50 protein-coding genes (2 of these 50 only partly in view) are annotated in these 57191 nt (G+C 64.9%); 23 read left to right on the top strand and 27 right to left on the bottom strand.

Annotated features, from left to right (window positions below):
• Positions 1-320: the 3' portion of a hybrid sensor histidine kinase/response regulator gene (locus ACVJ19_RS14805; RefSeq protein WP_456739390.1), read on the top strand. 3052 nt of this gene lie to the left of the window's left edge; 320 of the gene's 3372 nt are visible here — the last part of the coding sequence; the start codon falls outside the window, past its left edge; the stop codon is at positions 318-320.
• Positions 304-1230 carry a response regulator gene (locus tag ACVJ19_RS14800; protein WP_453948504.1) on the top strand — a complete coding sequence of 309 codons (927 nt, stop codon included), beginning with the start codon at positions 304-306 and terminating at the stop codon, positions 1228-1230. Before ACVJ19_RS14805 ends, ACVJ19_RS14800 begins: the two co-directional genes overlap by 17 nt.
• 241 nt (positions 1231-1471) lie before the next feature.
• Here ACVJ19_RS14800 and ACVJ19_RS14795 read toward each other — a convergent pair whose 3' ends face one another.
• Together ACVJ19_RS14795 and ACVJ19_RS14790 are read right to left on the bottom strand one after the other, a co-directional pair.
• Positions 1472-2974: a flavin-containing monooxygenase gene (locus ACVJ19_RS14795; RefSeq protein WP_453948505.1), complete on the bottom strand. Its 1503-nt coding sequence runs from the start codon at positions 2972-2974 to the stop codon at positions 1472-1474.
• Between the two features lie 124 nt (positions 2975-3098).
• Entirely contained in the window at positions 3099-3857 is a 759-nt protein-coding gene (locus ACVJ19_RS14790; RefSeq protein ID WP_453948506.1) for a S1 family peptidase, read from the bottom strand.
• A gap of 104 nt (positions 3858-3961) precedes the next feature.
• Between ACVJ19_RS14790 and ACVJ19_RS14785 the strand changes: the two genes are divergently transcribed.
• A complete protein-coding gene (locus ACVJ19_RS14785; RefSeq protein WP_453955085.1) occupies positions 3962-4597 on the top strand; it encodes an HAD-IA family hydrolase in 636 nt (211 codons plus the stop codon).
• 100 nt (positions 4598-4697) lie between these two features.
• Here ACVJ19_RS14785 and mtnA read toward each other — a convergent pair whose 3' ends face one another.
• Positions 4698-5801, bottom strand: coding sequence for an S-methyl-5-thioribose-1-phosphate isomerase (gene mtnA, locus ACVJ19_RS14780; RefSeq protein WP_453948507.1), 1104 nt, complete (start codon positions 5799-5801; stop codon positions 4698-4700).
• A gap of 18 nt (positions 5802-5819) precedes the next feature.
• The gene (locus ACVJ19_RS14775; RefSeq protein ID WP_453948508.1) at positions 5820-6695 is read right to left on the bottom strand and encodes an S-methyl-5'-thioadenosine phosphorylase; all 876 of its coding nucleotides are present in this window, start codon (positions 6693-6695) and stop codon (positions 5820-5822) included.
• Positions 6696-6890: 195 nt separating this feature from the next.
• Between ACVJ19_RS14775 and ACVJ19_RS14770 the strand changes: the two genes are divergently transcribed.
• Positions 6891-7994: an IS4 family transposase gene (locus tag ACVJ19_RS14770; RefSeq protein ID WP_453947895.1), complete on the top strand. Its 1104-nt coding sequence runs from the start codon at positions 6891-6893 to the stop codon at positions 7992-7994.
• Between the two features lie 321 nt (positions 7995-8315).
• Here ACVJ19_RS14770 and ACVJ19_RS14765 read toward each other — a convergent pair whose 3' ends face one another.
• Positions 8316-8588: a phosphopantetheine-binding protein gene (locus ACVJ19_RS14765; protein ID WP_453948509.1), complete on the bottom strand. Its 273-nt coding sequence runs from the start codon at positions 8586-8588 to the stop codon at positions 8316-8318.
• A 357-nt stretch (positions 8589-8945) separates the two neighbouring features.
• On the opposite strand from ACVJ19_RS14765, the gene ACVJ19_RS14760 reads away from it, so the two are divergent.
• The 7 genes from ACVJ19_RS14760 (at position 8946) to ACVJ19_RS14730 (ending at position 18578) form a co-directional block, all read left to right on the top strand.
• Entirely contained in the window at positions 8946-10163 is a 1218-nt protein-coding gene (locus tag ACVJ19_RS14760; RefSeq protein WP_453948510.1) for an acyl-CoA dehydrogenase family protein, read from the top strand.
• A 56-nt stretch (positions 10164-10219) separates the two neighbouring features.
• Positions 10220-11200 carry an amino acid--[acyl-carrier-protein] ligase gene (locus ACVJ19_RS14755; protein WP_453948511.1) on the top strand — a complete coding sequence of 327 codons (981 nt, stop codon included), beginning with the start codon at positions 10220-10222 and terminating at the stop codon, positions 11198-11200.
• Positions 11201-11237: 37 nt separating this feature from the next.
• Positions 11238-12113 (top strand): acyl-CoA acyltransferase, encoded by an 876-nt coding sequence (locus ACVJ19_RS14750; RefSeq protein ID WP_453955086.1) that lies wholly within the window; start codon positions 11238-11240, stop codon positions 12111-12113.
• A 271-nt stretch (positions 12114-12384) separates the two neighbouring features.
• A complete protein-coding gene (locus ACVJ19_RS14745; RefSeq protein WP_453948512.1) occupies positions 12385-15252 on the top strand; it encodes a PAS-domain containing protein in 2868 nt (955 codons plus the stop codon).
• A gap of 204 nt (positions 15253-15456) precedes the next feature.
• The gene (locus ACVJ19_RS14740; RefSeq protein ID WP_453948513.1) at positions 15457-16431 is read left to right on the top strand and encodes a tripartite tricarboxylate transporter substrate binding protein; all 975 of its coding nucleotides are present in this window, start codon (positions 15457-15459) and stop codon (positions 16429-16431) included.
• Between the two features lie 148 nt (positions 16432-16579).
• Positions 16580-17065, top strand: coding sequence for a tripartite tricarboxylate transporter TctB family protein (locus ACVJ19_RS14735; protein ID WP_453948514.1), 486 nt, complete (start codon positions 16580-16582; stop codon positions 17063-17065).
• 4 nt (positions 17066-17069) lie between these two features.
• A complete protein-coding gene (locus tag ACVJ19_RS14730; protein ID WP_453948515.1) occupies positions 17070-18578 on the top strand; it encodes a tripartite tricarboxylate transporter permease in 1509 nt (502 codons plus the stop codon).
• Positions 18579-18692: 114 nt separating this feature from the next.
• Here the strand turns inward: ACVJ19_RS14730 and ACVJ19_RS14725 are convergent, their stop codons facing one another.
• Complete coding sequence (locus ACVJ19_RS14725; protein ID WP_453948516.1) at positions 18693-19157, bottom strand: MarR family winged helix-turn-helix transcriptional regulator; 465 nt, start codon at positions 19155-19157, stop codon at positions 18693-18695.
• A 96-nt stretch (positions 19158-19253) separates the two neighbouring features.
• Between ACVJ19_RS14725 and ACVJ19_RS14720 the strand changes: the two genes are divergently transcribed.
• The gene (locus ACVJ19_RS14720; protein WP_453948517.1) at positions 19254-19622 is read left to right on the top strand and encodes an antibiotic biosynthesis monooxygenase family protein; all 369 of its coding nucleotides are present in this window, start codon (positions 19254-19256) and stop codon (positions 19620-19622) included.
• Positions 19623-19767: 145 nt separating this feature from the next.
• On the opposite strand, the gene ACVJ19_RS14715 is transcribed toward ACVJ19_RS14720, so the two are convergent.
• Entirely contained in the window at positions 19768-21462 is a 1695-nt protein-coding gene (locus ACVJ19_RS14715) for an EAL domain-containing protein (protein ID WP_453948518.1), read from the bottom strand.
• Positions 21463-21682: 220 nt separating this feature from the next.
• Between ACVJ19_RS14715 and ACVJ19_RS14710 the strand changes: the two genes are divergently transcribed.
• Entirely contained in the window at positions 21683-21943 is a 261-nt protein-coding gene (locus tag ACVJ19_RS14710) for a hypothetical protein (RefSeq protein WP_453955088.1), read from the top strand.
• A 186-nt stretch (positions 21944-22129) separates the two neighbouring features.
• Here ACVJ19_RS14710 and ACVJ19_RS14705 read toward each other — a convergent pair whose 3' ends face one another.
• The 3 genes from ACVJ19_RS14705 to mtgA form a co-directional block, all read right to left on the bottom strand.
• The gene (locus ACVJ19_RS14705) at positions 22130-22777 is read right to left on the bottom strand and encodes a hypothetical protein (protein WP_453955089.1); all 648 of its coding nucleotides are present in this window, start codon (positions 22775-22777) and stop codon (positions 22130-22132) included.
• Positions 22778-22920: 143 nt separating this feature from the next.
• Positions 22921-23103 carry a 50S ribosomal protein L32 gene (rpmF, locus tag ACVJ19_RS14700; protein WP_007598106.1) on the bottom strand — a complete coding sequence of 61 codons (183 nt, stop codon included), beginning with the start codon at positions 23101-23103 and terminating at the stop codon, positions 22921-22923.
• A gap of 169 nt (positions 23104-23272) precedes the next feature.
• Positions 23273-23947 (bottom strand): monofunctional biosynthetic peptidoglycan transglycosylase, encoded by a 675-nt coding sequence (gene mtgA, locus ACVJ19_RS14695; RefSeq protein WP_453948519.1) that lies wholly within the window; start codon positions 23945-23947, stop codon positions 23273-23275.
• Positions 23948-24108: 161 nt separating this feature from the next.
• Here mtgA and ACVJ19_RS14690 point away from each other — a divergent pair, with 161 nt between their 5' ends.
• Together ACVJ19_RS14690 and ACVJ19_RS14685 are read left to right on the top strand one after the other, a co-directional pair.
• Complete coding sequence (locus ACVJ19_RS14690; protein WP_453948520.1) at positions 24109-25032, top strand: polyprenyl synthetase family protein; 924 nt, start codon at positions 24109-24111, stop codon at positions 25030-25032.
• A gap of 190 nt (positions 25033-25222) precedes the next feature.
• Positions 25223-25906, top strand: a complete 684-nt coding sequence (locus tag ACVJ19_RS14685; protein ID WP_453948521.1) for a DUF1345 domain-containing protein — start codon at positions 25223-25225, stop codon at positions 25904-25906.
• A 37-nt stretch (positions 25907-25943) separates the two neighbouring features.
• Here the strand turns inward: ACVJ19_RS14685 and ACVJ19_RS14680 are convergent, their stop codons facing one another.
• Together ACVJ19_RS14680 and ACVJ19_RS14675 are read right to left on the bottom strand one after the other, a co-directional pair.
• Entirely contained in the window at positions 25944-27752 is a 1809-nt protein-coding gene (locus tag ACVJ19_RS14680; RefSeq protein WP_453948522.1) for a caspase family protein, read from the bottom strand.
• A 178-nt stretch (positions 27753-27930) separates the two neighbouring features.
• On the bottom strand, positions 27931-28359 hold the full coding sequence (locus tag ACVJ19_RS14675) for a GFA family protein (protein WP_453948523.1): 429 nt from the start codon (positions 28357-28359) through the stop codon (positions 27931-27933).
• Positions 28360-28453: 94 nt separating this feature from the next.
• Here ACVJ19_RS14675 and ACVJ19_RS14670 point away from each other — a divergent pair, with 94 nt between their 5' ends.
• From ACVJ19_RS14670 to ACVJ19_RS14660, 3 genes are all read left to right on the top strand, one after another.
• Positions 28454-28828: a nuclear transport factor 2 family protein gene (locus tag ACVJ19_RS14670; protein WP_453948524.1), complete on the top strand. Its 375-nt coding sequence runs from the start codon at positions 28454-28456 to the stop codon at positions 28826-28828.
• A 434-nt stretch (positions 28829-29262) separates the two neighbouring features.
• Entirely contained in the window at positions 29263-30120 is an 858-nt protein-coding gene (gene bla, locus ACVJ19_RS14665; RefSeq protein WP_453948525.1) for a class A beta-lactamase, read from the top strand.
• Positions 30121-30165: 45 nt separating this feature from the next.
• Positions 30166-31776 carry a Na+/H+ antiporter gene (locus tag ACVJ19_RS14660; protein WP_453948526.1) on the top strand — a complete coding sequence of 537 codons (1611 nt, stop codon included), beginning with the start codon at positions 30166-30168 and terminating at the stop codon, positions 31774-31776.
• Positions 31777-31966: 190 nt separating this feature from the next.
• Here the strand turns inward: ACVJ19_RS14660 and ACVJ19_RS14655 are convergent, their stop codons facing one another.
• Together ACVJ19_RS14655 and ACVJ19_RS14650 are read right to left on the bottom strand one after the other, a co-directional pair.
• Positions 31967-32791 carry an N-acetylmuramoyl-L-alanine amidase gene (locus ACVJ19_RS14655; RefSeq protein WP_453948527.1) on the bottom strand — a complete coding sequence of 275 codons (825 nt, stop codon included), beginning with the start codon at positions 32789-32791 and terminating at the stop codon, positions 31967-31969.
• A 3-nt stretch (positions 32792-32794) separates the two neighbouring features.
• A complete protein-coding gene (locus ACVJ19_RS14650) occupies positions 32795-34132 on the bottom strand; it encodes a Rieske 2Fe-2S domain-containing protein (RefSeq protein WP_453948528.1) in 1338 nt (445 codons plus the stop codon).
• A gap of 639 nt (positions 34133-34771) precedes the next feature.
• Here ACVJ19_RS14650 and ACVJ19_RS14645 point away from each other — a divergent pair.
• The gene (locus tag ACVJ19_RS14645; RefSeq protein ID WP_453948529.1) at positions 34772-35605 is read left to right on the top strand and encodes an outer membrane protein; all 834 of its coding nucleotides are present in this window, start codon (positions 34772-34774) and stop codon (positions 35603-35605) included.
• Between the two features lie 85 nt (positions 35606-35690).
• Here the strand turns inward: ACVJ19_RS14645 and ACVJ19_RS14640 are convergent, their stop codons facing one another.
• From ACVJ19_RS14640 to ACVJ19_RS14625, 4 genes are all read right to left on the bottom strand, one after another.
• Positions 35691-36587: a TauD/TfdA dioxygenase family protein gene (locus ACVJ19_RS14640; RefSeq protein WP_453948530.1), complete on the bottom strand. Its 897-nt coding sequence runs from the start codon at positions 36585-36587 to the stop codon at positions 35691-35693.
• 264 nt (positions 36588-36851) lie between these two features.
• Positions 36852-38135, bottom strand: a complete 1284-nt coding sequence (ispG, locus tag ACVJ19_RS14635; protein ID WP_210316072.1) for a flavodoxin-dependent (E)-4-hydroxy-3-methylbut-2-enyl-diphosphate synthase — start codon at positions 38133-38135, stop codon at positions 36852-36854.
• Between the two features lie 12 nt (positions 38136-38147).
• Positions 38148-39101 (bottom strand): DMT family transporter, encoded by a 954-nt coding sequence (locus tag ACVJ19_RS14630; RefSeq protein WP_453948531.1) that lies wholly within the window; start codon positions 39099-39101, stop codon positions 38148-38150.
• A 36-nt stretch (positions 39102-39137) separates the two neighbouring features.
• A complete protein-coding gene (locus tag ACVJ19_RS14625) occupies positions 39138-39632 on the bottom strand; it encodes a Fur family transcriptional regulator (protein WP_453948532.1) in 495 nt (164 codons plus the stop codon).
• A 156-nt stretch (positions 39633-39788) separates the two neighbouring features.
• Between ACVJ19_RS14625 and ACVJ19_RS14620 the strand changes: the two genes are divergently transcribed.
• From ACVJ19_RS14620 to ACVJ19_RS14610, 3 genes are read left to right on the top strand one after another with little or no spacing between them, the layout of a single operon-like run.
• Positions 39789-40271 (top strand): MarR family winged helix-turn-helix transcriptional regulator, encoded by a 483-nt coding sequence (locus tag ACVJ19_RS14620; RefSeq protein ID WP_453948533.1) that lies wholly within the window; start codon positions 39789-39791, stop codon positions 40269-40271.
• Positions 40264-41427, top strand: a complete 1164-nt coding sequence (locus tag ACVJ19_RS14615) for an HlyD family secretion protein (protein ID WP_453948534.1) — start codon at positions 40264-40266, stop codon at positions 41425-41427. Before ACVJ19_RS14620 ends, ACVJ19_RS14615 begins: the two co-directional genes overlap by 8 nt.
• A gap of 24 nt (positions 41428-41451) precedes the next feature.
• A complete protein-coding gene (locus ACVJ19_RS14610; protein ID WP_453948535.1) occupies positions 41452-43008 on the top strand; it encodes an MDR family MFS transporter in 1557 nt (518 codons plus the stop codon).
• 320 nt (positions 43009-43328) lie between these two features.
• Here ACVJ19_RS14610 and ACVJ19_RS14605 read toward each other — a convergent pair whose 3' ends face one another.
• From ACVJ19_RS14605 to pcaF, 7 genes are all read right to left on the bottom strand, one after another.
• Positions 43329-44432: an IS4 family transposase gene (locus tag ACVJ19_RS14605; RefSeq protein ID WP_453947895.1), complete on the bottom strand. Its 1104-nt coding sequence runs from the start codon at positions 44430-44432 to the stop codon at positions 43329-43331.
• 92 nt (positions 44433-44524) lie between these two features.
• The gene (locus ACVJ19_RS14600) at positions 44525-45619 is read right to left on the bottom strand and encodes a phosphotransferase (protein WP_453948536.1); all 1095 of its coding nucleotides are present in this window, start codon (positions 45617-45619) and stop codon (positions 44525-44527) included.
• 50 nt (positions 45620-45669) lie between these two features.
• Positions 45670-47358, bottom strand: coding sequence for a methyl-accepting chemotaxis protein (locus tag ACVJ19_RS14595; protein WP_453948537.1), 1689 nt, complete (start codon positions 47356-47358; stop codon positions 45670-45672).
• 260 nt (positions 47359-47618) lie between these two features.
• On the bottom strand, positions 47619-48221 hold the full coding sequence (gene pcaG / locus ACVJ19_RS14590) for a protocatechuate 3,4-dioxygenase subunit alpha (protein ID WP_453948538.1): 603 nt from the start codon (positions 48219-48221) through the stop codon (positions 47619-47621).
• Position 48222: 1 nt separating this feature from the next.
• Entirely contained in the window at positions 48223-48924 is a 702-nt protein-coding gene (pcaH, locus tag ACVJ19_RS14585; RefSeq protein ID WP_453948539.1) for a protocatechuate 3,4-dioxygenase subunit beta, read from the bottom strand.
• A 108-nt stretch (positions 48925-49032) separates the two neighbouring features.
• Positions 49033-49926: a dioxygenase family protein gene (locus ACVJ19_RS14580; RefSeq protein WP_453948540.1), complete on the bottom strand. Its 894-nt coding sequence runs from the start codon at positions 49924-49926 to the stop codon at positions 49033-49035.
• Between the two features lie 208 nt (positions 49927-50134).
• Positions 50135-51343, bottom strand: coding sequence for a 3-oxoadipyl-CoA thiolase (gene pcaF, locus ACVJ19_RS14575; RefSeq protein WP_453948541.1), 1209 nt, complete (start codon positions 51341-51343; stop codon positions 50135-50137).
• A 324-nt stretch (positions 51344-51667) separates the two neighbouring features.
• Between pcaF and mutS the strand changes: the two genes are divergently transcribed.
• Entirely contained in the window at positions 51668-54406 is a 2739-nt protein-coding gene (gene mutS / locus ACVJ19_RS14570; RefSeq protein WP_453948542.1) for a DNA mismatch repair protein MutS, read from the top strand.
• Between the two features lie 128 nt (positions 54407-54534).
• Here mutS and ACVJ19_RS14565 read toward each other — a convergent pair whose 3' ends face one another.
• Both ACVJ19_RS14565 and ACVJ19_RS14560 read right to left on the bottom strand, forming a co-directional pair.
• A complete protein-coding gene (locus ACVJ19_RS14565) occupies positions 54535-56211 on the bottom strand; it encodes a methyl-accepting chemotaxis protein (RefSeq protein ID WP_453948543.1) in 1677 nt (558 codons plus the stop codon).
• Between the two features lie 397 nt (positions 56212-56608).
• Positions 56609-57191, bottom strand: partial view of a hypothetical protein gene (locus ACVJ19_RS14560; protein WP_453948544.1) — the 3' portion only. The gene runs 227 nt beyond the window's last position; 583 of the gene's 810 nt are visible here — the last part of the coding sequence; its start codon lies beyond the right edge, outside the window — the gene reads right to left on this strand; its stop codon occupies positions 56609-56611.

Below are 57191 nucleotides of genomic sequence, written 5' to 3'. Positions count from 1 at the left end.
TGAAGCCGATCGACATCCCGCGGCTGCTGGAGACGATCCGCCAGCTCCTCAAGATCGAATGGCAGTACGGCTCGAACGAGATCGCGGTGCCGTTCTGGCGGCCCGAGAGCGGCTCACGGCCGCCGGTGCGGCACATCGAGGCGTTGATCGGGCTCGGCCAGATCGGTTACGTCAAGGGCATCCAGCTCAAGCTGGACGAGATCGGCAGCGAGCACCCGGAGCATGCCGACTTCGTCGCACAGATGCGGTCGCTGGTCGATCGCTTCGATCTCGACCAGTACATGGCCACATTGAAGACGTTGCATGCTTATGAGCATTGAACCAAAGAAGCGCGACGTCGCGCTCGTCGTCGATGATTCCCCGGAGACGCTCCGGCTGCTCACCGACGCGCTCGACGGCGCCGGGATGACGGTCATGGTTGCGCTCGACGGTGCCGCCGCGATGCGCATTGTCGACCAGATCACGCCCGACATCGTGCTGCTGGACGCCGTGATGCCCGGCATCGACGGGTTCGAGACATGCCGCCGGCTCAAGCGCGATGCAGGCCTTGCCAACGTTCCCGTGATCTTCATGACGGGCCTCGCCGAGACCGAACATATCGTGCGCGGGCTGGACGCCGGCGGCGTCGATTACGTGACCAAGCCGATCGTGATCGAGGAAATGCTGGCACGTATCCGCGTCCATCTCGGCAATGCCAGGCTAACCCAGAGCGCGCGCGCCGCGCTCGACGTCTCCGGCCGCTTCCTGTTCGCGGTGAACCGGCAAGGCAATTTGCTCTGGGCGACCCCTCAGGCCCAGAAGCTGCTGGCCGATCATCACGGCGCACAGGCCGACGACTTCGTCCTGCCGCCGTCGCTGCTGCAATGGCTGGAGCAGGCCAAGGGCAAGGGCAGCGCGAAGTCGCAAGCCGCGTCCTTGCCCGACAATCCGCAGCTGCGGTTCTATTACATGGGCGAGACCGCGCCGAACGAATTCCTGCTGCGGCTGTCCAAGGAAGCCGGCACGGCGCTGCCCCCGGAATTCACCAGCGAGCTCGGCCTCACCACGCGCGAAGGCGAGGTGCTGGCCTGGCTCAGCAAGGGCAAGACCAACCGCGACATCGCGCAGATCCTGGGATTGAGCCCGCGCACGGTCGACAAGCATCTGGAGCAGATCTACGCCAAGCTCGGCGTGGAGAACCGCACGGCGGCCGCCGCGATCGCGGCGAATGCGACGCGAAGGAATTCGTAACCACTCTGCAGGTGAGTTGGTACACCGTTCACCCAACAAACGGTGTCGTCCCGGACAAGCGCAGCGAAGCGAAGCGCAGATCCGGGACCCATAACCACAGGGAGATGTTTGGCGAAGACTCGGAGTTGCCTGCTCGCTCTATAACCACTGCCTGGGGGTATGGGTCCCGGGCTCGCTTCGCGCCCCGGGGACGACGGCGGAGTACGTGGCGAGCGCTAGCGCCCCTTACATCCGCGTCCCCTCACCCGTACACAAACGCCTTGTCATCCAGATCCGTCTTCGGAATCTCGTCCTTCTCGGTCCAGTAGTCCTGGCTGTGCTGCCATTCCGGCTTGTCGCCGCGCTTGGGCAGCAGGTTCATGTTGCGCATGATGTAGCCGGGGTTGAAGTTTTCCGGATCGATCCAGGGCAGGATCGGCATGTTGTGGTCCTCGGGGCGCAAGCTCACCTCGACCTTCTTCGCGCCCTTCCCCTTCATGTGGCCGAGCAGGCGGCAGACGAAATCAGCGACGAGATCGACGCGCAGCGTCCAGCTGGCGCGGAAATAGCCGAACACCCAGACCATGTTCGGCACGCCCGTGAACATCATGCCGCGATAGGTGACGGTGTCGCCGAAGGCGAGCGGCTTGCCGTCGATCTCGAAGGCGATGTCGCCGAGCGCAGAGAGATCGAAACCGGTCGCGGTGACGATGACGTCCGCTTCCAGCAGCTTGCCCGATTTGAGCTGGATGCCGTTCTCGACGAAGCACTCGATCTCGTCGGTGACGACGGAGGCCTTGCCGCTGGCGATGCCCTTGAACAGATCGGCATCCGGCACGAAGGCGATACGCTGGCGCCACGGCCGATAGGACGGCGTGAAATGCGTCTCGACGTCGTAGTCCGGGCCGAGCACTGCGCTGATCTGGCCGATCAGTTCTTTCTTCACCTGCTCGGGCTTGGCCAGACAGAGCTTCGTGAACGCGTCCTGCTCGAACAGGATCTTTCGCCGCACGATCTCGTGGATCCAGGTCTCGTCGACCTGGAGCCGGCGCAGCTCCTCGGCGATCTCGATGGCGTTGCGGCCGAGCCGGAAATAGGTCGGCGAGCGCTGCAGCATGGTGACGTGCGCGCATGCGTCTGCGATGTTCGGCACCAGCGTCGCCGCGGTCGCGCCCGAGCCGATCACGACGACCTTCTTGCCCGCGAGATCGATATCGTCCGGCCATGTCTGCGGATGGACGATGCGCCCCTTGAAGCGGTCCATGCCCTTCCATTCCGGCGTGTAGCCTTCCGAATGGCGGTAATAGCCCTGGCACATCCAGAGGAAGTTCGCGGTGAAGGTTTTTGCCTCGCCCGTATCGGTGGTCGTCGCCTCGATGGTCCAGAGATTTTGTTCGCTCGACCAGCTCGCGGAATTGATCTTGTGCTTGTAGCGGATGTGGCGGGCGATATCGTTGTCGTCGATCACCTCGTTCATGTAGGAGAGAATCTCTTCGGCGGTCGCGATGGGCGGCCCGACCCAGGGCTTGAAGCTGTAGCCGAAGGTGTGGAGGTCGCTGTCCGAGCGGATGCCGGGATAGCGATGCGTGCTCCAGGTGCCGCCGAACGTCGCTTGCGTCTCGAGGATGACGTAGCTCGTGTCCGGCAGTTGCTTTTCGATGTGATAGGCACTGCCGATGCCGGAGATGCCGGCGCCGACGATCAGCACATCGAAATGTTCAGTGGCCTGCTTGGTGGTGGCGTGACTGCGAACAGCGACATTCATTGTTGCTTCTATGCCTTGCTTGTTTTTGTGGCCGCCCTTGACTGGACGGCGCGTTTCCTCCGCGACGGCATGGTCGCCCATCGCGCTTCCGCTTCAAAATGACATAGATCAAGTCGCGGTCAAACTACAACGCTGCACCCCAGCTCCGCGCGGTCTGCAAAATCCAGTCGCGATAGAGCGTGAGCGGCGTGACACCGGTCAGGCCGCCGCAGCCTGCGGCGCCGTTTGGTCCCGTGGACCAGCTGATGAGCCCGACAAGCATCGTACCGTTCGGCTTGTCCTCGAACACAGGACCGCCGGAATCGCCGGTGCAGGCGCCAATTCCATCACGAACTCCGTTGGTTACGGGATCGACCAGCCGGATCTGCAGCGTGCCGGGCTGCCCCGTCGCGATGAGACCGGCAACACGCGTCGCGCCGCCGCTCTTGCCGTCACCGCGCGCGGTGACGCCGATACCGGCGATGACGAAGCGGCTGCCAACCTGGATCGGAATAGTCGGCGCCCCAACTACGACTGTCGATTTTCCCTTCAGTGGAATTTCCAGTTGCAGCAACGCCACGTCGGCGGTGGCGCGATGCGACTGCATCGCCTGAATGTTGAAGTTCGGATGGATCGCGACGGTGCGCACGTTCAGCAATTGCGGCGCGCCGTCGGCGCCGCGATCGACGATCTTGTAGTCGGCGCCAGGTTGCACGCAGTGGGCGACCGTCAACACCAGTTTCGGCGCGATCAGGGTGCCGGTGCAGAAATTGCCGCGCGAGCCGACGATGGTGACGACGGCGCGCGCGACGCCATCGGCCTGTGGCGTGCCGCCGCCGACGATGGCGTGGGCAGGCGTGGCGAGCAGCAGCGCAGCTGCGATGAACGTGGCAAGCTTCTTCATGGGAACACGCTTCGGCATCGGTGACGGCGGCGGATTGCTTCGGACTGGCTCTTGCCGATAGCGCATGCTAGCCCTCTTGGAAAGGAATTGACGAGGGCAGGATGGTGACGATCGAGGCGGTGATCTTTGATTTTGGCGGCGTGCTGACGAGCTCGCCGTTCGAGGCGTTCACGCGGTTCGAGACCGAGCGCGGCCTGCCCGCCGACATCATCCGGCGCACCAACGCCGCCAACCATCTCGAAAATGCCTGGGCCAGGTTCGAGCGGGCCGAGGTCGATATCGAGACCTTCGATCGCTTGTTCGCCGAGGAATCACGCGCGCTCGGCGCGGAGGTGCGCGGCCGCGACGTGCTGCCGCTGCTCCAGGGCGATCTGCGTCCCGAAATGGTCGAGGCCCTGAAGCGGATCAAGTCGCAATTCCGGACGGGCTGCATCACCAACAATCTGCCGGCGAACGCGATCGGCAGCATGACGGGACGCTCGCTTTACATTGCCGAGGTCATGGTGCTGTTCGATCACGTCATCGAATCCGCCAAGATCGGCCTGCGCAAGCCTGATCCGCGCATCTACCGGCTGATGGTCGAGACGCTGAAGGTCGATCCGAAGAATTGCGTCTATCTCGACGATCTCGGCGTCAATTTGAAGCCCGCGCGCGAGATGGGCATGACCACGATCAAGGTGACGAGCGGCGCGCAGGCGATCGCGGATCTCGAGAAGGCGACGGGGCTGAAGCTGGGGTAACCCCGGGTTCGACTGCCGTAGGTGGGCAAAGCGAAGCGTGCCCACCACAAGCAGATGGTGGGCACGGCGGCTTCCGCGCCTTTGCCCACCCTACGAGAGCCTACTCCGCGGCAGCGATCCGTTCCGGAAAGGCCGCCGCCAGGGAGTCTCGATCCGGCTTCAGCACGCCGCGTTCGGTGATGAGGCCGGTGACCAGACGCGCTGGCGTCACGTCGAACGCATAATTCGCGACTGGCGAGTTCTCAGGCACGATCCGCACCGTCTCCAAGCGCCCATCGGCAGTGCGGCCGGTCATGTCGGTGACCTCCACGCCGCTGCGCTGCTCGATCGGGATATCTCTGATGCCGTCATGGACGGCGAAATCGATCGTGGGAGACGGCAGCGCGACGTAGAACGGCACGCCATTGTCATGCGCGGCGAGCGCCTTGAGATAGGTGCCGATCTTGTTGCAGACGTCGCCATTGGCGGCGACGCGGTCGGTGCCGACGATGGCGAGATCGACCATGCCGTGCTGCATCAGGTGCCCGCCGGTATTGTCGGGAATCACCGTGTGCGGCACGCCGTGATGGCCGAGCTCCCAGGCGGTGAGCGAGGCGCCCTGGTTGCGCGGCCGCGTCTCGTCGACCCAGACATGGACCTTGATGCCGCGCTCATGCGCGAGATAGATCGGCGCGGTCGCCGTACCCCAGTCGACGGTGGCGAGCCAGCCGGCGTTGCAATGGGTCAGCACGTTGACCACTTCACCCGGCTTCTTCGCCGCAATCGCTTCGATCAGCGCAAGGCCGTTGCCGGCAATGCCGCGATTGATCTCGACGTCCTGCTCAACGATCTCGTCGGCTCGCGCATAGGCGGCTTCCGCCCGGTCCAGCGGATCGATCGGAACGAGCGCCGTACGCATCTCGTCCAGCGCCCATTTCAGGTTGATGGCGGTCGGCCGCGCCACGACGAGCGTGTCGTACGCGCGCTTCAGGCCGGCGTCGGAGGCATCTTCGCGCATCGCGAGCGCCATGCCGTAGGCCGCGGTCGCGCCGATCAGCGGGGCGCCGCGCACCAGCATGTCGCGGATCGCAACGGCTGCGTCCTCGCATGAGGTCAGACGCGCGATGACGAATTCATGCGGCAGCCGGCGCTGGTCGATCGCGCCGACCGACCAGCCGTCGCGCTCGCGCCAGATGCTGCGGAAGTGCTTGCCGTCGACCTTCATGGCATTCTGCCTTTCGTATCACGCCCGCAGGATGCGCCGTGCCACCGCATCGAGCTTCTTCAGGAGCTCGGGATCGCGCGCCTCGGGCGCCGTGATCAGCGCGGTGTCGAGCGCGCGGTCCGAACCGATCGGGCACGGCTCGTGCTCGCGCGGGAAATCCTTCGCCAGCCGCGCCACCAGCGCCTTCGCCTTGTCGGCGTTCGAGGTCAGCACGCGGATGATGTCTTGCACGGTGACGGCATCGTGGTCGGGATGCCAGCAGTCGAAATCCGTCACCATCGCGACCGTAGCGTAGCAAATCTCCGCCTCACGCGCGAGTTTTGCTTCGGGCATGTTGGTCATGCCGATGACCGAATAGCCCAGCGTCTTGTAAGTCATGCTTTCGGCATAGGTGGAGAATTGCGGCCCCTCCATGCAGACATAGGTGCCGCCCCGCGCGATCGCGATGCCTTCCGCATCTGCGGCCGCGGCAAGATGGATACGCAGCCGCGGCGAGACCGGATGCGCCATCGACACATGCGCGACGCAGCCGCGGCCGAAGAACGAGCTCTCGCGCTTGTGGGTGCGATCGACGAACTGGTCGACGAGAACGAAGGTGCCAGGCGGCAGTTCCTCCTTGAAAGAGCCGCAGGCCGAGAGCGAGATCAGGTCGGTGACCCCAGCCCGTTTGAGCACGTCGATATTGGCTCGATAGTTGATGTCCGATGGCGACAGCCGGTGGCCCTTGTCATGCCGCGGCAGGAACACGATCGGCAGGCCCTCGATGGAGCCGCGCCTTAAGGGAGCCGACGGCTCGCCCCACGGACTCTCGATCACCTCTTCGCGCGCGCCCTCGAGACCCGGCAGGTCGTAGATGCCGGAGCCACCGATGATGCCCAATACCGCCTGCGTCATACCCGCTCCACCCTGTTCGCCACGTGCGACATGGTTAAAGCTATGCCAGTTTTGCGGCGGTTTTGGAACGGGGGTGGTGAGGGGATGGCGGGACTGTGAGGTGGGCGGGTGCGAACCTCGGTGTCGTCCCGGCGCAGGCCCATGGGCGCTAAAATAGGATTTGCGCATTGGATTGGCTTGTGATTCCAAATTGGGATGGCACACGAATCGCTTGTGAACGAGGACTGGGCGCGTGTTGTCGCCCGGCTTGGCGGCGCCGAAGCGCTCAACGTTAGCGCGCGCGAGACGAAGGCGTTTGTCCGCCCGCGGGAAATCAGCAATGCGGTGGATTTGCTGCGCTTGATCCTGGCGTATTGCCTTGGCGAGCGAGGTCTGCGGTTGACGGCGGCATGGGCCACGTCGGTGGGCCTTGTCGATATCTCCAACGTGGCTCTGTTGTATCGGTTGCGTCAGTGCGGAGATTGGCTGGCGAAGTTGATAGGCCAAGCACTGGCGAGCGGTGCGCCGAAGGCGAGCCACGGCCGCCTGATCCGCATTGTTGACGCCACGACGGTCCCGAAGGCTGGGACGAGCGGCAGGAACAAGAACGCGGTGTGGCGCATACACAGCGCGTTCGATCTTCCGCAGGAGCGCTTTGGTCACTTCGAGCTGACCGATCAGCGAGCGGGCGAGACGCTGGACCGGATACCGGTGATTGCCGGCGAAATCCGTCTTGGCGACCGCGCTTATCTGCAACCGGAGCGCATGGCACGTCTCGTCGATGCCGGCGCGGACTTCGTGATCCGGTCCGGCTGGAAGAGCGCGCGTTGGGTTGATGCCAAAGGTGGTCTGGTCGATCTGACGGCCGAACTGCGCAAGGCTTCGGCATGTGGCCTGATCGATCGACCGATCTGGATAAAACGCAAGTCTGGCGCACCGCTGCTCGCTCTGCGTCTGGTTGCCGTCAAGAAGCCGGCGCAAGCGGCCGCGGTCGCACGACGCAAGGCGCGCCGAACGGCCCAAAAGGGAGGCCACCAGCTCTCCAGGCAAACACTTGACGCTGCAGATTGGGTGATCCTGGTGACCTCGCTCGCACCGGAGGACTTCTCAACGAGCGATGTCCTTGCCCTCTATCGGCTGCGATGGCGCATTGAACTCGGCTTCAAGCGGCTCAAGAGTTTGATTGGCCTGAAGGGCCCTCCCGGAACTGACGAGCGGTCCGCCAGGCCCCACATCCTCGCTCATCTGCTGATCATTCTCCTGCTCGAGCCACTCGTCGACGAACTCGAGGACTCTCCCCGCTTGGCCGAGGCCGCCTGACCCGTCCAGGGACCTGGCGTCTGCTCCGCCAACTCGTCGCCTCGCTCCGACAAGCAATCATGCCCCAACCCGCGATTGCTTGCCTGCGCAGACTTCGCTCCACGCTCGGACGGCATCTACACGAACCACCAAGACGAAAACGTCGCTATCAAGCAATGCAACTATTTTAGCGCCCATGGGCGCAGGCCGGGACCCATACCGCGTGATCTATCGGTTGCGAACGATCGTTGTACCGAACGACGAGTCTTCGCCAAACTGCTCCCTGGGGTTATGGGTCCCGGCCTGCGCCGGGACGACACCCGGGGGAGTGGCGTCCTTACCTTAAGCCGCGGTCGCGAGCCGCAGCTGCGTCGCGACCATCCGCTCCAGCGTCTCGACGGACTGGAAATTCTCCGGCGTGATCTCGGACTGCGGGATGGTGAAGTCGAACTCGGCTTCGACGCCGAGCATGAGATTGACCATGTCCATCGAGGTCAGGCCAACGTCGACGAGCTTGGCTGACGGCGCGACGTCGGCGGACAGCGAGTTCTGCGCGAGGATGCCCTTCACCAGCGTGATGATGCGATTGCGCAATTCGGTATCGAAGGCCTGCATCGGTAAATCCCATCTGTCTAAAAGGTCGGGCCGGACTGCCGGGTACGATGGGCAGGGACGGCCGATCCCGCAATGGGCGTCACCATTACTTCGCGTTTCTTAGTAAACGATGACTCAGATTGTCTGAAATTCATGCCTCTTCCAGTTCGCTAACGCGATCGCGGAAATCCGGGGGATGCGAAAAACCGGACCTTAACTGTCCATTCGGAATTGGAGTTCGTTTACCCTCTATTTCATCGACGAATTTGAATTAAATCCGTAGCCTCGTCTCACAAGCAAAGATGGTCGGAGGATCGCTTTACACGGCGTCGCGAATGATGCCGGCGATCCCGAACGACAAACCGGAGGCGGACGAGAATGAACGTGCGTGAAGCGGTCCTCACTGTCGACGAAACGCAAGCCAGCTTTCTCGAGCAGGGCCCCTCCCTGATCGAGCGCGCCGCCCGGACCGCCGCAGCGGCCGCGGCCGACGCAGACGGGGTCGATCGCGACGCCCGCTTCCCGCATAAAGCCTTCGACGTCGCGCGTGAGCAAAAGTTGCTCGGCGTCATGATCCCGGTCGAGTTCGGCGGCTTCGGCGCCTCGATCCACGACGTCACTGACATCTGCTACACGCTCGGACGCGCCTGCGCCTCGACCGCGATGATCTACGCGATGCACCAGACCAAGGTCGCCTGTGTCGTCAGGCACGGCCACGGCATTCCCTGGATGGAAACCATGATGCGCCGGGTCGCCCGCGACCAGTGGCTGCTCGCCTCCTCCACCACCGAAGGCCAGAACGGCGGCAACATCCGCGCCAGCGCGGCCGCCGTCGACCATGCCGGTGACACCGTCTCGCTGATGCGCGACGCCACCGTGATCTCCTATGGCGCCGAGGCCGACGGCCTCGTCACCATCGCCCGCCGCGCCACGGACGCCGCCGCCTCCGACCAGGTGCTGCTGGCGCTCGCCAAGGACGATTATTCACTGAAACAGACGCAGGGCTGGGAAACGCTCGGCATGCGCGGCACCTGCTCGACCGGTTTCGAGCTGAAGGTCGATTGCCCCGCCGACCGCGTCTTCCCGGAAGCCTACGACAAGATCCACGCGCAGACCATGACGCCGTTCGCGCATCTGTGCTGGTCGTCGGCCTGGGCCGGCATTGCGGCCGCAGCGGTAACGCGTGCGCAGGCCTTCATCCGCAAGGCTGCCCGCACCTCCGGCGGGCAGATGCCGCCGGCGGCTGCACATTTCACCGCCGCGAAGATGTCGCTCGCCAAGCTGCGCGCGCTGATTTCGGCCAACATCGATGCCTTCTCCCGTGTCGAGCATGACGAGCGGGCGCTCGGCTCGCTCGACTTCCAGTCGTCGATCACGCTGCTGAAAGTGCAGGCCTCCGAGCTCGCGGTCGAGACCGTGATGCATGCGATGCGCACCGCGGGCCTTTCCGGCTACCGCAACGACGGCGAGTTCACCATGGGCCGTCACCTCCGTGACGTGCTGTCGTCGCCGATCATGATCAACAACGACCGTATTCTGGCCAACGCCGCCACCGCGACGCTGATGAGCGGCGTGCCCTCGAGCCTTCATGACTGACGTGCCTTCCCGACCAGAGCAACAAGAACAATTTCGAGATAGCAGGACATCGACCCATGAATATTGCCGTCCTCCCCAATTCGCCCGAAACCGCGCCTGAGATCGTTGATCCGCTCGATCATCTCGCCGACAAGCTGTTCCACCGCATGGGCTCGGACGGCGTCTACGCCCGTACCGCGCTCTATGAGGGCATCGTCGAGAAACTCGCCGCGCTGATCACCAGCCATCGCGAAGCCGGCACCGAAGCCTTGCGCTTCCCGCCGGTGATGAGCCGCGCGCAGCTGGAGAAGTCAGGCTATCTCAAGAGCTTCCCGAACCTGCTCGGCTGCGTCTGCGGCCTGCACGGCACCGAGCGCGAGATCAACGCGGCGGTGAGCCGCTTCGATGCGGGCGGCGACTGGACCACGTCACTGTCCCCGGCCGACCTCGTGCTGTCGCCGGCGGCCTGCTATCCCGTCTATCCGATCGCGGCGAGCCGCGGCCAGTTGCCGAAGGGCGGCCTGCGCTTCGACGTCGCCGCCGACTGCTTTCGCCGCGAGCCGTCGAAACATCTCGACCGGCTGCAATCGTTCCGGATGCGCGAATATGTCTGCATCGGCACGCCCGACGACGTCGCCGATTTCCGCGAACGCTGGATGGTGCGCGCGCAGGCGATCGCCCGCGACCTCGGCCTGACCTTCCGCGTCGATTATGCCAGCGATCCCTTCTTCGGCCGTGTCGGCCAGATGAAGGCCGTGAGCCAGAAGCAGCAGCAGCTCAAGTTCGAGCTGCTGATTCCGCTGCGCTCGGAGGAGCAGCCGACCGCCTGCATGAGCTTCAACTATCACCGCGAGCATTTCGGCACGACCTGGGGCATCCAGGACGCCAATGGCGAGCCGGCCCACACCGGCTGCGTCGCCTTCGGCATGGACCGCCTGGCCGTCGCCATGTTCCACACCCACGGCACCGACCTTTCCGCCTGGCCCGCCAAGGTGCGGGAGATGCTGGGCCTGCAGCCGCATGTCGCGACTGAAGCTCATGGCGAAGGCTGGCGCTAACGGAACGAGGCCGACCATTTCCACGGGCAAGACGAGCGTGATCCATACCAAGGTCCGTTGCCGCGAGATCACCGAGTCCGACGTCGAGAAGATCGCGGACTTGCTGACGCGCGGCTTCGTCGGCCGTTCACGCGACTACTGGATGCAGGGCCTGCGCCGGCAGGCCTTCCGGCCCGTGCCGGAGGGCTATCCGCGCTTCGGCTACATGCTCGACAATGACGGCGAGCCCGTCGGCGTGCTGCTGCTGATCTACACGACGCGAAAGCACGGCGAGGAGGCCGCCATCCAGTGCAATCTGTCGAGCTGGTATGTCGATCCGGCCTACCGCAACTACGCTCCGTTCCTGACCAAGGTCGCGCAGCGGCACAAGGACGTCACCTATCTCAACATCAGCCCGGCGCCGTGGACCTGGCCGATCATCGAAGCCCAGGGTTTTCGCAATTACTGCCGCGGCATCTTCTTCTCGGTGCCGGCGCTGGCGCGTGCCCCACGCTGGAGCAAGATCGAGGTGATCTCGCAGCACGCCAAGACGATCGACGGGCTCTCCCGGGACGAGACCGAGCTCCTGACGCGGCATGCGCGCTACAATTGCCTCAGCCTCGTCTGCCGCACGCCGAAGGGCACGTTCCCCTTCATCCTGCAGCCGGTCCGCATCCGCCGCGGCTTCATCGCGCCGCCCGCGATGAAGCTGATCTACTGCCGCAGCGCCGCCGAATACGCCGAATGCGCCGGCCGCATCGGCCGGCTGCTGCTGCGGCTCGGCAAGATCTCGGTGGCGGTCGATGCCAACGGCCCGATTCCCGGCCTCGCCGGCATCTACACCGAGCGGCGCGGCCGCAAATATTTTAGGGGTCCGCACCGGCCGCAGCTCGCCGACCTCACGGATACGGAGCTCGTGCTGTACGGGCCGTAGGGGGCAGCGCTCAGCCCACACGCCGGGCTGTCGTCCCGGCCTAGTTGCGCAATTGCGCACTAGGCCGGGACGACACCACGACTTGTTGCGCGCTCGACCAACTCTGGCTTGCAAGCGCCTCAGCATTCGCGCGGACAAGACAAGGTCTCTCCATCGAGAGTCACCCTCCGTAAACTACTGCGCTTAAGGGAATTTTCCCGCCTCTTCGCTACCCTCGGCAGCGGAATTACGTTGCGTTAAGTCTATTGCCCGCCGAGATCATGCCGACCCCATGACATCGACCTGCGACAACGAGCTTGGTGCACGCCGCGAGCAAGGCCCGGAGGCCCTGGTCGCGCTGAGCCAGCTTGCGCTCGATCGCATGGAGCAAGGCGTCTGCGTCTACGATGCCGACAACAGGATCGTGCTGGTCAACCAGCGTTACCTCGCGCTGTTCGACTTGTCGGCCGACATCGTGCGCATCGGCACGAGCTACCGCGAGGTGCTCGCGCACAGTGCGAGCCGCGGCAATTTCCCGGAGAGGGAGCTCGACGCGCTGTATTCGGCGCGGATCGCGCAGATCGCAGGCGGCAAGCCGTTCCGGACCGAGCAGCGGCTGGCGAGCGGCCTCGTCATGTCGCTGGAGCTGAAGCCGCTTCCCGGCGGCGGCTGGATGACGATCTGCGACGACGTCAGCCGCCTCGCCCGGCTCGAGGCGGAATTGCGCGTGCAGACCGAACGCAGCCAGCATGCGCTCGCCAACATGTCGCACGGCCTCATCATGTATGACGCCGACAGCCGCGTCGTCGTCTGCAACGAGCGCTTCCTGAAGCTCTACAATCTCGACCCTGACATCGTGAAGCCCGGCATCGCGCACAGCACGGCCATCGACCACTGGCTCTCGCGCGGCAACATAGCGGGCATGCCGGCGGAGGAATTCCACGTCACCAGGCTCGAGGACGTGCGCGCCAGGAAGGCAAAAACCCTGCTGGTGATGCGCTACGACGGACGGATGGTGCAGGCGGTCTCCCGCTTCCTCCCCGACGGCGGCTGGGTGACAGTGCATGAAGACGTCACCGAGCGGCTGCAATACGAGGAGACGCTGCGGCAGCAGAACTTCATCCTCGACGCGGCTCTGGAGAACATGGCGCACGGGCTCGCCTTCTACGACAGCGACATGCGCCTGCGCGTCTGCAACACCACCTACCGCAAGATCTATCTGCTCTCGCCGGAGGAGACCAGGCCCGGCACGCATCTGGCCGAGCTGATCGAGCGATCGATGACGAACGGCGCGTTCGCCTCGGAATACAGCCCGCAGCAGATCCTGGAAGCCGCCCGTGCACGGATCGCGAGCCGTGACTGCTCGCCGATGCGCCGGCGCATGTCGAACGACACCGTGATCTCGGTCCGCTATTGCGCTCTGGCAGAAGGCGGCTTCGTCGCCACCTATGAGGACATCACCGAGCGCGAGCATGCGGTCGAGGAGCTGAGCGAGCAGTATCGGCGCTTCGATGCGGCGCTGAACAATATGAGCCAGGGCCTGTGCATGCTCGATTCGAGCCTGCGCGTGATCGTCTGTAACCGCCGCTATATCGAGATGTACGGCCTGTCGCCCGACGTGGTGAAGCCGGGCGTCTTGATGCGCGAGATCATGGAGCACAGCTGCGCGCTCGGCATCCACCCGAACATGACCGGCGCCAGGCTCTATGCCGATTATGTCGAGCGGCTGCGCGAGGGCGAGCACACGTTGCACCGCCATTTGAGCGACGGCCGCATCATCAAGCTCAATCACAAGCGGATGGAGCATGGCGGCTGGGTCGTCACCTATGAGGACGTCACTGAGCGCCACAAGGCCCAGGCCCGCGTGGCGCACATGGCGCGGCACGATTCGCTCACCGACCTGCCCAACCGCACCCTGTTCCGCGAGAAGATGGGCGAGGGATTGAACCAGGTGGCGATTGCCGGCGGCGCAATGGCCGTGCTGTGCTTCGACCTCGACAATTTCAAGACCGTCAACGACCGCCTCGGCCATGCCGCCGGCGACCGGCTGCTGCGCTGGGTCGCGGCGCGCCTGAAGGAGAATGTCGGCGAGCACGACACCGTCGCGCGCCTCGGCGGCGATGAGTTCGCCGTGCTCCAGCGCGGCCCGCAACCGCAATCGGCCGAACTGCTCGCCCGTCGCCTGGTCGAGATCATCGGTCACCCGCCGCCGCTGGAAAACCAGGCGATCCATGTCGGCGTCTCCGTCGGCATCGCGATCGCGCCCGATCACGGCTTGGACGCCGACGAGCTGATGAAATGCGCCGACCTTGCGCTGTACCAGGCCAAGGCCAAGGGGCGCGGCGCCTACCAGCTGTTCGAGCCCGAGATGGAGGAAGAGGCGCGCAGCCGGCACGCGCTGGAGCACGATCTGCGCGGCGCGCTGGAGGCCAACCAATTCCATCTGGTGTTCCAGCCGCAGGTGCGGCTCGATTCGTCCGAGCTCACCGGCTTCGAGGCGCTGCTGCGCTGGAAGCATCCCTCGCGCGGCTTGGTCTCGCCCGCCGAGTTCATCCCGATCGCGGAGGAGAACGGGCTGATCGTTCCGATCGGCGAATGGGTGCTGCGCACGGCCTGTGCGACTGCAGCGTCCTGGCCCGACCTCACCGTCGCAGTGAACCTGTCACCGGTGCAATTCCGCTCCCGCGGCCTGGTGACGATGGTCACGAGCGCGCTCGCGGAAGCCGGCCTGCCGCCGCAGCGGCTCGAGCTCGAGGTCACCGAAACCGCGCTGCTCGACGACAGCGAGGCGACGATCGAGATCCTGCACCGGCTGCGCGCCCTTGGCGTCCGCGTCAGCCTCGACGATTTCGGGGTCGGCTATTCCTCGCTGAGCTATTTGCGCAAGTTTCCGTTCGACCGCATCAAGATCGACCGCTCTTTCGTCGGCACGCTCGGCGAAAGCCCGGAAAGCGTCGCCATCGTCCGCACCATCGCCAGCCTCGGCTCCGTGCTCGGCGTCGCGACCACGGCCGAAGGCGTGGAGACCGAGGAGCAACTCGACTTCGTGCGCGAATGCGGCTGCACCGCGGTGCAGGGCTATTATTTCGGCAGGCCGTGCCCCGCGACGGAAGTCGGCCGCACCATCGAGACGCTGAACGCAGTCCGGCGCGTGGCTTAAGGGCTCTAGGCCTCCGCAAATTCCGCCCCTCGGCACACCTCCAAACGACCAATTGTCGCACGTCCCCTTTTCGCGGGGATCGCTCCCTCGCCCCTGCGCGCGGTCTACGCAATACGCTTTTCTTCTCCCATGATTTCGGGGACAATCCCCTCATAACAGCGAGAAACGGCGGTCCAACGAGATCGCCGCGAGGGAGGTATTTCGATGTCGCGATACGGGCTGAAGACGATTGCCTTTGCCGCCATGCACGTTGCGGGCGCATTGCTCGCGACCGCCGCCGGCGCGCAGGACTATCCCACAAAGCCGGTCACGCTGATCGTGCCGTGGCCTGCCGGCGGCTCGACCGACATCTCGATGCGCGCGATCGCCGACAGCGCCTCGAAGGTGCTGGGGCAGCCGATCGTGATCGACAACAAGGCCGGCGGCGGCGGCACGGTCGGTCCTGCGACCATGGCCGCCGCAGCGAAGCCGGACGGCTACACCATCTCGCAGATTCCGATCACCGTGTTCCGCCTGCCCCTGATGCAGGAGGTGTCATGGGATCCGGCGAAGGACTTCACCTATATCATCCACCTCACGGGCTACACGTTCGGCGTGACCACCAGCGCGGAGTCGCAATTCAAGTCGTGGAAGGACGTGGTCGAGTTCGCCAAGGCGAACCCGGGCAAGGTGACCTATGCAACGCCCGGCACCGGCACCTCGCTGCATATCGGCATGGAGCAGATCGCGGCGATGTCCGGCATCAAGCTCACGCAGGTGCCGTTCAAGGGCGGGGCCGAGACCAACGCGGCCGTGCTGGGACAGCACACGATGCTGCAGGCGGATTCGACGGGCTGGCGGCCGCTGGTCGATGCCGGCAAGCTGAAGCTGCTGATGGTATGGACCGGCGCGCGGTCGCCGAACTATCCCGATGTGCCGACGCTGAAGGAGCTCGGCTATCCCATGGTCTATGATTCCCCGTTCGGCATCGCGGGGCCGAAGGGCATGGACCCAAAGATCGTCGCCAAGCTGCACGACGCCTTCAAGAAGGCGGTCGAGGATCCCGCGGTGATCGCCACGCTCGCCAAATACGACATGGTGCCGAACTACAAGAACACCGAGGACTACAAGAAGTTCGTCGTCGAGGTCACGGAATCCGAGCGCAAGGTGATCGACACGCTCGGGCTGGCGAAGAAGTAGAGTTCTGCTGCCACACATGCCGGCGTCATCCTGAGGTGCGAGCCGCGCTTGCGGCTCGCCTCGAAGGATGGATCGGGGCACCGCCGCCCTTCGAGGGCCGATGAAGAAGCGCCCACCTCAGGGTGACGGTGATCGAGAGGTGCTTTGAATGAACGACCAAACCAACGTCAAACTCCGCCTCAACAACTCCGAGCTCTGGGGCGGGCTGATCGGGCTCGCACTCGGCGGCTTTGTGATCTGGTCGGGGCTGAAGCTCAAGCTCGGCACCATCAACGATCCCGGCTCCGGCTATGTGCTGTTCTACACGGGCATCCTGATGTGCGTGTTCGCGGGCTCCATCATCATCTCGGCGATCACCGAGGGCGGACCGACGCTGGCCTCGCGCTGGGAGAACGTGCGCTGGGGCAAGCCGCTCCTCGTCATCGCCTGCCTCACGGCGTTCTCCTTTGCGCTGGAGCCGCTGGGATTCCTGCTGGCGTCGATCCCGTTGATGCTGGCGCTGTTGCGCCTGATCGATCCCGTGCGCTGGACGCTGGCGATCCCGATCGCCGTGCTGGTGCCATCAGGCATGTGGTGGGTGCTCAAGCGCCTGCTGCTGATCCAGCTGCCTTCTGGCCTGTTCGGGATCGGTTGACCGCATGGATACGCTCGCCAATGTCGCGCACGGGTTCGGCGTCGCGCTGACCGGGATCAACCTGCTCTACTGCTTCATCGGCGTCTTCATCGGCACGCTGGTCGGCGTGCTGCCCGGCATCGGACCGATCTCGGCGATGTCGCTGCTGCTGCCCGTGACGCTGTCGGGCACGCCGGAATCCGGCATCATCATGATGGCCGGCATTTATTACGGCTCGATGTATGGCGGCTCGACCACCTCGATCCTGGTCAACATCCCCGGTGAAGCGGCCTCGGTCGTCACCTGCATCGACGGCCACCAGATGGCCAAGCAGGGCCGCGCCGGCCCAGCGCTCGGTATCTCCGCCTTCGGCTCCTTCATCGCCGGCACGTTCGCACTGATTGCCTTGATGCTGGTGGCCCCAAAGCTTGCCAGCATCGCGATCGCGTTCGGCCCGGCCGAGTATTTCAGCCTGATGGTGCTCGGCCTCGTCGTGCTCACCTTCCTCACCCAGGGCTCGATGCCGAAGGCGCTGCTGATGGCCTGCATCGGCGTCGTGCTCGGACTGATCGGGCTCGACAGTATCACGGCGCAGCCGCGCCTCACCTTCGGCCGCATGGAGCTGATCGACGGCATCGGCCTCGTGCCCGTCGTGATGGGCCTGTTCGGCGTCGCCGAGGTGCTGCTCAACACCGAGCAGGCGATCAAGCGCGACATCATCAACGCGAAAATCACGCAACTGTTGCCGACCAAGGCCGATTGGCAGGCCAGCACTGGCCCCGTGGCGCGCGGCACGCTGCTCGGCTTCCTGCTCGGCATTCTGCCGGGCGGCGGCGCGGTGGTGGCCTCGTTCGCGTCCTATGCGCTGGAGAAGCGGCTGTCGAAAACACCGGAGCGTTTCGGCCATGGCGCGATCGAGGGCGTCGCAGGCCCCGAATCCGCCAACAATGCTGCGGCCGGCGGCGCGTTCATTCCGCTGATGACGCTGGGCATCCCGCCGAACGTGGTGATGGCGCTGCTGCTCGGCGCATTCGTCATCCACGGCCTGCAGCCGGGCCCGCTGCTGATCACGCAAAACCCCGGCCTGTTCTGGGGCATCGTCGCCAGCATGTATATCGGCAACGTCATGCTGCTGATCCTGAACCTGCCGATGATCGGCATGTGGGTGCAGCTCTTGAAGCTACCCTACAACATTCTGTTCCCCCTGATCATCCTGTTCACGATCCTCGGCGTGTACTGCTCGAGCAACAACGTGTTCGACGTCTATGTGATGATCGCGTTCGGCATCGTCGGCTATTTCATGCGCAAGCTCGGCTACGAGCCGGCACCGCTGGTGCTCGCCTTCGTGCTCGGGCCGATGCTGGAGAACAATCTGCGCAAGTCGCTGATCCTGTCGCAGGGCGATCTCTGGACCTTCGTGCAGCGGCCGATCTCGGCAGCGTGCCTGACGCTGGCGTTGGCCCTGCTGATCGCGCCGCTGCTGCCCGCGCTGCGCAAGAAGCGCGAGCTAGTGGCATTGGACGAAGGGGCGTGAGGAGATCTCGTAGGGTGGGCAAAGGCGCGCATGCGCCGTGCCCACGATCTCTCTATGGTGGGCACGCTTTCGCTTTGCCCACCCTACGGCGTCTGCGCGAGAGGCGCGGTGCAATCAGCCCTCGCCGGTCCCTTCAAGCCGGTCGCGCAGGGCGCCGATCACGCGATGGGCCGTCTCGATCTCCTTCACTGACAGGCCATCCGCCAGGCCGTTGACCCATGGGCTCTGCAGCCGGCCGGCGGCGTCAAAGACCTGCCTGCCCTTGTCGGTGAGCACGACGAGCTGCGCCCGGCGGTGATGCGGATTGGTCTCGAACGCGACTAGGCCATCGCGCTCGAGATCGTTGACGATCCGCTGCACGTTCTGGCGGTTGGCGCCGAGATTGCGCGCCAGCCAGGCAACCGGCTCCGGACGCTCGGCAGCGACGATCGCCCCCAGAATCTGCCAGCGCGCGCTGGTGAGGCCGAGCGCGGCGACCAGCCGATCACCGGCGGTCAGGAGCAGGCCATTGGCCCGGAACAGCTCGAGAATGAAGCCGGTCAGGGCCTCGCCCGCCGGGGTTCGCTTGGTCCTGCTCATTTGTCGCGATTGTTCCGTATTGACATCATCATGTCAAATGCCTATGTCAGATCTTGTCGAATTGACATGATGATACCAATTACACGGAGTGATGTCATGCCCCAGATGCGCCCGCTCGACCCAGCCTTCCCGATCGACCGCCAGATCGCGCTCGATGCCGGCCCCGTGGTGCTGGTCAACCTGTTCACGCTGGATGCTGCTGATGAACCGAGATTCCTGAAGAACTGGCAGGACGATGCCGCCTTCATGAAGCGACAACCGGGTTTCATCTCGACCCAGTTGCATCGTGCGGTCGGCGAGAGTCCGACCTATCTGAACTACGCGGTCTGGGAGTCCAATGCGCACTTCCGCGCGGCTTTCACCCACCCGGAGTTCCGCGCGAAGATCGCGGACTACCCGGCATCCGCCGTCGCAAGTCCGCATCTGTTCCAGAAGGTCGCAGTGCCGGGTATCTGTGTGGCGTAGGTGCGCTCACGATGGCGGCGGAGAGAGCCGACCCCACGGGAGCAATCGTAGGGTGGGCAATGGCGCACTTGCGCCGTGCCCACCATCTCGCCACGACTACAACAGAAGTCGTGGGCACGCTTCGCTTTGCCCACCCTACGGCATCTCAGCCCGCCGCAGGCAGCGCGCTATCCGCCGCCACGCCCCACGGGCGCTCGGCTGAGGCGAGGCCGATCAGGCGGCCCTGAATGTAGTCGCAGCCCCAGTCGCGCAGCATGTTGGCGGCCTCTTCGTCCTGCACCCATTCGGCGACGGTCTTGATGTCGAGCCGGCGGGCGAGGTCGATCAGGGTGTGCACGAAGGCGCGATCGTCGGCGGAGCGCGTGATGTTCTGCACGAAGGCGCCGTCGATCTTGACGATGTCGACGCCGAGCTTGCGCAGGTTTCGAAACGAGGTGTAGCCGGCGCCGAAATCGTCGATGGCGATGCGGCTGCCGAAATTCTTCAGCCGCGTGACGAAGCCGCGCACGTCATCGATATCCTGGATCGCGACGGTCTCGGTGATCTCGACGATCAGCCGCTCGGCGACCCCGGGATGGGCCAGCATCAGCGATTCAATTCCCGCCCACCAGTCCGGATCCATGGTGGTGTCGGGCGAGATGTTGAGGCTGAGACTGACATCGGGCGCGGCCGCGAGCTCGGCGACCACGAGCTCGAGCACGCGGTGATCGACCAGGCGGATGAGGCCGAGCCGCTCGGCAACCGGCACGATGTCGGGCGCGAGCAGCACCTGGCCGTCGCCCTGGTCCATCCGCACCAGGCATTCGTGGAATGCGCGCTGGCGCGAGACGGCTGCAACCACCGGCTCATAGGCAAGCTTGATGCGGCGCTCGTTCAGCGCGGTGACGATCTCGTCGGTGACGCGGATATTGACGCGGCGCTGCGCATCGCGCGTGGCATCCGGACGCCAGGCCGCAAACGAGCCGGCCCGCCTGCGCTTGGCGGCATCCAGCGTCTCATGGGCGCGATTGACCGCCTCGTCGGTGTTGCGGGCATAGCGCGGCAGGCTGACCGCGCCGATCGAGGCGGTGACCGAGACCGGACCGGATTTCGTCGGCACCACCTCGTCGCGGATGCCGGCGAGGAAACGCTCGGCGGCGACATTCATGTCGTCGATGGTGCAGTTCTTCAGGATCAGGCCGAACTTGTTGCCGGAGAAGCGTCCGAGCACGTCGCCGCCGCGCAGGCGCGCGCGGATGCGTTTGGCGATGTCGAGGATGACCGCGTCGGCAACATCGAAGCCGAAAGCGTCGTTGACGCGGGCGAGGTGATCGATGCCGACCAGCATGAAGGCCGCGGTCGAGCGGAAGCGCGTCGTCTCCTCGATCGCCTCGGCCAGCGCCGCGATCAGATGCGAGCGATTGAGCTCGCCGGTCAGCGGATCGAGCCGGGCCAGCTTGGTCAATTCCTCGTCGCGGGCGTGGCGCTCATTGTTGATGCGGACGGAGCCGATCGCACGCGTCGGGCGGCCATCGGGGCCGGCGAACCAGCGGCCGGTCTCCTCGATCCAGACCACGGGATCGGAGGCGCTCATGCGCACGCCGTACTCGACGCGGTAGGGCGTGCCGTCGGCGCCGTGCACGGGGGAGGTCTGCGCCAGCGCGGCGGTCCGCAGCGACTGCGCGGGCTCGATCAGCTTGGCGAATTCGGCGCCGGTGGCGAGCCGCTCGGCGGGGATGCCGGGGAAGACGGCGCCGACCTGCTCACCCCAGACGATGGCGTCGCTGGCGATGTCCCAGGCGAACACGGCCTGGCCGAGGGCGGTCAGGATGTCGGAGGCTTGCGGCAATGCAGGGGTCAAAATCGCCTCATTTCGGCACAGCGGGAGTCCTGAGCCGGCACAGGATAAAGCCAGATTCGCCTTGGACCCTAGGCAAAGTTGATAAACAATTTGGAAACCACGTTGTGAAGAGAGGGGGGAACCAAACCGGCCCGCCCGGCATAGGCCTTGCGAGTACTGACACGCACCGGCGCCCGCGTCCCGAAACGCGACAATGTCCGCCGGATCAACGGTGATCGCGATGTTGAGTACTGATCGATCGGATGAGGCGGCAGGCGGCATGGGCACGGCCCTGGTGCCGCTGATCCCGACTGTGCAATGGCTCCACAAGGTGCCGCTGCCCCGCCCCGATTCAAGCTTCGTCACCCAGCTGATCCCCAATGCCGAGCACCTGCCCCAGACCAGCCGGCTGCGCCGCGCCTCGTCCGAGGATGCGCGGATGGCCTATGGCAGCAAGCGCCCGCTCGGAAGCGTCACCGCGCGCACGCGGCAGGTGGCTTGATAAGCAGGCGAATTCACTTCACCTCGCCCCGCTTGCGGGAGAGGTCGATCGCGAAGCGATCGGGTGAGGGGGACTCTCCGCGAGTCCAACTCTCACCGTGCCCGCGGAGACTCCCCCTCACCCCAGCCCTCTCCCCGCAAGCGGGGCGAGGGAGCGCACCGACATTGCGGCGACAGACTTAGGTGATCAGCGCGGCGCGTCCGGAGACGACGGCGTGCCGCTGCCCGGCTGCAGATGCGGCGAGGGGATTTCCGGCGAAGGCGGATTCACCGGCTTCGGCGCGGGATGATCCATCAGCACGGATTCGGCGACCGATTGCGCGGAGGGCGCGGGCGGCACCACCGGCGCTGGCTGCGGCGCCGGCACCGGCTCGAACTTCGGCTCGACCACTGCTTCATCGGCCGGCGCTTCGGCCTGGCGCTTGGCCTTGCGCGGCGCCGGCACTGTCGTCTCGGCGACATAGGTGACGCGGCGGCGCGTGCGCTGGGCGATGCCGCCGAGGAAATCGGCCATCGCGAGTAGCACCAGCAGGAAAAAGGTGGAGTTGCCGAATTTGGGCCACATCACGAATTCGGCGGCGGCCGCGCCGAAGATGATCAGCGACAGCAGATGATCCATCAGGAATTTCGAGCCGGGTCGCGCGCCCTTGACCACCTCGAGCAGCAGCAGCACCACGCCGAGCGCGAGCAGGAGATCGGCGAGCGTGACCGGCCAGGTCTCGCCCGTGATCATCGGCACCTTGAACAGCACGTCCGAGAAGGACACGCTGGGCATCAGAAAGGCGATGATGTTGTAGACCGCGAGCGGAATCAGAAGCAGCGGGAAACCGACCATCGGCAAGATGCCTTCTCGATCAAGATATCCAGACAGGACAATGCGGCGGCGAAGCATTCGCTCCGCCGCCGTCACTGCCATATCTCATGGGTTGGCCGACATCAGGCAGGCTCAATCATCCTGCCCGGAGAAAGGTCCTGACTTTAGGACTCTTTCTTCTTCAGGACCTGGCGGCCCTTGTACATGCCGGTCTTGAGGTCGAGATGGTGGGGACGACGGAGCTCGCCGGAGTCCTTGTCTTCCACATAGGTCGGCTTCTTGATGGCGTCTGCCGAGCGGCGCATGCCACGGCGCGACGGCGAGGTTTTTCTTCTCGGAACGGCCATTTCAATATCCTCTAGGGATTGGTGTTATCGGGGCATCGTCCGGGAGGGGACGGCTCAGCACCCGCAATACGAGGCGAGCTGAATGCCGATCAAGGCCGGGCTTATAGAGGAAGGCTGGCCGTAAAGCTAGGCTTTTGGCCCGGAAAATGCGCCCAAAAAGGGCCCGGAATCAGCGATTTTCGCGCCAGCAGGTCACAAGCGAGCTCGCCTGGGCCCGCGCCATATAGGTGGCCGCCAGCCGCCGGACGCCCGGTCCAGGGGTCCGGGCGCTACGTTTGACCGGATTCGGCAGGATCGAGGCCAGCAGCGCAGCCTCCCGGGCCGAGAGATTTTCGGCCGATTTGCCGAAAGCATAGGCGCTGGCCGCTTCGACGCCAAACTGCCCCTGCGGGCCCAGCTCCGCGATATTGAGGTAAATTTCGAGAATCCGGGCCTTGGGCAGCACCAGGTCGATCCACAACGCCAGCGGGAATTCCAGTGCCTTGCGGATGAAATCGCGCCCCTGCCAGAGGAACAGGTTTTTCGCCACCTGCTGGGTGATGGTGGAGGCACCCCGGAAGGCGGTGCCGTCCTCCCGCGCGTCGTCGATCGCCTCGCGCAGCGCGCCCCAATCGATGCCGTGATGCTTGCAGAAATGAGCGTCCTCGGCCGCCACCACCGCGCGCGGCAGATAGGGCGACATATCAGCCAGATCGATCCACTCCCGCTGCATCGGCGCGCCCCGCAAACTGCGCCAGGCCATCAGCGTCGAAACGGGATGTCCGGTGCGGTAGAACGGCGCGATCACATAGGGCGCGAGGACCACGACCGCGAGCACCACCAGCAGGATTTTGACGATGCGCAAATCGACCTTTCCGGCGCAAACTGAACAGCGGCTATGGGCTGGTCCATTAAGTCTGTGATAATTCGGGCCTTTTCCAGCACTTTTTAGGCCTTCCAAACGATTGACTGAGGCGGGCGCATAAAGGATTGTCCCGCCGAATTTTAGTTCTGGAGCCCTTCTTGATGACCGGCACGTCCCCGTCCGATTTCGCCAAACGTCTGGACAAGACCGCTGATGACACCGAAGCCCTGCTCGGGCGCTTGCTGTCGGACGACATCCTGCACGATGAGATCGCTCGGCCCAAGCGACTGATGGACGCAATGCGCTATTCGAGCCTGAACGGCGGCAAGCGCCTGCGGCCGTTCCTGGTGGTCGAAAGCGCAGCGGTGTTCGGCGTGCCGCGCGACGCGGCACTGCTCGTGGGCGCCGCTCTCGAATGCATCCACTGCTACTCGCTGATCCATGACGATCTGCCGGCGATGGACAATTCCGACCTGCGCCGCGGCCGCCCCACCCTGCACAAGCAGACCGACGACGCCACCGCGATCCTCGCCGGCGACGGCCTGCTCACGCTCGCCTTCGACATCGTCACCCGCGACGAAATCCATCGCGACGCCAATGTGCGGCTCTTGCTGACGCGCGCGCTGGCGCGCTGCGCCGGCATCGGCGGCATGGTCGGCGGCCAGATCCTCGATCTCGCCGGCGAAGGCCGCTTCGGCGGCAACGAGCCGATCGATGTCGCCCGCATTCAACAGATGAAGACCGGCGCGCTGCTGCGCTACGGCTGCATCGCCGGCGCGATCCTCGGCCAGGCCTCAAGTGCGGAATATCAGGCGCTCGACGATTACGGCCGCGCGCTCGGCGAAGCGTTCCAGATCGCCGACGATCTGCTCGACGTCGAAGGCGATGCCGCCGCGCTCGGCAAGCCGGCCGGCGCCGATGCCGCGCTCGGCAAGACCACCTTCGTGACCCAGCTCGGCATCGAAGGCGCCAAACAGCGTGTGCGCGATCTGCTCGCGCGGGCCGACAGCGCGGTGTCGATCTTCGGCGATCGCGCTGCCGTGCTGCAAGCCGCCGCGCGCTTCGTCGCCGAGCGGAAGAGCTGACGCAGGATTTTCACCTCTCCCGCTTGCGGGAGAGGCATAGGCCGAGGCGAAGCCTCGGCTATGGCGAAGCGCCGGGTGAGGGCTCTTTCCTCTTGGGGGTTCTCGCTTTTGGAGACACCCTCTCCCCAACCCTCCCCCGCAAGCGGGGGAGGGAGCGCACCTCCGACGCCGCTCACACCGGACGATCCGCATGGAAAAGGAAGATCCCGTCCTCGTCCGCTTCCGCCAGATGTCGCTGCCGGTGCGGCTGATTTATGCGCGGCCGCGGACCTTCATCGCGCTCGCGGCCGGCATCCTTGTTTGCTTGCTGCTGCCGGGCTCGCACCGGCTGGTGACGCGGCTGTTGTTCGGCTGGGATGCACTGATCGCGGTCTATCTCGTGCTGGTCTATGCGATGATGCTGTGCAACGACCATCAGCACATTCGCCGCGCCGCCGCGATGCAGGACGACGGCCGTTTCGTGATCCTGCTGGTGACGGCGACCGGCGCCTTCGCCAGCATTGCGGCGATCGTCTCCGAGCTCGGCACGCCGCATCGCGGGGTGCTGGAGCTGACCATCGCGATCACCACCATCGCGCTGTCATGGGCCGCCGTGCACACGACCTTCGCGCTGCACTACGCGCATGACTACTATCGGAATGCCAAGCCGGGCGGCTTGCAGTTTCCGAGCGGCGACAAGGAAGACCATGCCGACTATTGGGACTTCGTCTATTTCTCGTTCGTGATCGGCATGACCGCGCAGGTCTCCGACGTCGGCATCACCGACAAGACCATCCGTCGCACCGCCACCGCCCACGGCATCGTGTCCTTCATCTACAACACGGCCTTGCTGGCGCTGACGGTGAACATCGCGGCGAGCGCGATCTCGAACTGACGTCGTCCCGGCGAACGCCGGGACGACCCCAACAAGCTCAGTTGCACACCTCGGCATTGGCATCATTGCCGGGGCCGCCGCCGCCGCGATATTCGAGATGGCAGCCGCGGTTGACCGGACGGCAGCCGCCGCTATTGCAGAACACCTGCCCGCCACCCGAACGACGGCCGGCGCCGGCAGCTGCACCGTAGCCGCCTGCAGCTTCGGCCGCCGCACCGCCGGCCTGGCGACGCTGCCGGGCGGGACGCTCATCGGCGGCGTCGCGCTTCGCGGTCGCGGGCTTGGCCGGCTTTGCGGCGCGCTGCTTCTCGCACTCATTGTCGTCGTTGACCGCATAACCCTCGCGGCAGACGATCTTCGTGCACTTGTCGCCGTCGGCCTTGAAGCCGTGCTCGCAGACCAGCGGACAGACGCGCGACGGCTTGGCCTTGACCGCGTCGAGCGCGTCGGTGCTCGCGACCTTCACGTCGAGCTTGGTGCCGGCATAGCGGTTGAACTGCGACAGCGAGCGCTGCGAGGACGTGTTCCAGTTGCCGTCGGCCTGTCCGGAGTAGCAGCCGACCCGGCCAAGCTCGGTCTGTACCGAGCGGCTCAGATCGGCCGGATTGGTCGCCGGCGTCAGTGCGGCAACGTTGGTGCCGGCCTGGCTCGCGGTGCTGGCCGGCGCCGTGCCCGGCGCCGCGGCGGCGAGATTGACGCGCTGCTGCTCGGCGGCGGCCGCCTGCTGCTGCGCCTGCTCCTTCGCCTTCTGCGCGGCGAGCTGTGCCTGCTCGGCGGCCTTTGCATCGGCCGCAGCCTTGGCCTGCGCATCCTTCTGCGCGCCGAGAGCGGCAAGACGATCGCGTTCGGCCTCGGCCTGCTTCGCCTTCTCGATCGCCGCCGCATGGACCTGCTCGGCCTGGATCTTGTCGATCTGTAGCTTGGCGAGGTTCGCATAGAAGCCGTCAGGGTGCTGGGCGAGGAAGGCTTCCCATGCCGGCTTGTTGCCGACCTGGAGCGCAAGCTCGTAGTCGCGGCGCATGTCGGCCTGCGGGTTCGCCACTGGCGCCGCGGGCGCTGCAGCCACCACTTTGACCGGCACCAGCGGGACATCGTCGCCGCCGAGCGAGCCATAGACGAACGGCTCCTGCTTGTTGCTGGTCGACTTCAGCACGTCGTCGCGCACGAAGCCGAACGCGCGGCGGACGTCGAGGCCCGGCGTCGTCAGATGCTTCGACAGCGCGACCGTAAACGGGCTGTTGGCGCCGTCGCCGTCCTGCGCCGTGAAGCCGGCCTTGGCCGAATAGGCGATCAGCGTGTTGGGGCTGGTCGGCTCGACCTGGGCGAGGCCGCGGCCGATGCCGCGCGAGGCGATCGTACGCTTCATGGTCTTGCCGAAGGGATTGTCGCGGCAGGCGTCCAGGATCACCAGACGGAGCTGTTTTGCGGGCTCGACCGCGACCAAGACGCGGTCGAGCGACAGCGCCTCGTCATAGACGTCGGTGTCGCGCTCGAGCCTGGCGTCGACCGGGATCAGATAGTTCGAGCCTTCGACCTCGATGCCGTGGCCGGCATAGTAAACCACGGCAATGTCGGCAGTGCGGGTCGCGTCGGCAAAGTCGCGCAGCACGCGCCGCGTATCCTGGGCGGACAGATCGTGCCGCGAATCGACGACGTCAAAACCGGCCTCCTTCAGCGTCTTCGCCATCACCGCGCCGTCATTGACGGGGTTTGCGAGCGACGGGGCGTGCTGATAGGCCGAGTTAGCGAGCACCAGCGCGACGCGCTTTCCGGCAAAAGCGGGATCAGTGCCGAACAGCAGCGCGGCAGCAAGGAGAAGCGGGCAAAATCTGAGCAGGTTGCGCATGACACGACTTCCGAAGTTCAGGGCCGCCTGGGCCTTTGGGACCGCTTTAGCAGGATCGAGCACTTGCGCTTGTGATGGAGGTCACGAAGGCGGTGTCGACGACAGGCCGAAAGACCCTCTATGTTTGTCGCGCCAGCGCGGTCGGGGTTCGGCGACACGAGCGGCGGGCCGGGTTCCCCTAGGAATCCCCGATATGCCCCCGATACTGCGGCAGATCGTCGGTAATCTCGTGCCAGGGCGCCTTCGAGCCGACGAAAATATGGGCGCTCGGCCGGATCGAGGGGGCATCGACCAGGGTTCCCATGGCGACATGGACCCATTTCCCCTCACGCACCCGGGAATAAAGCAGCGAGCCGCAGCGGGCGCAGTGGGCGTCATGGGTGGTGTCGTCCCCGAAAATAAGCCGCTGGTCGTCGCCCCGGACGATGCGGAGCTTCTCTTGCGCGATGCCGGCGAACGGCTTGAAGGCGGAGCCGGTGGTGCGGCGGCAGTTCGAACAGTGGCAGTTCAACGCGTAGGAGAACGCGTCGGCCACCTCGAAGCGCACGGTGCGGCAATAGCATTCGCCGGTCAGGATACGAGCGTTCGAATTTTCTGATCCGGTCATGGCGACGCCCTCGCGCAAATGGCTGACACACCCATAGCGCATTTCGAAGTGTACGACTAAGTTCCGTCCAAGCCATCGTGCAAAGGGATGACCCATGAGCCAGAACCGTTCGAGCGTCGAAGCCGTCGTGCAATCCTATTTTGACGGGCTCTATGAGGGTGATGCCGAAAAGCTCGGCGCCATCTTCCATCCCTCCGCCGATTTGCGCTGGGTCGAGAAGGGCGAATTGCAGGTGCTGACGGTGCCCGATTGGCTCGACCGCGTGCGCAAGCGCCCCTCCGGCAAGGCCGAAGGCAAGCCGCGCGAGGATTTCATCGTCACCATCGACCGCTCCGACGATAAGACCGCCTTCATCAAGGTGCGCTGCCAGCTGCCGCCGCGCTATTTCACCGACTATCTGGTGGCGATGAAGCTCGCAGACGGCTGGCAGATCGTGTCGAAATCGTACAGGTATGACCTGAAGGAGTGAGGGGCGCGCGTTGATGCGCTCCCTCTCCCCGTTCTTACGGGGGCGCGACGAGCTACGCTCGCGCTGAGAGGGTTGGGGTGAGGGGCTGCTTCCGCAAACAAAGTGACAGTTGGACTCGTGGAGAGTCCCCCTCACCCGCCGCGCTTTTCGCGTCGGCCTCTCCCCGCAAGCGGGAGGGCAATCGCATATGGCTTTTGGCAGCGCCTGACCGCACGCCTCGTCCTTCGAGACGACCGCTACGCGGTCTCCTCAGGATGAGGCTAAGCAGCATCGTGCCCGTTGATACTGCCGCCACGCATTCAGTCCTCATCCTGAGGGCCCGCCGTAGGCGGGCGTCTCGAAGGATGGGTCGCAGGCGAGCTGTCCGCCACGTTTTTCTTCATATGCGATAGCCCTACCGCAAGCGGGGAGAGGCGAAGAAAGGAAAGTCCCTCATGCTGCTCGACCGCCGCTCCCTGCTCGCCTCGCTCTGCTGGATGGCAGCTTCTCCCGCGCTTGCCGCGGAGGCGCCGCCTGAACTCGAAACCTACGAGCGCGACAGCGGCGGGCGGATCGGGCTCTATGCGGAGAATCTCGCAACCGGCAAGAAGCTCGCCTGGCGTGCCGACGAGCGGTTCGTCATGTGCTCGACATTCAAGGCGTCGCTGGCGGCCTGCGTGCTGGCGCGGGTCGATCGCGGCGAGGAGCAGCTTGCGGCGACGATCGCTTACGGCCAGGCCGACCTGCTCGACTACGCGCCGGTCGCCAAGCAAAATCTCGCGGCCGGCAAGATGGCGGTCGCCGAGATGTGCAAGGCGATCGTCGAGCTCAGCGACAACACCTGCGCCAATCTGCTGCTGGCGCGGATCGGCGGGCCGGCCGCCCTCACGGCGTTCTGGCGGTCGCTCGGTGACACCACCTCGCGGCTCGACCATAACGAGCCCGAGCTCAACCGCTCCCCGCCCGGCAATCCCCAGGACACCACGACGCCGGCGGCGATGGCGAACAATCTGCGCCGGCTGGTGCTGGGCGAAGCCTTGTCGGCGCAATCGCGCGTTCAGCTCACCGACTGGATGGTGAACTGCAAGACCGGCGCAAACCGGCTGCGTGGCGGCCTGCCGGCGGACTGGAGGATCGGCGACAAGACCGGCAACAACGGCAAGGATGCGTCGGGCGATATCGCGGTCGTCTGGCCCAAGCCGGATGCGCCGATCCTGATCGCGGCCTATACCCAGGGCGGCTCGCCGAATGCCGCGCAGATCGCGGCCGTATTTGCCCGCATCGGACGCATGGTGGCGGAGCGGCTGGCATAAGGTCACCGCATTGACCTCTTGGCCGCTTCTGGGCGAAGACAGGCCATGATCGCAGCGAAATTCCAAACCTTCCTCATCCTGCTCGCGGTGCTGGCGGGCACCGCGCTGGTCGCCCGCCGTTTCAACATCGCTCCTGCGATCCTGCTGATGCTCTCCGGCGTCGGCCTCGCCTTCGTGCCGGGCATGCCGCCGGTCGAGCTGCCGCCGGAACTGGTGCTGCTGATGGTGCTGCCGCCGCTGATCTATTCGGCGAGCGTCGCCATGAGCTGGCGCGAGTTCAGGAACAATCTGCGCCCGATCGTGCTGCTCGCGGTCGGCGCGGTGATCTTCACCGCGGCGCTGGTGGCGGCGGCCACGCATTATCTGATCGGCCTGCCCTTGACCGTGGGCTTCCTGCTCGGGGCCATCGTCGCGCCGCCCGACGTGGTGGCGCCGCTCGCGATCGCGCGCCGCCTGAACATGCCGCGCCGGCTGCTGGTCATCCTCGAAGGCGAAGGGCTCGCCAACGATGCCACCGCACTGATCCTCTACCGCTTCGCGCTCGCCGCCATCATGATCGGACATTTCTCGCTGCCGCTGGCGGCCGGCGAGTTCCTGCTGATCGTTGCCAGCGAGATCGCCTTCGGCATCGGCGTCGGCTGGCTCTCCCTCCGCTTCCGCAAATGGTCCAGGGATCCCCAGGTCGAGCTGACGCTGTCGCTGATCACGCCCTATGTCTCCTACTGGCTGCCCGAGCATGTCGGCGGCTCCGGCGTGATCGCGACCGTGGCCTGCGGCCTCTATGTGAGCTGGAACGGCCCGCTGCTGATCTCCTCGGCGACACGCCTGCAAGGCATCTTCTTCTGGGACCTCATCATCTACCTGATCGAGGGCCTGCTGTTCCTGCTCACCGGCTTCCAGATGCGCGCGCTGTACGAGAAGTCGAAGGCCTTCCCGCTCGACGACATCCTGATCGCGACCGCCGTCGTTCTGACGATCATCGTGACCGCGCGCTTTGCCTGGCTCTATCCCGCGACCTATCTGCCGCGGATCCTCTCCAGGTCGCTGCGCGAGCGCGATCCGTCGCCGCCATGGCAATGGCCGTTCGTGCTCGCCTTCACCGGCGTGCGCGGCGCGGTGTCGCTCGCGGCCGCACTCGCGCTGCCGTTCACGCTGCCTGATGGCACAGCCTTCCCCTATCGCGACCTGATCCTGTTCGTCGCCTTCGGCGTCATCTTCGTGACGCTGATCGGCGTCGGCCTGACGCTGCCGCCCGTGGTGCGCTGGCTCGGCGTCGCCGATGCCGGCCGCACCGAGCATGTCGCCGAGCACGAGGCCGAGATCGCCGCGCGCCGCCAGGCGCTCGAGGCCGCGCTGAAGTCGCTCGATGCGTTGACCGCGGAAAAGGAAATCTCCGACGAGGTGATGCGGCTCCTGCGCGCCCGCCACGAGATCCGCGTCAACCAGCTGCCGGATTCACTCGATCCCACCCATCACGACGTCTCCGCCGCCGGGACCGCGCTGACCCGCAACCTGATCGACGCCGAGCGCAAATTCATCCACGACCTCCTGCGCGACGGCCAGATCACCGACGAGACGAGGCGGCGGATCGAGCGAGACCTGGATCTGGAAGAGGCGAGTTTGGCAAACCGGGAGTATCGGGGCGGGCCGCTGTAGCGCTGTCGCCACAATCGATCGTCGTCCTGGACAAGCGAGCGGAGCGAGCGCTGATCCAGGACCCATTACCACAGGATTGGGTTTGGCGAAGACTCGCGGTTGTCACTTCGCAACACGACTTCTCATCGGGGTAATGGGTCCTGGCTTTCGCCAGGACGACGACGGTGGATATCTTCGCCAGCTACCAATGCTACCGCCTCTCGCAAAACTCCCCGACTGCCGCCGCCACGGCCCCTGCAATCAGCTCCTGCCGCTCCGCCGAATTCATCTCCATCTCCTCGTCGCGATTGATGATGGAGCCGGCTTCGAGCAGCACGGCGGCGCTTCTCGTTCGCGACAGCACGACGAGACCGTCATAGCGGTAGACGCCGACATCCTTGTCGAGCAACTGGCGCCGGTAGCGGCCCATCACCGGCAAGGTGTATTGGCTGGCGTAATGCAAGCCCTGCTCCTTCAGCCGTCGGCCGATCAACCGGGCCAACTTCAGGCTGGTGGTGAAGTGCGGATTGCGCTCGGAGACGAACAGCGAGTGGCCCGAAAATCGATCGCTGAAATAGCTCGTCGCACCGTCGAATTCCCAGGTGTCGAGCAGCTTGTCCGGCACCGAATCGTGATGAACCGACAGGAAGAGATCGGCCCGGCCGTCATTCGCGGCACTGACGCGCTTGAACAGGCTCGGCCGCGCCTTGCCGTCCGTGACGAGCAGGCGGGTTGCGGCAAAGCCCTCGGACTTGAGTTTCTCCGTGATGAGCCGTGCGAGCCGGAAGTTGAAGCCGAACTCCGGATCATTGCGCGCGCTCAGTGCGCCATAGGAGTCCGGGGTGTGACCGACATCCACGACGATCCGGAATTTCGGCGCCTCGCATTTGGCCGGAGATTGCGGCGGCCTGGATTTCGCAATCTTTCGCGCGGCAGCGGCGTGACCCTTGTCAACAACAGCAAGCGACGACAGCAGGATCGACGCGATGAGCGGCGCAACGAGAGCTGCGATGATGATGCTGCGCGATCGCCTCAAGCGCTACTCCGCTGCCGCGATTCGTGGCCGGCCGACGAAGCCGGCGGCGTCACCGAAACGTTCCAGCATCACCGCGGGCATGTCCTTGGCCCTACCGGAGACGCAGGCCCCGGAGCGCACCGCATATCGATCCTGATGCGCGGCCTGCGGCGGAGGCTCGCCCCGCTGGAGCGCGCGCGCCAGATCCATCACGGTTTTGCGGAAATGCATGATGCCGAGATCGGTCGGCCCGAGATGCTCGCGGGTGCGGTCGGCGATCGGACCCTGGCTATCCTGCACGGCGGCGTCCTGCTCCGACACACCCTTGATGCCGGTGTAGCTCCTGGTCTTCTGAAGCTTGCGGTCGATCAGGTAGTCGTTGCCCTTGTGGCGCAGCGGCACGTAATTGTCGTCGACCTCCGCGATCACGCCGTTGCCGCGATCAAAGACGTCGCGCTCGGCCTGCGTCAGCGGCCGCTCCGGATTCCAGGCATAGGTATAGATCCAGCAATTGGTGTCGGTGACAGGCACGAAGGTCTGGCCAAAGATGTTCTCGCCCGGCATCGCGCTCGGCGCGTAGGCATGGAACGGCATCAAAAACTGCGCGATGCGCCAGTAGATGTTGTCGCTGCCGGTGAGCCGGCCGCCGGCAATCGTCAGCCCCGCCTCGTGCGGAGTGATCTTGATCACGGGGCGCGGGTCCTCTGCGATCCAGCGCATGTGGTCGTTGTTCATGCGCACGAGCGGATTCACAAAATGCTTCTTGATGTCCAGGATCTCGTCCTCCTCCTTGTCGAAGGAGAGATGGGCAAAGGTGAAATGCGCCGTGTCGATCGAGCCTTCCAGCGCCTGCACCCAGTTGCAGTCCTGCCATTTCTTGCTGACGTAGCGGTACGAAGCAGGCAACAACGCCATTTCGAGGTCGGGCAATTCGGGCATGGCCTCGGCCGGGCCCATATAGGCCCAGATCATCTCGCCCCATTCGCGCACCGGATAGGACTTGATGCGGATCAGATCCTTCGCGTTGAGGTCGGGATAGGAGGTCGGCGTGTCCACACATCGACCGTCGGTGTCGAACTTCCAGCCGTGATAGACGCAGCGGATGCCGCATTCCTCGTTCCGCCCGAGCCAGAGATTGGCGCCGCGATGCGGGCAGTACTGGTCGATGACACCCACGGCGCCGCGCGTGTCGCGGAAGGCGAGCAGCTCCTCGCCAAGCACGATGATCTTCTTCGGTTCGCCGTCGGGCTCCGGGAGTTCGTTGGAGAGAAGCACCGGGATCCAGAAGCGGCGCAGCAGCTCGCCCATGCCCGTTCCAGGGCCGGATTCGGTCAGGAACTTGTTGTCCTCGGCGCGGAGCATGGCGTGACCCCCGGGAGCTTTGTTTTTGATTTTGGGCGAGATTGGCGCAGGTCGTGGAGAGCGTCAACGTGGGTGAGTAACCGGGAGGCTCGGCGGCAATCTGGTCACAATTGTCATCCCCGCGCAGGCGGGGATTCCAGTACGCCGCGTATTCAATTCCATCACTGATGCCTCTGGGATACTGGACCGTCGGCGGCGGACAGATGACACCGGATATGGGTTTGCATTCTCGCGACGCACCGCGTCCAGAATGACCTCACTTCTGTAAAACGAAATACTTTCCGTTTCAGGGCTCGACCTGATGTCTGCACCAGAAGTGACTTGCCCGTGGTTGTTTGTCGCACTCAACCATCATTGCGCGCGCAGCAACGGGCGAGGACCTACACTAGCTAGTCGCTTGCCTTCACCGTCGCCCGCGCACCGGAATCCGTAAGAAAGCCCCGGCGGGCCGGCACTTTCTTGTTTTCTCAGTATCGCGCGCTCGCCATTCGAGACCCTACAATCACTCCTTGTATCTCCCCCTGCCATTCGCGCAGGACGGGACGCATTTTCCGCTACCGTTGCTATCGGGTGACAGACGAAGCCGTGTCAGTTGGTAATCTAGTGCATCACGCCTTTTTGACTGAAGGGAATCTCGTCGTGAAGAAACTCGCGCTGGCCGTTGCAGCTGCCTCGGTCCTATTCACTTGCGCCGCTGCGGCCGCGGACCTCGGCGCCCGCCCCTACACCAAGGCTCCATCACCGGTCGTTGTCGCTTGGAGTTGGACCGGGTTCTACGTGGGAGGCAACATCGGCGGTCACTGGGGAGACGATCGAATCACTCCCGCTGCGAATCCGGTTGCTTGGGGAGTAGCCGGGGCCGCCGATTTGAACGCTTTCACCCGAACTAATTTGCACCCTCAGGGGGTGATTGGCGGTGTGCAGGCTGGCTACAATTGGCAAACTAGCAACGCTGTTTTTGGTATTGAAGCTGATGCCAACTGGGCCGATGGTACGGCGACCCGAGTTCAGGTCCCTCCAGTCGGATTTCTGGTCATCAATCCCCTCGACGTCATGACCAATTCGAGCAAGCTAACATTCCTGGGAACAGTCCGCGGAAGATTGGGTTGGGCGGCGGCTGATGCACTCTTTTATGTCACTGGCGGTTTGGCTGTAGGAAACCTGAAGACGACCGATACATTTTGCTCGTTCGGCGCGCCTTGCATTGATCCCGGCGATCTTGGCGTCGTGAACTCTTCAGTGACCCGAGCTGGCTGGACGGTTGGCGGCGGCATCGAGTATCACGTTGCTGGAAATTGGACGGTCAAAGCTGAATATCTCTATGTCGACCTCGGATCGTACGCGACAAGCATTCCCGGGTGCGCAAATTGCCTTCCCGGCGCGGACATCACGGTCAATCACAAGTTCACAGATCAGATTGCCCGCGTCGGCGTGAACTACAAGTTCGGCGGCCCGATCGTTGCCAGATACTGAGCGGCGCTTTCCCGCGACAATCAAAGGCCCCGGCATCGTCTGGGGCTTTTTCTTTTTCAACGCGGGCTGACCGAACGTCGACCGCTCACACCGGCCGCTCCCCCTTCACCGTCACGCGCGTGCCCGAGCGCGTATGCGGCCAGTAGTCCCACATCGCGCGGTGCTGGGTGCAGCGGTTGTCCCAGAACGCGATGGCGTTCTCGGTCCAGCGGAAGCGGCATTGGAATAATGGGTTTTCGGCGTGCTGGTAGAGATAGGCGAGCATCGCGTCGCTCTCGTCGCGCGGGATGCCGTTGATGTGACGGGTGAAGCCGCGATTGACGTAGAGCGCCTTTCTGCCGGTGACCGGATGCGTACGGACCACCGGATGCTCGGCGTTCGGATAGGACGGACGATCGGCGACGCCATAGTTCGCATAGAGGCCGCGATAGATCGGCTCGCCGTCATGCAGCGCGGTCAGGCCGTCGAGATAGGCCTTCATGCGCTCCGACAGCGCCTCATAGGCCGCGTACATATTGGCGAACAGCGTGTCACCGCCGCGTGGCGGGCACTGCTTGATGTAGAGGATTGAGCCCATCGGCGGTTCGAGATCGCAGGACACGTCGGAGTGCCAGCCCTCGCCGTTGGCGCGCAGCGAGTTCTTGTCGGCGTAGATCTTCATCAGCGCCGGGTCTTCGTCCTCATGGGGAGCTGCGGGATGGAAATGCAGTTCGCCGAACTTGCGGCCAAAGGCGAGATGCTGCTGCGGCGTGATGTGCTGGTCGCGAAAGAAGATGACGAGGTTTTCGGCGAGCGCGCGGTGGATCTCGTCCATCTGCCGGTTGGAGCGGGTGTCATCGGAGACGAGCTTGCCAATGTCGACGCCGGAGATTTCCGCACCGATGATGGGAGTGAGCTTTTCGACCGCGATGGTCTCATAGGGTGCGCCGTCGTCAGCGGTGTGGCGATAGCGCGGGCCCTGCTTGCCGGCGAGTGAGCTCATGGCGTGTCTCCCGATCGTTGTTGATTGGAGACATCGTAACGCGCGGTGGCAGATACGCAATCTGCACCGCAAGCACAGCCGTCGTCCCGGACAAGCGCAAGCGTAGATCCGGGACCCATAGCCACAGGATTGGGTTTGGCGAAGACTCGGAGTGACAGCCCGTCGTAACCACACAGTCCTCTGGTTATGGGTCCCGGATCTGCGCGCGCTTGAGGCGCGCTTGTCCGGGACGACGGAGTTGCGTGAGGCGCGAGCGGAGTAAAATTACTCCGCCGCGGGCGCCGGCACCTTGGCGCCCTGGCCGTAGCGCTGGTCGATGTAGTCGATCACCAGCGCCTTGAAGTCGGCGGAGATGGTGGGCCCTCGCAGCGTGCGGAACTTCTTGCCGTCGACGAAGACGGGCGCGGCCGGCGCTTCGCCGGTGCCCGGGAGCGAGATGCCGATATTGGCATGCTTGGATTCGCCGGGGCCGTTGACGATGCAGCCCATCACCGCGACGTTGAGCTCTTCGACGCCGGGATATTTCGTCTTCCAGGTCGGCATCTCGTCGCGGATGAAATCCTGGATCGAGCGCGCCAGCTCCTGGAATGTGGTCGAGGTGGTGCGGCCGCAGCCGGGGCACGCCGCAACCAGCGGCACGAAAGTGCGGAAGCCCATGGTCTGCAAGAGCTCCTGGCCGACCTGCACCTCACGGGTGCGGTCGCCGCCGGGCTCCGGCGTCAGTGAGATGCGGATGGTGTCGCCGATGCCCTGCTGCAGGAGGATACCGAGCGCGGCCGAGGACGCCACGATGCCCTTCGAGCCCATGCCGGCTTCGGTCAGGCCGAGATGGATGGCGTAGTCGGAACGGGACGCGAGATCCTGATAGACCGCGATGAGGTCCTGCACCGCCGAGACTTTTGCCGAGAGGATGATGCGGTCCTTGGGCATGCCGAGCTCTTCGGCGCGCGCGGCCGAGAGCAGCGCGGACTGCACCATGGCCTCGCGTGTCACCGCGCGCACGTCACGCGGATTCGGCGAAGCGGCGTTCTCGTCCATCAGCTTGGTGAGCAGCTCCTGGTCGAGCGAGCCCCAATTGGCGCCGATGCGGACCGGCTTGCTGTTCTTGTTCGCGATCTCGATGATGTCGGCGAACTGGGTGTCGCGCTTGTCCTTGAAGCCGACATTGCCGGGATTGATGCGGTATTTGGCAAGCGCCTCGGCGCAGGCCGGATAGGCCGCGAGCAGCTTGTGACCGATATAGTGGAAGTCGCCGATCAGGGGCGTGGTGATGCCGCGCTTGGCGAGGCCGTCGCGGATGTGCGGGACGGCGGCTGCGGCCTCCTCGCGGTCCACGGTGATGCGGACCATTTCGGAGCCGGCGCGCGCGAGCGCTGCGACCTGGGCGATGGTGCCGTCGATATCGGCGGTGTCAGTGTTGGTCATCGACTGCACGACGATCGGCGCGCCGCCGCCCACGGCGACGTTGCCAACCTTGACCTGGGTGGTCCTGTGCCGGGGCGCGGGGCCCGCGATGTCTGAATCGAGAGGGTTTTCGAGCTTGTTCATGGCGTCCAAATATCAGGTTTTGGTGACGTTCAGCAATGCATCGCGCGGCGCCGCAGCCGTTTGGCTCGGACGGTTAACCAGAAAAAGCCCAGCAATTACAAGGACCGCGGCGGCCCCGAATGTCAGGCTCAAGGTGTCGTGCATGATGAAATAGCTACCCACCACGCCAAACAAAGGGGTGATGAAGGTAAAAGCGGACAATTTGCTGGCCGAATAGGCCTTCACCAGCGCGAACCAAAGCGTGAACGTGGTTCCCACCACCCAGATCGCCTGGAACGCCATCAGTCCGAGCGACAGCGGCGACGGGGTGTGGGTGATGGTCTCGCCGAACAGCAAAGCCGCGCTACCCAGGATCGGGATCGAGGTCGCGACCTGGTAGCCCAGCGCCTTCTCGGGCGCGGCGAAGCGCAGCCGTGTGCCCTTGGCGACCAGCGTCGTCGCCGCCCACAGCCCGGCGCCGCCGACGATCAGGAGGTCGCCGAGCAGGACATGCGCATCGACATTGGGCTGCGGCACGCCGATCGCGAGCGCGACGCCGGCAAAGCTGATGGCAAGACCCAGCCATTGCGAGGCGCCAAGCCGCTCGCCGAGCACCTGATAGGAGCCGAGCGCCACGAAGAACGGGGCGGTGTAGAGGAACACCACCGCGCGCGAGGCCGAAGTGAGGCGCAGGCCTTGGAAGATCAGCACGAACTCGATGCCGAACATCAGCCCTGCGATCAGGCCGGCCTTCCATGTCCCGTCGCGCTCGAAGAACTTCACGCCACGCAACGTGCCGATGATGAACAGCACCGGCAGCGCGCCCATCGAGCGGATCATTGCCTGCAGCATCGGCGGGATGTCCGGCAGCACCAGCTTCACCGCGATCTGGTTGAATCCCCAGGTCAGGCACAGCATGAGCATCAGGGCGATGGCGCCGGCGCTGAGAGGACGGCCGGCGGACGATATGGCTTGAGGTGCGGACATTTCTTCCCAAAAATCCGGCTTTGCGCCGTTATTGCTTCAAGACATTTTCTGACAATGGGCGCAGATGCCCGTGATCTCCACCACAGACAGCTTGGGCGCAAAGCCTGAGCTGCGCGCCGCGGCGTTGAGGTCCTTCGCAAAGGATGCCGACGGAATTTCACCGACGAGGCCACAGCGCTCGCAGATCAGGAACGCCACCGCCGAGGTCGCGTCATGGTCATGGGCGGCACAGGCCAGATAGGCGTTGCGGCTCTCGATGCGGTGCACGAGGCCGTTGGCCATCAAGAAATCGAGAGCACGATAGACCGTGATCGGCGCCGGCCGCGCCATCGACTTGGCGAGTTCGTCGATCACCTCATAGGCGCCAAGCGGGCGATGGCTGGAAAGCAAGGCTCCCAGCACTTGGCGGCGGATCGGCGTGAATTTCTGCGCGCGCTGCTCGCAAACTTCCTCGGCATGCGCGAGCGCGTCCGCGGTGCAGCGGCCGTGATCGTGGTCAGGCGCGGGAAATGCCGGCTTTGCGAGGGTCATGCGGCCTGCGTTCTAGCATTTCGGCGATGGAACCCAAAGCATCACGGGCGGCGGGCTGCCAGCCATGCTCTCGCCGCGGGACTGCGTCGCGATAATCCGCCACGAAATAATCATAAGCTTGCTTATAGTATCTCAAGCTTATTGGAGACAAAGCTCATGACCCGCGGGTCCGTGGACCAGAACTTCCTGTTTACGCTCGCCGAGCTTTACCGCCTGTTGCGCGTTTATGCCGACAAGGAGGCCTCGCGCTTCGGCATCACCCGTGCGCAATGGGCGGTGCTGGCCAAAGTCGAGCGCAGCGAGGGCATGAAGCAGTCGGAACTCGCCGAGCTGCTCGAGGTGCAGCCGATCACGCTGACGCGCCTTATCGACAAGCTCTGCGACAGCGACTGGATCGAGCGCCGCAGCGACGCCTCGGACCGCCGCGTCAAGCGCCTCTATCTCAAGAAGGCCGGCCGGCAATTGCTGGGACGGATGAGCGGGCTGAGGTCCGAAATCACGGCCAACGCGCTCGAGGGCATCAGCCCGGCGGACGCCCACCGTCTCCTCACCCAACTCGAAACAATCAAGGAAAACGTGCGTAACGCGGCCCAGACATCAGGCGCGGAACAAGCGCGTAAGGAGCAGCGCTATGGCTGATCAGGTTCTCAAGTTCCAGCCCGAGCAGAAGAACGACAGCGGCAAGCCCACCAAGAAGGCCGGCACCGATCCGCGCCGCCGCGTGCTGGCCGGCCTGCGCCGCTATCGCCGCTTCCTGCTGATGGTCGTGCTGCCTGTGATCGCCGCCATCAGCGGCGTCACCTTCTATCTCCACGGCGGACGCTATGTCGGCACCGACGATGCCTATGTCGGCGCGCAGAAGGTGCTGGTGACGCCCGACATCTCCGGCAAGATCGAGAAGGTCGTCGTCCGCGAAGGCCAGCTCGTCAAGCAGGGCGACGTGCTGTTCGAGATCGATCCCGTGCCGTTCCGCCTCGCGGTGGACGAGGCCAGGGCGCAGCTGCTGCAGGCGCAGACGACCTATGACAACCTTCGCGCCAACATCAAGATCTACGGCGACATGCTCAATCTCGCCCAGCAGGGCGTCGACCTCAAGCAGCGCGACGTCGAGCGCAAGCAGGCGCTGGTCAAGAACAGCTTTGGCTCGCAGCTCGACCTCGACAACGCCTCGAACGCGCTGGTCACGTCGGGCTCGATCGCGCAATACGTCAGGCAGCAGATCTCGACCGCCAAGACGCAACTGCTCGGCGACACCGATCTGCCGCTGGAGAAATTCCCGCCCTACGCGCAGGCCAAATCCAAGCTCGAAAACGCCGAGCGCAATCTCGACCACACCGTGGTGCGAGCCTCGATGGGCGGTGTCGCGGCGCAGGTCGAGCAGATCCAGCTCGGACGCTATGTGGCGGCCGGCACGGCGGTGTTCTCGATCGTCGATATCGCCCATCCCTGGGTCGACGCCAATCCGAAGGAGAGCGACCTCACCTATGTCACCGAGGGCCAGCCGGTGACGCTCGAGGTCGACGCGTTCCCGAACCATGTCTTCAAGGGCAAGATCGGTTCGCTCTCGCCCGGCACCGGCGCGCAGTTCGCGATCCTGCCGCCGCAGAACGCCACCGGCAATTTCGTCAAGGTGGTGCAGCGCCTGCCGATCCGCATCTATTTCGACGAGACCGACAAATACGTACGGAAGCTGAAGGCCGGCATGAGCGTCTATGCCACCATCGACACCGGCCACCAGCGCTCGCTCGCCGGCCTGCTCGGCCTGTCCGCGACCGCGGGCCAGGACAAAGATTAAGACAAAGACTAAGGATCTGCCGCGATGTCCGGCCCCAATGCCAGCCTGATGGTCCCCGGCCTGCGCCGGAACATGGTGACGATCTGCGCCATGACCGCGACCATCATGCAGGCGCTGGACACCACCATCGCCAACGTCGCGCTGCCCTACATGCAGGGCACGCTGTCGGCCTCGCAGGACCAGATCAACTGGGTGCTGACCTCCTACATCGTCGCCGCGGCGATCATGACGGCGCCGGTGGGCTGGATCGCCAACCGCTTCGGCCGCAAGCGTATCTTCATCATCTGCTCGGCCGGCTTCACTATGGCGTCCGTGCTGTGCGGTCTGGCGCAGGACATCAACCAGATGGTGCTGTTCCGCCTGCTGCAAGGCGTGTTCGGCGCGGCGCTGGTGCCGCTGTCGCAGTCGGTCATGCTCGATTACTACACGCTCCAGGAGCGCGCCAAGGCGATGTCGATCTGGGGCATGGGCGTGATGATGGGCCCGATCATGGGCCCCTCTCTCGGCGCCTGGCTGACCGAGACCTATTCCTGGCACTGGGTGTTCTTCGTCAATTTGCCGTTCGGCGCGATCACCGTGCTGGGACTGATCGTCTTCATGGACGAGACCGAGAAGAACCTCAGCCTCAAGTTCGACTGGCTCGGTTTCGCTGCGCTGGCGATCGCGATCGGCTCGCTGCAGCTCGCGCTCGACCGCGGCGAGCAGCTCGGCTGGCTGGAATCCAACGAGATCATCGCGGAATTCATCGTCTCGGCCGTCGCCTTCTACTTCTTCCTCGCGCACTCCTTCACGACGTCGACGCCGTTCATCCGCTTTGCACTGTTTCGGGATCGCAACTTCGTCACCGGCTGCGTGTTCATGGTCGTGATGGGCCTCGTGCTGTTCTCCACCATGGCGCTGGCCTCGCCCTACATGCAGAACGTGATCGGCTATCCCATCATCACCGCCGGCCTGCTGCTGGCGAGCCGCGGTTTCGGCACCTTCTTCGCCATGATGCTGGTCGGCCGCATGATGCGCTATTTCGAGGCACGTACGCTGATCATCACCGGCCTCACTCTGACCGCGGGCTCGCTGTTCCAGATGACCGGCTGGACCGACCTGACCCAGGTGCCGGAGATCGTGACCGTCAGCATCATCCAGGGTTTTGGCTTCGGTCTCGTCTTCGTGCCGCTTTCGACGGTGGCGTTCCTGACCCTGCCGAACCAACTGCGCACCGACGGCGCCGCCATGCTGACCCTGATGCGCAATGTCGCAAGCTCGGTCGGCATTTCGGTCGTCATCGCCGAGCTGACTCAGGGCACGCGGCGGACCTATGCGATCCTGTCCGAGCACATCAACCCGTTCAACCACGCACTGCAAATGCCCGACGTGCGCGGCATCATCAACCTCTCCACCGACGCCGGCCGCGCCATGGCCGACCGGATGGTCGGCGTGCAGGCACAGATCATCGCCTTCGCCCACGACTACATGCTGGTGATGATCTTCATCCTCTGCACCATCCCGCTGGCGCTGATGATCGGCTCGACCAAGGCCACCCTGCGCAAACAGGCGGCGGGGCCGGAACATGCGGTGATGGAGTAGGCACGCTCGCTCTCCGCCGTCGTCCTGGACAAGCGAAGCGCAGATCCAGGACCCATTACCACCTGATGGAGTTTGGCGAAGGCTCGCGGTTACCAGCTCGTGCCACAACCACGCCCTGGGGTAATGGGTCCTGGCTTTCGCCCATGGGCGCTAAAATAGTTGCATTGCTTGATAGCGACGTTTTCGTCTTGGTGGTTCGTGTAGATGCCGTCCGAGCGTGGAGCGAAGTCTGCGCAGGCAAGCAATCGCGGGTTGGGGCATGATTGCTTGTCGGAGCGAGGCGACGAGTTGGCGGAGCAGACGCCAGGTCCCTGGACGGGTCAGGCGGCCTCGGCCAAGCGGGGAGAGTCCTCGAGTTCGTCGACGAGTGGCTCGAGCAGGAGAATGATCAGCAGATGAGCGAGGATGTGGGGCCTGGCGGACCGCTCGTCAGTTCCGGGAGGGCCCTTCAGGCCAATCAAACTCTTGAGCCGCTTGAAGCCGAGTTCAATGCGCCATCGCAGCCGATAGAGGGCAAGGACATCGCTCGTTGAGAAGTCCTCCGGTGCGAGCGAGGTCACCAGGATCACCCAATCTGCAGCGTCAAGTGTTTGCCTGGAGAGCTGGTGGCCTCCCTTTTGGGCCGTTCGGCGCGCCTTGCGTCGTGCGACCGCGGCCGCTTGCGCCGGCTTCTTGACGGCAACCAGACGCAGAGCGAGCAGCGGTGCGCCAGACTTGCGTTTTATCCAGATCGGTCGATCGATCAGGCCACATGCCGAAGCCTTGCGCAGTTCGGCCGTCAGATCGACCAGACCACCTTTGGCATCAACCCAACGCGCGCTCTTCCAGCCGGACCGGATCACGAAGTCCGCGCCGGCATCGACGAGACGTGCCATGCGCTCCGGTTGCAGATAAGCGCGGTCGCCAAGACGGATTTCGCCGGCAATCACCGGTATCCGGTCCAGCGTCTCGCCCGCTCGCTGATCGGTCAGCTCGAAGTGACCAAAGCGCTCCTGCGGAAGATCGAACGCGCTGTGTATGCGCCACACCGCGTTCTTGTTCCTGCCGCTCGTCCCAGCCTTCGGGACCGTCGTGGCGTCAACAATGCGGATCAGGCGGCCGTGGCTCGCCTTCGGCGCACCGCTCGCCAGTGCTTGGCCTATCAACTTCGCCAGCCAATCTCCGCACTGACGCAACCGATACAACAGAGCCACGTTGGAGATATCGACAAGGCCCACCGACGTGGCCCATGCCGCCGTCAACCGCAGACCTCGCTCGCCAAGGCAATACGCCAGGATCAAGCGCAGCAAATCCACCGCATTGCTGATTTCCCGCGGGCGGACAAACGCCTTCGTCTCGCGCGCGCTAACGTTGAGCGCTTCGGCGCCGCCAAGCCGGGCGACAACACGCGCCCAGTCCTCGTTCACAAGCGATTCGTGTGCCATCCCAATTTGGAATCACAAGCCAATCCAATGCGCAAATCCTATTTTAGCGCCCATGGGCTTTCGCCAGGACGACATCGGGCTTGTGACGCCCACTACCCCAACAACTCCTCACACCCCAAATCCTCCACCGCCATCATCACCCGCTCCAGATTGTTCCACCAGATCAACGGCGGGATGTTGACGCTCCACATCCAGACCGGCCTGGTGATGTGCCAGAGCACCGACCAGCGGTAGTCGCGATCGAGCGCACCACGCGTGTAGCCCGTGATGCCGCTTTCAATCAGCGTCTCGTGGTAGAGGTTGAGCAGTGGGCGTTCGAGCGCCTGCCGTCGCTCCGGGTACCATTGCATCGCCATCATGTAGGCGAGGTCGCCGGTCGGAACGTTGATGCTCCAAAGATCGAAATCGAAGATGCGCGCGGTATCGGCGACGCCTGCGCGCGGCAGCAGGAAATTCCAGCTATGGGCATCGCCATGGGTGATGCTGAGATGACGGCGTGAATGGTAGCGCTGGGAGAGCCGTTCCGACTGATCGATGAGGCGACGGTAGAGGATGCGCCGCTCCTCGCTGAGGCGGTCGCCGAGCAAATCGGCAAAGCGGTCGTAATGACCCGCAAACGCCTCCATGCGCTGCGCGCTGTCCTCAGGGCTCGCCCAAGTGCCGACGGTGTCGCCAAGATCGGGATGGTCCCACCAGGCCGCATGCCAGCGCGCGAGTGTCGTGACGATCGCGATCGCCTGCTCGCGTGACGGCGGCAGCGGCCATTGCGTCGCGACCTCGTGGCTGTCGGTGAGATCCTCGAGCAGCAGATGCCAGGCGAGGCTCTCCTCGTCGAAATGCGCATGGAAGCAGCGCGGCACGAGTCCCGGCGGCATTTTTGGCGCGGGCTGCGTGTAGTAAGCCACCTCGCGCCGGCCGCCATTGGCAAGTTTCTGCGCAAACGCGGCATTCGCCGTCTTCAGGATCAGCGATTGCGGGGCACCGCCGGGGTCTCCGACATAGCGCAGGCCAAGGCGGATGATGTGCGACACGAGGGTGTCGCGCTGATGCAGCACCTTCACTTCGCGCACCGCGCCAGCGTCCAGCACGCCGCCCCGGCGCAGCGCAGCCGTCAGCCGAGCCGGCTCAACAACATCCGGCAGTTGTGGAGGTGTCATGAAATTCACGATGCCCCTGTCCCGCGCCATACTGCACGATCACACCCCCAACGCACCAGCGTCAGATCCGACGCGGGGCCTTACGCCGCCGCGGTCGAGTCCCGCACGGTCCGGACCACGACCGATCGCAGCGTTTCCAGATTGGCCGCCATGCCCGCGATCGCCTGCCTGACCTCCGCGGCGCGCTCGTTCACGGAAGCCGCGTCACGGCTGACATTGCCGATCTTGGCCGAGACGTCCTTCGCGGCGGACGCCGATTCGGAGATCGACCGCGCGATCTCCCGTGTCGCCGCGTCCTGTTCCTCCATCGCGGCGGCAACCGAGGTCGCAACGCCGTCGATCTCGACGATGTGGCCTCCCATGACTTCGACGGCATCCACTGCCGCCTGTGTCGATGCCTGGATCTCGGCGATCAGGCGCGCGATCTCCTCGGTGGATTTGGCGGTCTGGTCGGACAGGGATTTCACTTCGGCCGCGACCACCGCGAAGCCGCGGCCGGCCTCGCCGGCGCGCGCCGCCTCGATGGTGGCGTTGAGCGCCAAAAGGTTGGTCTGGCCGGCGATGCCGCCGATGAGGTCGGAGACTTCCGCAATCTTCTTTACCGATCCGGCCAGCGCCTGGATGGTCGAGCGGGCCTGCTCGCGGCCCGCGACCGCCGACCTTGTGACGGTCGAGGTGCGTGCGACCTGGGTCGCGATCTCCCGGATCGAGGCGCTCAGCTCCTCGGCTGCGGCCGAAACGGTCTGCGAGCTGCCCAGCGCCTGCGTCGAGGCCGCAGCCACAGCCTGTGATTCCGTGGACAGCGAGCGGGCGATCTCGGACAGGCTGGTGGCAACCCGTTCCACGCCCTGGCTCGCCGCGCTCGCGGTATCGACCGAACGGCCGGTTTCGCGCTCGACCGTCTCGGCCATCTGATGCAGGGCGGAGCGCTTGGCGCGTGCGGCCTCCTCTTCGTTCTGCAATTGCTCCTCGCGCAAGCGGGAGTTCTCGATCGCCCCCTGCTTGAACACCTGCAAGGCACCCGCCATCGAGCCGATCTCGTCCTGCCGATGCGCGAAGGGGATGTCGGCGGCGATATCGCCCGTCGCAAGCCTCTGCATCGTGCCGGTCATGCGCACGATCGGGCGTACCACGCCGAGGGCGACGCCGAGCAGGCCGGCGGCGGTGAAGGCCAGGACCGCGGCGGAAACGCCGAGCAGGATATAGAGGATCGAGCTGTCGCGGTCCGCGGCCAGCTTCTCCATGTCGGCGTTCTGCTTGTTGGCGTTCTCGACGATGCTGTCGATGACGGCGCGATGCGCAGTGTAGGCGTCCTTGAGCTGCGCATAGGTGCGCTCGGCGGCGGCCATGTCCTTGGCCTTGAGGGCCGGCAGGAGCTGATCGGACGCCTTCCAGAATTTCTGCACCTCGGCGTCGGATTTCGACACCAGGGCAGACTTCAGGTCGGCCGAGAGGCTGGAGGCGACCCAGTAGGCCTTGCGCTCGTCGTAGTCCTTGCGGAGCTGGACCAGACGCTCGCCATGGGCCGCCAGCTGATCCGGCTCGCGCATGGCGAGGGTGGCCTCGAGATAGGCCTCGATGACGTATTCCGGCGGCGGCAGGATGTCGGCGATGAGGTCGTTGCCGAGCTTGATATCGGAATAGAGCGGACCGCCGACCTTGAGCTCGCGTAGCGCGTAGAGGCTGGTGGAGACGACCGCGGTGAAGCCGATGGCGAGCACGATGCCGAACGCAATGATCGCGGAAGACAACGACAGGCGAATTTTCATGAAGCAATCCGGGCGCGAATCAAATCCGCACCGAGCCTAGACTGCTACGGTAAATACGGGCTTTCTTCGCGGACAAGTTGCCGAAGAAAAGCTCCGCAGGACTACGGGAATGGGCTGTCAGTCAATCGGTTTTAGGTCAGCGAGACTGACGCTCAAACGCAGAGTGAGTCGCTTTTTACCCGGATGCAGCGCGCGTCGGCTGCGATTGCGCTGAATGAGAAGCGCGTAGCGGCGACCTGGAGTCGCCGCGACGCATTGCCTCACATGTCGAAGAACACCGTCTCGTCGTCGCCCTGCAAATGCAGGTCGAGGCGATAGACCGGCTTGCCGGCCTCGCGCACCGCGGTCAGCGTGGCGCGGCGCTCGGTTGGCACCAGCGCCAGCACGGGATCGGCGGCGTTGCCGGCCTCGTCGCTGAAATAGATGCGGGTATAGAGATGCCGCAGCATGCCGCGGCCAAAGACGGCAAGCAGGATGTGCGGCGCCTGCGGCTTGCCATCGGGATCGGGCACCACGCCTGGCTTGATGGTGTCGAAGGAATAATTGCCGTCCTTGTCGGTGCCGCAGCGGGCGAAGCCCCGGAAGCTGGCATTGGGCAGCGCGCGCTTGTCCTGCGGATCGGCAAAGCGGCCTTGCGCGTCCGCCTGCCAAATCTCCAGCATGCAATCCGGCACGACAACGCCGTCGCCGTCGAAAACGCGGCCCTCGATGCGGACACGATCGCCGGTGACGTCAGGCGTCAGCGTCGAGTTGGTGAACGCGTCGTTCCACGCATAGTCGCCGGTCGGCGTCAGTCCGTATTTGAAGAACGGACCGACGGTCTGCGATGGGGTGATCCCGTCGGGCTTCACAGAATCCTGCACTTTAGTGGTTCTCCATGGGCGTGGCATTCTTGCCGCGCAGCACGATGTCAAAGCGGTAGCACAGCGCCCATTCGGGCTGGGTATTTTCCAGGTCGAACGAGGAGACCATCCGCGCCCGCGCCTTCTCGTCCGGCACCGAATTGAAGATCGGGTCGAACGGAAACAGCGGATCCGCCGGGAAGTACATCTGCGTCACCAGCCGCGTGACGAAGGAATGGCCGAACACCGACAGATGGATATGCGCGGGACGCCAGGCATTGTGGTGATTGCCCCAGGGATAGGCGCCAGGCTTGATGGTGACGAAGCGGTAGTAGCCGGCGGCATCGCTCACGGTGCGGCCCGCGCCGGTGAAATTCGGATCGAGCGGCGCCGGATGCTGGTCGCGGACATGGACGTAGCGGCCACAGGAATTGGCCTGCCAGATCTCGACCAGCGAGTTCGGCACGCCGCGACCGTCCTCGTCGAGCACATGGCCGTGCACGATGATGCGCTCGCCGATCGGCTCGCCACTGTGTTGCGTGGTCAGATCGTTGTCACCCTTGCGCACGGTCTCGTGGCCGTAGACCGGGCCGGTCAGCTCCGACAGCGTGTGACGCATCGGGATCAAGGGCTTGTTCGGCGCGCGCTTGATCGAGCTTTTGTACTCGGGCGACAGCGGCAGCGGATGCGCCTTGTTGCTGTCAGTGGGATAGATGAATGTCATCGGCGAACTCCTCCCCGGCCATTTAAGGTCCAGCCGGTCACCGCTTCCGCCAATCATTATAGGATATAACTAATTTGGGGAAGCGGGTTTAGGCCTCCTGCGCCGACGCTATTTGATCGGCGGACGCGGCAGCACGGCCTCGCCAGCCTCGAGCCGGTAGGTGTGGTCGAGCGAGTACCAGGGCGTTGCGACGTCGGGCGCAGTCGGATGCGGCGCATCGTGGCGCTGGAACTTGCCGATCAGCGCCTGCGTCACCCCGAACTGCACGTCGCTGTCGATATGCGGGTCAGCGGGATCGTAGACCTGCGAGATCAGCACCTTGAATCCGGGCTTGAAGATCAGGGCGTGCAGATGCGCGGGCCGATAGGGGTGCCGGCCCTGCGCCTCGAGCAGGCGGCCGACCACGCCGTTGGTCGGAATGGGATAGCCGACCATCATCACGGAGCGGACGGCGAAGCGCCCGTCCTGGTCGGTCGTGAACTTGCCGCGCAGGTTCATGTCGGCCTGTTCAGGATCCTGGTTCTCATAAAGCCCAACCGGCGAAGCATGCCAGACATCGACCTCGGCACCGGCGACGGGACGGCCGTCCCTGTCGACGACGCGGCCATTGACGAACAGCGGCGCACCCGGCGTCTGCGAGCGCACGATCGATCCGCCATTCTCGACCCGCGGCGAGTTGAGCCGCCAGAACGGTCCGAGCAGCGACTGATCGGTTTCGGTATTGCCGTTGTCGCCGTTGTTGAGCAGGCACACCAGCGGGGAGACGCCGAGCGAGCCCGCCATCAGCACGACTTCGTTATGCGTGTCGGTGGTGAGCTTGCCGAGTTCGGCCACGATCGCAGTGGCGTCGCGAAACTCCTTCTCGGTCAGGCGAACGTCGCGGACGAAGGCGTGGAGGTGCTTGACCAGGGACACCATGATCTGGCGCAGCCGCGGATCGGATGTCCGCTCCATTACCGCCAGTGCCGCGGCCGTGACGTCCTGCTCGCGCTCGATGATCATAGCCACCTCCCAACCATCCGGTCGTTCCGGGCGCGAGTGAAAGGAGCGGCCCCGGAATCTTCACCTCTCCCCGCCTGCGGGGAGAGGTCGGATCGCCCTTGCGATCCGGGTGAGGGGGTACAGGTCCCACGGTCATCTCATCCGCGGAGAGAGGCCCCTCACCCCAACCCTCTCCCCGTAAGAACGGGGAGAGGGGGAGGATGGAGTCTTAATTCAACTTCTCGATCGCAACCGCGACACCCTGGCCGACGCCGACGCACATGGTGGCGAGCGCGAGCTTGCCGCCCCGCTTCTCCATGCCGTGCACGGCGGTGAGCACGAGGCGCGCGCCGCTCATGCCGAGGGGATGGCCGAGCGCGATGGCGCCGCCATGCGGATTGACGAAATCGGCATCGTCGGCAACGCCAAGCTGTCGCATGCAGGCGATGCCCTGCGAGGCAAAGGCCTCGTTGAGCTCGATCAGGTCGAAATCGCCGATCTTCTTGCCGAGACGCTCCATCAGCTTGCGGGTCGCCGGCACCGGGCCGATGCCCATGATGCGCGGCGGCACGCCGGCCGAGGCGAGGCCGAGGATGCGCGCGCGCGGCGTGAGGCCGTGCTTCTTCACCGCGGCTTCCGAGGCCAGGATCATCGCGGCGGCGCCATCATTGACGCCGGAGGCGTTGCCGGCCGTCACCGTGCCGGGATTGCGCACGATCGGCTTCAGTTTTGCCAAACCTTCCAGCGTGGTCTCAGGGCGCGGATGTTCGTCCTTGTCGACCGTGATCGGACCGGCTTTGCCGCCAGGAATCGTGATAGGCGTGATTTCTTCCGCGAAATAACCCGCCGCGATCGCCGCGCCAGCGCGCTGCTGCGAGCGGATGGCAAAGGCGTCCTGGTCGGCACGCGACACCTGGAATTCCTCGGCGACGTTCTCGCCGGTCTCTGGCATCGCGTCGACGCCATACTGCGCCTTGAGCAGCGGATTGATGAAGCGCCAGCCGATGGTGGTGTCGAAGATCTCGGCCGAACGCGAGAACGCTTCTTGCGCCTTGCCCATGACGAAGGGCGCGCGGGTCATGGATTCGACGCCGCCGGCAATGGCAAGTTCGATCTCGCCGGAGCGGATGGCACGGCCAGCAGCGCCGACCGCATCGAGGCCGGAGGCGCAGAGCCGGTTCAGGGTCTGGCCGGGAACCGAATCCGGAAGGCCCGCCAGCAGCAGCGCCATGCGCGCGACGTTGCGGTTGTCCTCGCCGGCCTGGTTGGCGCAGCCGAAGAAGACCTCATCGACCTGCGCCCAGTCGAGATTGGGATGCTTGGCCATCAGCGCCTTGATCGGGGCTGCGGCGAGATCGTCGGCGCGCACCTTGGCGAGCGAGCCGCCGAAACGGCCGATCGGGGTCCGCACGGCATCGCAGATAAAGACGTCACGCATCGTTGTTCTCCCTGAATGCCGCGATCCGGCCAAATTCTTCAATGTCGGCGGAGTTTTAGGAGGGCGCCCGCGGCAGGTCAATTGACGGTTTCGCGGGTGGCATATTCAAAACTCTCCGTCATTCCGGGGCGCGCAAAGCGCGAGCCCGGAATCCATAACCACGAGCCGGGGTTATGGATTCCGGGCCTGCGCCGTTCCGGCGCATCCCGGAATGACGACAGAGAATGTGGCAGCCGCGTGCACTACACGGACAACGTGGAAAACCTCCCCTGCCCGGCCAAAGCGATAGGAGCAGGAGGCGAAATTTTGTAGGTTGCGCCGCTCATGACCATGCAACAGCCGATACCCGTACCGCCGCCCGACGAAACGCCCGCGCCGCAGGCGGAAGCCGCTGCGCGCGTGACGCCGATGATGGAACAGTACCTCGAGATCAAGGCGGCGCATCAGGGCCTGCTGCTGTTCTACCGGATGGGGGACTTCTACGAGCTGTTCTTCGAGGACGCCGAGATCGCCTCCAGGACGCTCGGCATCGTCTTGACCAAGCGCGGCAAGCACCAGGGCGCCGACATCCCGATGTGCGGCGTTCCGGTCGAGCGCTCCGAGGATTATCTGCACCGCCTGATCTCGGCCGGCCACCGGGTCGCGGTCTGCGAGCAGACCGAAGATCCTGCGGCAGCGAAAGCGCGCGGCAACAAGAGCGTCGTGCGCCGCGGCGTGGTGCGGCTGGTCACGCCGGGCACGCTGACCGAGGACACGCTGCTGGACGCGCGTGCCAACAATTACCTGCTGGCGATCGCGCGCGCCCGCTCGTCCGCCGGCGGTGACCGTTTTGGCCTCGCCTGGATCGACATCTCAACTGCCGAATTCATGGTGACCGAAGTTTCGGGCGGCGAGCTCGCCGCGACGCTGGCACGGATCAACCCGAACGAGGCCATCGTCACCGACGCGCTCTATAACGACAGCGAGCTCGGCCAGACCCTGCGCGAGCTGCCGGCGGTGACGCCGCTGACCCGCGACGTCTTCGACGGCGCCACCGCCGAGAAGCGCCTCTGCGACTATTTTGCGGTCGCGACAATGGATGGGCTGGCGCAGCTCACGCGGCTGGAAGCCACGGCTGCGGCTGCTGCCGTCACCTATGTCGACCGCACCCAGGTCGGCAAGCACCCGCCGCTGTCACCGCCCGCGCGCGAGGCCTCCGGCGCGACCATGGCGATTGATCCCGCCACGCGCGCCAATCTCGAGTTGACGCGGACGCTCGCCGGCGAGCGCCGCGGCTCGCTGCTCGACGCCATCGACTGCACCGTGACCTCGGCCGGCTCGCGTCTGCTGGCACAACGTCTCGCCGCGCCGCTGACCGATGCACCGGCGATCGCGCGGCGGCTCGACGCCGTCAGCACCTTCGTTGCGGACTCCGCCGCACGCGAAGACATCCGCAGCATCCTGTGCGGTGCGCCCGACATGTCGCGGGCACTGGCTCGTCTCTCCGTCGGCCGCGGTGGGCCGCGCGACCTCGCTGGTCTGCGCGATGGCATCATCGCCGCCGACCAGGTGCTGACGCGGCTCGGCGAGCTCGACCAGCCGCCGCAGGAGATCGCTGCGGTGATGGCGGCGCTGCAGCGACCGTCGCGCGATGTGGCAGCCGAGTTCGCCACAGCGCTCGACGAGCAATTGCCGCTGATCAAGCGCGACGGCGGCTTCGTTCGCCAGGGCTATGAGCCCGCGCTCGACGAGGCACGAAACCTGCGCGACGCCTCGCGCCTGGTGGTCGCCTCGATGCAGGCCCGCTACGCCGACGCGACCTCCGTCAAGGGTCTCAAGATCCGCCACAACAACGTGCTCGGCTATTTCGTCGAGGTCACCGCGCAGCACGGCGACAAGCTGATGTCGGCGCCGCTGAACGCGACCTTCATCCACCGCCAGACGCTGGCAGGCCAGGTGCGCTTCACCACCTCCGAGCTTGGCGAGATCGAAGCCAAGATCGCCAATGCCGGCGACCGCGCGCTCAACCTCGAGCTCGAAATCTTCGAGAAGCTCTCAGCCAAAGCGCTCGAGATCAGCGACGATCTGCGCGCCGCGGCGCAAGGTTTTGCGCTGCTCGATGTCGCGACCTCGCTGGCAAAGCTCGCGATCGACGAGAACTATGTGCGGCCCGAGGTAGACTCATCTCTCGGCTTCGCCATCGAGGCCGGCCGCCATCCCGTGGTCGAGCAGGCGCTCAAGCGCAACGGCGAGCCGTTCATCGCCAATGCCTGCGATCTCTCGCCTGCGCCAGCGCAAAAATCCGGCCAGCTCTGGCTGCTGACCGGCCCCAACATGGCCGGTAAATCGACCTTCCTGCGCCAGAACGCGCTGATTGCACTGCTGGCGCAGATCGGCAGCTTCGTGCCGGCGACGCGCGCGCGGATCGGCATTATCGACCGCCTGTTCTCGCGCGTCGGCGCCGCCGACGATCTCGCCCGCGGCCGCTCCACCTTCATGGTGGAGATGGTCGAGACCGCGGCGATCCTGAACCAGGCGGGCGAACGATCGCTCGTCATCCTCGACGAGATCGGCCGCGGCACCGCGACCTTCGACGGCCTCTCGATCGCCTGGGCCGCGATCGAGCATCTGCACGAGAGCAACCGCTGCCGCACGCTGTTCGCGACACATTATCACGAGCTGACCGCACTCTCGGCAAAACTGCCGCGGATGTTCAACGCTACCGTGCGCGTGAAGGAATGGCAGGGCAATGTCGTGTTCCTGCACGAAGTGCTGCCGGGCTCGGCCGACCGCTCCTACGGCATCCAGGTGGCGAAACTCGCAGGCCTGCCGCCGGCGGTGATCACGCGCGCGAAATCCGTGCTCTCCAAGCTGGAGGCGCAGGACCGCGGCCAGACCGCGCGGGCGCTGGTGGACGATCTGCCGCTGTTCGCCGTCCCCTCCCGCGCCGCGGCCGAGGCCGCGCCGCCGAGCGAGGCCGAGCTGCTGATGGAAGCCGTGAAGGCGCTGCAGCCCGACGAGATGTCCCCGCGCGAGGCTCTCGATGCGCTCTATGCGTTGAAGGCCAAGCTGCCGAAGTCGTGACGGTCTGTAGGGTGGGTTAGCCGAAGGCGTAACCCACCTCTTCTGTCTCCGCGGAAATCAAAGAGGTGGGTTACGCCAGCGGACTGCGCTTCGCGCAGCCGCGTGCTAACCCACCCTACAGTTCTGGCCTACGCCCGCGCCGCGATCGCCGCTGCCTCCGCGGCCGCGCGCTGCATGCTGGTCGACATCTCGTTCGTGACCGTGCTCTGCTCCTCGACGGCGGCGGCGGTCGAGGTCACGTATTCGCTGACATTGTTGATCGCCTGCTTGATCGAGCCGAGCGCGCTGACGACGTCGCCGGAGATGCCGTTGAGGCTGCCGATCTCCTGGCCGATCTTGTCGGTCGCCTGCTTGGCCTGGTTTGCGAGGCTCTTCACTTCGGAGGCGACCACCGCGAAGCCGCGGCCGGCCTCGCCGGCGCGGGCGGATTCGATCGTGGCGTTGAGCGCCAGCAGGTTGATCTGACCGGTGATGCTGTTGATCATCTCGACGATGCCGCTCATCGCCTGCGCGGCCTCGGTGAGGCGCTGCGCCTGGGCATCGGCGGCGGCGACCTGATCGACCGCGCTCATCGCGGTCTCGCGCGATTTGGTCATCGCCTCGGAAATTTCCCGCACCGAGGCGTTCAGCTCCTCGGAGCCGGCGGCGACCGACTCCATCATGCCGCGGACGCGTTCGTTGCCCATGCGGACCAGCACCTGCCGCGTGGTGTCGGTGGCATATTTCACGACCTTGAACGGCTTGCCGTTGAGATCGAGGATCGGATTATAGGAGGCCTGGATGTAGACCTCCTTGTCGCCCTTGCCGATGCGCTTGTACTCGGCCGCCTGGTACTGGCCGCGGTTGAGCGCGGCCCAGAACTCGCGATAGGCGGCGCCGTCGCGCTCGGCGGCCTCGACGAACATGCTGTGATGCCTGCCCTTGATCTCGGCCAGCGAATAGCCGAGCGTGGCGAGGAAGTTCGCGTTCGCGGTGATGATCGTGCCGTCCATGTTGAACTCGATCACGGCCTGGGCCTTGTCGATCGCCGCGATCTGACCGGCGAGATCGGCGTTCTTCAGCTTCTCCGCGGTGATGTCGGTTGCGAACTTGACGACGCCGAACGGCTTGCCCTTCTCGTCGAGCAGGGGATTATAGGAGGCGAGGATCCAGACCTCGCGGCCACCCTTGCCGATGCGCTTGAACTCGCCGGCCTGATATTCGCCGCGGTTCAGCTTGGCCCAGAACTCGCGATAGGACGCGCCGTCACGCTCGGCGGCCGCGACGAACATGCTGTGATGCTTGCCCGCGATCTCGGCCAGCGAATAGCCGAGCGCCTTGCAGAAATTCTCGTTGGCGGTCACGACGGTGCCGTCGAGCTTGAACTCGATGACCGCCTGGGCGCGGCTGATGGCGGATACCTTCGAGGCCTCCGTCATGCTCCGAATCTTCTTCGCGGTGATGTCGGTTGCGATCTTCACGACCTTGACGGGCTTGCCGGCATCATCGAGCACCGGATTGTAGGACGCCTCGATCCAGACCTCGCGGCCGCCCTTGGCAATTCGCTTGAATTCGTCGGCCTGCGGTTCGCCGCGGCCCAGCTGCGCCCAGAACGCCCTGTATTCGGCGCCGTCACGCTGCTCGGCCGGGACGAACATGGCGTGCTTCTTCCCCTTGATCTCGTCGAGGGAATAGCCGAGCACCTTCAGGAAGTTCTGGTTGGCGTTGAGGATCGTACCATCCATCGCGAACTCGATCACGGCCTGCGAGCGGCCGATGGCGGCGAGTTGTGCCTCCGAATCACTGCGGGACTTGCGACCAAACATCAAAGAATCTCCGTCTCGAAATACCACCGATGGGGACGCGCCCGTCGGAACCAGGATGTGACCGCGCGGCAGCGTCGCCGTGTCTCGGTCTGCGGCTCCCGCAGGCCGTTCGCTTGAAAAAGAGAGCCGCGCCAATTTGCGCGGACGGGATCGGAATCGGGTATGCGATCCGATTCGTACGGGAAAAGCTCGAACAAAGTTCTAATAGAAATGTCGGAATTCGGCGGCCGATGAATCAGCCTGTCCGCGCGATGAATAGCGGCGTTCAAGCCGGGAAAAAACGGCAGAACTTGAAATGATGTTTCCCATTCACTTGAGATGCCGCGTCATCCCACCGACATGAATTGAGCTTGGCATAACGTATTCGCACGACGCGATGTCGTGTTTGTCCGTAGTCTCACGGCTCGTGTCGCGTCTTGCGCATCGCACGCCGGCCGATCCCCCACAGCGTCAGATTCCAGGTGACGCAGGTGCCGAGTGCGAGAGTCAAACCAACGGCCGAGCCGAACTGCACCACCGCGACGTGCATGACGGCGACTGCCACACCGAATCCGAGCAGGCCCCACGCGGAGTTGGCGAGCACGGCGGCCGTCGGCGGACCGCCGATGCGCGGATGCAGAATCATCATGATGCTGGAGAACACCACGGGATAGAGCGCGATGATGCCGCTGATGCGGGGGCCGACCCAGCCCGAGGTCGAGACCACGATGGCGACGAGGGTCGCGACCAGCGCAGCCCGCATGGGGACGTCATACCAGCGGCGCGTCACCAGCGGCATCTTCGCATGGCGATAGCCTGCGAGCAGCGGAATGCAGATGCCGAATGCGATCAGATTGGCGGCAAGACCGGCAGTGAGCGACCACTCGAACTGGCGGATGATCGAGGCAAGCGCGATCCACACCCCAACGGCACTTCCGCAACTCACGAGGATGCCGTGCCGCTGCGACAGCACCACATAGGTGAGGCACATGAAGATCGTC

The organism is Bradyrhizobium sp. USDA 376 (genome assembly GCF_054063675.1).
This window is presented reverse-complemented; position numbering and strand designations above follow the sequence as displayed.

Coding starts and splice junctions, on each gene's coding strand:
- ACVJ19_RS14800 (WP_453948504.1), top strand. CDS start 304: ATGCTTATGAGCATTGAACCAAAGAAGCGCGACGTCGCGCTCGTCGTC.
- ACVJ19_RS14795 (WP_453948505.1), bottom strand. CDS start 2,974: ATGAATGTCGCTGTTCGCAGTCACGCCACCACCAAGCAGGCCACTGAA.
- ACVJ19_RS14790 (WP_453948506.1), bottom strand. CDS start 3,857: ATGAAGAAGCTTGCCACGTTCATCGCAGCTGCGCTGCTGCTCGCCACG.
- mtnA (WP_453948507.1), bottom strand. CDS start 5,801: ATGAAGGTCGACGGCAAGCACTTCCGCAGCATCTGGCGCGAGCGCGAC.
- ACVJ19_RS14775 (WP_453948508.1), bottom strand. CDS start 6,695: ATGACGCAGGCGGTATTGGGCATCATCGGTGGCTCCGGCATCTACGAC.
- ACVJ19_RS14770 (WP_453947895.1), top strand. CDS start 6,891: ATGGCACACGAATCGCTTGTGAACGAGGACTGGGCGCGTGTTGTCGCC.
- ACVJ19_RS14765 (WP_453948509.1), bottom strand. CDS start 8,588: ATGCAGGCCTTCGATACCGAATTGCGCAATCGCATCATCACGCTGGTG.
- ACVJ19_RS14760 (WP_453948510.1), top strand. CDS start 8,946: ATGAACGTGCGTGAAGCGGTCCTCACTGTCGACGAAACGCAAGCCAGC.
- ACVJ19_RS14755 (WP_453948511.1), top strand. CDS start 10,220: ATGAATATTGCCGTCCTCCCCAATTCGCCCGAAACCGCGCCTGAGATC.
- ACVJ19_RS14745 (WP_453948512.1), top strand. CDS start 12,385: ATGACATCGACCTGCGACAACGAGCTTGGTGCACGCCGCGAGCAAGGC.
- ACVJ19_RS14740 (WP_453948513.1), top strand. CDS start 15,457: ATGTCGCGATACGGGCTGAAGACGATTGCCTTTGCCGCCATGCACGTT.
- ACVJ19_RS14735 (WP_453948514.1), top strand. CDS start 16,580: ATGAACGACCAAACCAACGTCAAACTCCGCCTCAACAACTCCGAGCTC.
- ACVJ19_RS14730 (WP_453948515.1), top strand. CDS start 17,070: ATGGATACGCTCGCCAATGTCGCGCACGGGTTCGGCGTCGCGCTGACC.
- ACVJ19_RS14725 (WP_453948516.1), bottom strand. CDS start 19,157: ATGAGCAGGACCAAGCGAACCCCGGCGGGCGAGGCCCTGACCGGCTTC.
- ACVJ19_RS14720 (WP_453948517.1), top strand. CDS start 19,254: ATGCCCCAGATGCGCCCGCTCGACCCAGCCTTCCCGATCGACCGCCAG.
- ACVJ19_RS14710 (WP_453955088.1), top strand. CDS start 21,683: ATGTTGAGTACTGATCGATCGGATGAGGCGGCAGGCGGCATGGGCACG.
- ACVJ19_RS14705 (WP_453955089.1), bottom strand. CDS start 22,777: ATGGTCGGTTTCCCGCTGCTTCTGATTCCGCTCGCGGTCTACAACATC.
- rpmF (WP_007598106.1), bottom strand. CDS start 23,103: ATGGCCGTTCCGAGAAGAAAAACCTCGCCGTCGCGCCGTGGCATGCGC.
- ACVJ19_RS14690 (WP_453948520.1), top strand. CDS start 24,109: ATGACCGGCACGTCCCCGTCCGATTTCGCCAAACGTCTGGACAAGACC.
- ACVJ19_RS14685 (WP_453948521.1), top strand. CDS start 25,223: ATGGAAAAGGAAGATCCCGTCCTCGTCCGCTTCCGCCAGATGTCGCTG.
- ACVJ19_RS14680 (WP_453948522.1), bottom strand. CDS start 27,752: ATGCGCAACCTGCTCAGATTTTGCCCGCTTCTCCTTGCTGCCGCGCTG.
- ACVJ19_RS14675 (WP_453948523.1), bottom strand. CDS start 28,359: ATGACCGGATCAGAAAATTCGAACGCTCGTATCCTGACCGGCGAATGC.
- ACVJ19_RS14670 (WP_453948524.1), top strand. CDS start 28,454: ATGAGCCAGAACCGTTCGAGCGTCGAAGCCGTCGTGCAATCCTATTTT.
- bla (WP_453948525.1), top strand. CDS start 29,263: ATGCTGCTCGACCGCCGCTCCCTGCTCGCCTCGCTCTGCTGGATGGCA.
- ACVJ19_RS14660 (WP_453948526.1), top strand. CDS start 30,166: ATGATCGCAGCGAAATTCCAAACCTTCCTCATCCTGCTCGCGGTGCTG.
- ACVJ19_RS14650 (WP_453948528.1), bottom strand. CDS start 34,132: ATGCTCCGCGCCGAGGACAACAAGTTCCTGACCGAATCCGGCCCTGGA.
- ACVJ19_RS14640 (WP_453948530.1), bottom strand. CDS start 36,587: ATGAGCTCACTCGCCGGCAAGCAGGGCCCGCGCTATCGCCACACCGCT.
- ispG (WP_210316072.1), bottom strand. CDS start 38,135: ATGAACAAGCTCGAAAACCCTCTCGATTCAGACATCGCGGGCCCCGCG.
- ACVJ19_RS14630 (WP_453948531.1), bottom strand. CDS start 39,101: ATGTCCGCACCTCAAGCCATATCGTCCGCCGGCCGTCCTCTCAGCGCC.
- ACVJ19_RS14625 (WP_453948532.1), bottom strand. CDS start 39,632: ATGACCCTCGCAAAGCCGGCATTTCCCGCGCCTGACCACGATCACGGC.
- ACVJ19_RS14620 (WP_453948533.1), top strand. CDS start 39,789: ATGACCCGCGGGTCCGTGGACCAGAACTTCCTGTTTACGCTCGCCGAG.
- ACVJ19_RS14615 (WP_453948534.1), top strand. CDS start 40,264: ATGGCTGATCAGGTTCTCAAGTTCCAGCCCGAGCAGAAGAACGACAGC.
- ACVJ19_RS14610 (WP_453948535.1), top strand. CDS start 41,452: ATGTCCGGCCCCAATGCCAGCCTGATGGTCCCCGGCCTGCGCCGGAAC.
- ACVJ19_RS14605 (WP_453947895.1), bottom strand. CDS start 44,432: ATGGCACACGAATCGCTTGTGAACGAGGACTGGGCGCGTGTTGTCGCC.
- ACVJ19_RS14600 (WP_453948536.1), bottom strand. CDS start 45,619: ATGGCGCGGGACAGGGGCATCGTGAATTTCATGACACCTCCACAACTG.
- ACVJ19_RS14595 (WP_453948537.1), bottom strand. CDS start 47,358: ATGAAAATTCGCCTGTCGTTGTCTTCCGCGATCATTGCGTTCGGCATC.
- pcaH (WP_453948539.1), bottom strand. CDS start 48,924: ATGACATTCATCTATCCCACTGACAGCAACAAGGCGCATCCGCTGCCG.
- ACVJ19_RS14580 (WP_453948540.1), bottom strand. CDS start 49,926: ATGATCATCGAGCGCGAGCAGGACGTCACGGCCGCGGCACTGGCGGTA.
- pcaF (WP_453948541.1), bottom strand. CDS start 51,343: ATGCGTGACGTCTTTATCTGCGATGCCGTGCGGACCCCGATCGGCCGT.
- mutS (WP_453948542.1), top strand. CDS start 51,668: ATGACCATGCAACAGCCGATACCCGTACCGCCGCCCGACGAAACGCCC.
- ACVJ19_RS14565 (WP_453948543.1), bottom strand. CDS start 56,211: ATGTTTGGTCGCAAGTCCCGCAGTGATTCGGAGGCACAACTCGCCGCC.